This window comes from Sphaerisporangium sp. NPDC005288 (assembly GCF_040607475.1).
GTDB lineage: Bacteria > Actinomycetota > Actinomycetes > Streptosporangiales > Streptosporangiaceae > Sphaerisporangium > Sphaerisporangium rhizosphaerae.
In genome coordinates, this window is record NZ_JBEXGT010000002.1 from 115,343 (window position 1) to 171,367 (window position 56,025).

Annotated in this window: 54 protein-coding genes (2 of these 54 only partly in view); 30 read left to right on the forward strand and 24 right to left on the reverse strand. The window is 72.4% G+C overall.

What is annotated here, in order from left to right; translation table 11 throughout:
- From ABZU32_RS02455 to ABZU32_RS02470, 4 genes are all read left to right on the forward strand, one after another.
- On the forward strand, window positions 1–821 hold the 3' portion of the coding sequence (locus tag ABZU32_RS02455) for an OB-fold domain-containing protein (RefSeq protein WP_354916629.1). Its footprint begins 67 nt before the window's first position; only the last 821 of its 888 coding nucleotides appear in the window; the start codon falls outside the window, past its left edge; it ends in the stop codon at window positions 819–821.
- A gap of 13 nt (window positions 822–834) precedes the next feature.
- Complete coding sequence (locus tag ABZU32_RS02460) at window positions 835–1,872, forward strand: thiolase domain-containing protein (RefSeq protein ID WP_354916068.1); 1,038 nt, start codon at window positions 835–837, stop codon at window positions 1,870–1,872.
- Window positions 1,873–1,874: 2 nt separating this feature from the next.
- Window positions 1,875–3,023 carry a thiolase domain-containing protein gene (locus ABZU32_RS02465; protein WP_354916071.1) on the forward strand — a complete coding sequence of 383 codons (1,149 nt, stop codon included), beginning with the start codon at window positions 1,875–1,877 and terminating at the stop codon, window positions 3,021–3,023.
- Window positions 3,024–3,138: 115 nt separating this feature from the next.
- Complete coding sequence (locus ABZU32_RS02470; RefSeq protein WP_354916074.1) at window positions 3,139–4,725, forward strand: acyl-CoA synthetase; 1,587 nt, start codon at window positions 3,139–3,141, stop codon at window positions 4,723–4,725.
- 67 nt (window positions 4,726–4,792) lie between these two features.
- Here the strand turns inward: ABZU32_RS02470 and ABZU32_RS02475 are convergent, their stop codons facing one another.
- Complete coding sequence (locus ABZU32_RS02475; protein ID WP_354916077.1) at window positions 4,793–5,401, reverse strand: TetR/AcrR family transcriptional regulator; 609 nt, start codon at window positions 5,399–5,401, stop codon at window positions 4,793–4,795.
- Window positions 5,402–5,548: 147 nt separating this feature from the next.
- Between ABZU32_RS02475 and ABZU32_RS02480 the strand changes: the two genes are divergently transcribed.
- The 3 genes from ABZU32_RS02480 (at window position 5,549) to ABZU32_RS02490 (ending at window position 7,138) form a co-directional block, all read left to right on the forward strand.
- Window positions 5,549–5,749: a hypothetical protein gene (locus tag ABZU32_RS02480; RefSeq protein ID WP_354916080.1), complete on the forward strand. Its 201-nt coding sequence runs from the start codon at window positions 5,549–5,551 to the stop codon at window positions 5,747–5,749.
- Window positions 5,746–6,066 (forward strand): multidrug efflux SMR transporter, encoded by a 321-nt coding sequence (locus ABZU32_RS02485; protein ID WP_354836717.1) that lies wholly within the window; start codon window positions 5,746–5,748, stop codon window positions 6,064–6,066. Before ABZU32_RS02480 ends, ABZU32_RS02485 begins: the two co-directional genes overlap by 4 nt.
- A 229-nt stretch (window positions 6,067–6,295) precedes the next feature.
- Window positions 6,296–7,138, forward strand: a complete 843-nt coding sequence (locus ABZU32_RS02490) for an SMP-30/gluconolactonase/LRE family protein (protein WP_354916083.1) — start codon at window positions 6,296–6,298, stop codon at window positions 7,136–7,138.
- Between the two features lie 115 nt (window positions 7,139–7,253).
- On the opposite strand, the gene ABZU32_RS02495 is transcribed toward ABZU32_RS02490, so the two are convergent.
- A complete protein-coding gene (locus ABZU32_RS02495; RefSeq protein WP_354916086.1) occupies window positions 7,254–8,324 on the reverse strand; it encodes an alkene reductase in 1,071 nt (356 codons plus the stop codon).
- Window positions 8,325–8,459: 135 nt separating this feature from the next.
- On the opposite strand from ABZU32_RS02495, the gene ABZU32_RS02500 reads away from it, so the two are divergent.
- Window positions 8,460–8,972, forward strand: a complete 513-nt coding sequence (locus tag ABZU32_RS02500; protein WP_354836711.1) for a MarR family winged helix-turn-helix transcriptional regulator — start codon at window positions 8,460–8,462, stop codon at window positions 8,970–8,972.
- Window positions 8,973–8,981: 9 nt separating this feature from the next.
- Here the strand turns inward: ABZU32_RS02500 and ABZU32_RS02505 are convergent, their stop codons facing one another.
- Window positions 8,982–9,620, reverse strand: coding sequence for a LysE family translocator (locus tag ABZU32_RS02505; protein ID WP_354916089.1), 639 nt, complete (start codon window positions 9,618–9,620; stop codon window positions 8,982–8,984).
- A gap of 61 nt (window positions 9,621–9,681) precedes the next feature.
- The gene (locus ABZU32_RS02510; RefSeq protein WP_354916092.1) at window positions 9,682–10,566 is read right to left on the reverse strand and encodes a LysR family transcriptional regulator; all 885 of its coding nucleotides are present in this window, start codon (window positions 10,564–10,566) and stop codon (window positions 9,682–9,684) included.
- 75 nt (window positions 10,567–10,641) lie between these two features.
- Between ABZU32_RS02510 and ABZU32_RS02515 the strand changes: the two genes are divergently transcribed.
- Window positions 10,642–11,613 (forward strand): pyridoxal-phosphate dependent enzyme, encoded by a 972-nt coding sequence (locus ABZU32_RS02515; protein ID WP_354916095.1) that lies wholly within the window; start codon window positions 10,642–10,644, stop codon window positions 11,611–11,613.
- Between the two features lie 69 nt (window positions 11,614–11,682).
- Here the strand turns inward: ABZU32_RS02515 and ABZU32_RS02520 are convergent, their stop codons facing one another.
- From ABZU32_RS02520 to ABZU32_RS02530, 3 genes are read right to left on the reverse strand one after another with little or no spacing between them, the layout of a single operon-like run.
- A complete protein-coding gene (locus ABZU32_RS02520; RefSeq protein WP_354836703.1) occupies window positions 11,683–11,919 on the reverse strand; it encodes a DUF2283 domain-containing protein in 237 nt (78 codons plus the stop codon).
- A gap of 7 nt (window positions 11,920–11,926) precedes the next feature.
- Window positions 11,927–12,811 (reverse strand): DUF4258 domain-containing protein, encoded by an 885-nt coding sequence (locus tag ABZU32_RS02525; RefSeq protein ID WP_354916097.1) that lies wholly within the window; start codon window positions 12,809–12,811, stop codon window positions 11,927–11,929.
- On the reverse strand, window positions 12,802–13,131 hold the full coding sequence (locus tag ABZU32_RS02530) for a hypothetical protein (protein WP_354916099.1): 330 nt from the start codon (window positions 13,129–13,131) through the stop codon (window positions 12,802–12,804). The genes ABZU32_RS02525 and ABZU32_RS02530 overlap by 10 nt, the downstream gene beginning before the upstream one ends.
- 166 nt (window positions 13,132–13,297) lie before the next feature.
- On the opposite strand from ABZU32_RS02530, the gene ABZU32_RS02535 reads away from it, so the two are divergent.
- Both ABZU32_RS02535 and ABZU32_RS02540 read left to right on the forward strand, forming a co-directional pair.
- Window positions 13,298–13,672, forward strand: a complete 375-nt coding sequence (locus ABZU32_RS02535) for a YbaB/EbfC family nucleoid-associated protein (RefSeq protein ID WP_354836697.1) — start codon at window positions 13,298–13,300, stop codon at window positions 13,670–13,672.
- Window positions 13,673–13,700: 28 nt separating this feature from the next.
- Window positions 13,701–14,102 (forward strand): YbaB/EbfC family nucleoid-associated protein, encoded by a 402-nt coding sequence (locus ABZU32_RS02540; protein WP_354836695.1) that lies wholly within the window; start codon window positions 13,701–13,703, stop codon window positions 14,100–14,102.
- A gap of 161 nt (window positions 14,103–14,263) precedes the next feature.
- Here ABZU32_RS02540 and ABZU32_RS02545 read toward each other — a convergent pair whose 3' ends face one another.
- Both ABZU32_RS02545 and ABZU32_RS02550 read right to left on the reverse strand, forming a co-directional pair.
- Window positions 14,264–15,169 (reverse strand): alpha/beta hydrolase, encoded by a 906-nt coding sequence (locus tag ABZU32_RS02545; RefSeq protein ID WP_354916101.1) that lies wholly within the window; start codon window positions 15,167–15,169, stop codon window positions 14,264–14,266.
- Between the two features lie 269 nt (window positions 15,170–15,438).
- Window positions 15,439–16,095: a PadR family transcriptional regulator gene (locus tag ABZU32_RS02550; protein WP_354916104.1), complete on the reverse strand. Its 657-nt coding sequence runs from the start codon at window positions 16,093–16,095 to the stop codon at window positions 15,439–15,441.
- A 121-nt stretch (window positions 16,096–16,216) separates the two neighbouring features.
- Here ABZU32_RS02550 and ABZU32_RS02555 point away from each other — a divergent pair, with 121 nt between their 5' ends.
- The 3 genes from ABZU32_RS02555 to ABZU32_RS02565 all read left to right on the forward strand — a co-directional run bounded on the left by ABZU32_RS02555 (window position 16,217) and on the right by ABZU32_RS02565 (window position 19,361).
- Entirely contained in the window at window positions 16,217–16,666 is a 450-nt protein-coding gene (locus ABZU32_RS02555; protein ID WP_354916107.1) for a universal stress protein, read from the forward strand.
- Window positions 16,667–17,016: 350 nt separating this feature from the next.
- Window positions 17,017–18,030, forward strand: a complete 1,014-nt coding sequence (locus ABZU32_RS02560) for a right-handed parallel beta-helix repeat-containing protein (protein WP_354916110.1) — start codon at window positions 17,017–17,019, stop codon at window positions 18,028–18,030.
- 89 nt (window positions 18,031–18,119) lie between these two features.
- Window positions 18,120–19,361 (forward strand): pectate lyase, encoded by a 1,242-nt coding sequence (locus ABZU32_RS02565; protein WP_354916113.1) that lies wholly within the window; start codon window positions 18,120–18,122, stop codon window positions 19,359–19,361.
- Between the two features lie 132 nt (window positions 19,362–19,493).
- On the opposite strand, the gene ABZU32_RS02570 is transcribed toward ABZU32_RS02565, so the two are convergent.
- Window positions 19,494–20,834 carry a M20/M25/M40 family metallo-hydrolase gene (locus tag ABZU32_RS02570; protein WP_354916116.1) on the reverse strand — a complete coding sequence of 447 codons (1,341 nt, stop codon included), beginning with the start codon at window positions 20,832–20,834 and terminating at the stop codon, window positions 19,494–19,496.
- Window positions 20,835–21,186: 352 nt separating this feature from the next.
- On the opposite strand from ABZU32_RS02570, the gene ABZU32_RS02575 reads away from it, so the two are divergent.
- The gene (locus ABZU32_RS02575; RefSeq protein WP_354916119.1) at window positions 21,187–22,578 is read left to right on the forward strand and encodes an aspartate aminotransferase family protein; all 1,392 of its coding nucleotides are present in this window, start codon (window positions 21,187–21,189) and stop codon (window positions 22,576–22,578) included.
- Between the two features lie 94 nt (window positions 22,579–22,672).
- Window positions 22,673–23,785 (forward strand): alanine dehydrogenase, encoded by a 1,113-nt coding sequence (gene ald / locus ABZU32_RS02580; protein ID WP_354916122.1) that lies wholly within the window; start codon window positions 22,673–22,675, stop codon window positions 23,783–23,785.
- A 141-nt stretch (window positions 23,786–23,926) separates the two neighbouring features.
- Here the strand turns inward: ald and ABZU32_RS02585 are convergent, their stop codons facing one another.
- Entirely contained in the window at window positions 23,927–24,904 is a 978-nt protein-coding gene (locus ABZU32_RS02585) for a WYL domain-containing protein (protein WP_354916125.1), read from the reverse strand.
- 85 nt (window positions 24,905–24,989) lie between these two features.
- On the opposite strand from ABZU32_RS02585, the gene ABZU32_RS02590 reads away from it, so the two are divergent.
- The gene (locus tag ABZU32_RS02590) at window positions 24,990–25,406 is read left to right on the forward strand and encodes a VOC family protein (protein ID WP_354916128.1); all 417 of its coding nucleotides are present in this window, start codon (window positions 24,990–24,992) and stop codon (window positions 25,404–25,406) included.
- Window positions 25,407–26,071: 665 nt separating this feature from the next.
- On the opposite strand, the gene ABZU32_RS02595 is transcribed toward ABZU32_RS02590, so the two are convergent.
- Window positions 26,072–26,335: a hypothetical protein gene (locus tag ABZU32_RS02595; protein WP_354916130.1), complete on the reverse strand. Its 264-nt coding sequence runs from the start codon at window positions 26,333–26,335 to the stop codon at window positions 26,072–26,074.
- Between the two features lie 194 nt (window positions 26,336–26,529).
- Window positions 26,530–27,393: a helix-turn-helix transcriptional regulator gene (locus ABZU32_RS02600; RefSeq protein WP_354916133.1), complete on the reverse strand. Its 864-nt coding sequence runs from the start codon at window positions 27,391–27,393 to the stop codon at window positions 26,530–26,532.
- A 230-nt stretch (window positions 27,394–27,623) separates the two neighbouring features.
- Here ABZU32_RS02600 and ABZU32_RS02605 point away from each other — a divergent pair, with 230 nt between their 5' ends.
- Window positions 27,624–28,385: an SDR family NAD(P)-dependent oxidoreductase gene (locus ABZU32_RS02605; RefSeq protein ID WP_354916136.1), complete on the forward strand. Its 762-nt coding sequence runs from the start codon at window positions 27,624–27,626 to the stop codon at window positions 28,383–28,385.
- 26 nt (window positions 28,386–28,411) lie between these two features.
- Entirely contained in the window at window positions 28,412–29,209 is a 798-nt protein-coding gene (locus ABZU32_RS02610; protein ID WP_354916139.1) for an SDR family NAD(P)-dependent oxidoreductase, read from the forward strand.
- A 25-nt stretch (window positions 29,210–29,234) separates the two neighbouring features.
- Here the strand turns inward: ABZU32_RS02610 and ABZU32_RS02615 are convergent, their stop codons facing one another.
- From ABZU32_RS02615 to ABZU32_RS02640, 6 genes are all read right to left on the reverse strand, one after another.
- Window positions 29,235–29,588, reverse strand: a complete 354-nt coding sequence (locus ABZU32_RS02615) for a VOC family protein (RefSeq protein ID WP_354916142.1) — start codon at window positions 29,586–29,588, stop codon at window positions 29,235–29,237.
- Window positions 29,589–29,663: 75 nt separating this feature from the next.
- A complete protein-coding gene (locus ABZU32_RS02620) occupies window positions 29,664–31,286 on the reverse strand; it encodes a sel1 repeat family protein (protein WP_354916146.1) in 1,623 nt (540 codons plus the stop codon).
- 81 nt (window positions 31,287–31,367) lie between these two features.
- Window positions 31,368–32,603 carry a sulfite exporter TauE/SafE family protein gene (locus ABZU32_RS02625; RefSeq protein WP_354916150.1) on the reverse strand — a complete coding sequence of 412 codons (1,236 nt, stop codon included), beginning with the start codon at window positions 32,601–32,603 and terminating at the stop codon, window positions 31,368–31,370.
- 439 nt (window positions 32,604–33,042) lie between these two features.
- A complete protein-coding gene (locus tag ABZU32_RS02630) occupies window positions 33,043–33,315 on the reverse strand; it encodes an SHOCT domain-containing protein (RefSeq protein ID WP_354836661.1) in 273 nt (90 codons plus the stop codon).
- 191 nt (window positions 33,316–33,506) lie between these two features.
- On the reverse strand, window positions 33,507–34,154 hold the full coding sequence (locus ABZU32_RS02635; RefSeq protein WP_354836658.1) for a response regulator transcription factor: 648 nt from the start codon (window positions 34,152–34,154) through the stop codon (window positions 33,507–33,509).
- Window positions 34,151–35,311, reverse strand: coding sequence for a histidine kinase (locus tag ABZU32_RS02640; RefSeq protein ID WP_354916153.1), 1,161 nt, complete (start codon window positions 35,309–35,311; stop codon window positions 34,151–34,153). The genes ABZU32_RS02635 and ABZU32_RS02640 overlap by 4 nt, the downstream gene beginning before the upstream one ends.
- Window positions 35,312–35,483: 172 nt before the next feature.
- Here ABZU32_RS02640 and ggt point away from each other — a divergent pair, with 172 nt between their 5' ends.
- Entirely contained in the window at window positions 35,484–37,316 is a 1,833-nt protein-coding gene (gene ggt, locus ABZU32_RS02645) for a gamma-glutamyltransferase (protein WP_354916156.1), read from the forward strand.
- A 40-nt stretch (window positions 37,317–37,356) separates the two neighbouring features.
- On the opposite strand, the gene ABZU32_RS02650 is transcribed toward ggt, so the two are convergent.
- Complete coding sequence (locus tag ABZU32_RS02650) at window positions 37,357–38,853, reverse strand: NAD(P)/FAD-dependent oxidoreductase (RefSeq protein WP_354916158.1); 1,497 nt, start codon at window positions 38,851–38,853, stop codon at window positions 37,357–37,359.
- Window positions 38,854–39,111: 258 nt separating this feature from the next.
- Window positions 39,112–39,282 carry a hypothetical protein gene (locus tag ABZU32_RS02655; RefSeq protein WP_354836650.1) on the reverse strand — a complete coding sequence of 57 codons (171 nt, stop codon included), beginning with the start codon at window positions 39,280–39,282 and terminating at the stop codon, window positions 39,112–39,114.
- 122 nt (window positions 39,283–39,404) lie between these two features.
- Here ABZU32_RS02655 and ABZU32_RS02660 point away from each other — a divergent pair, with 122 nt between their 5' ends.
- Both ABZU32_RS02660 and ABZU32_RS02665 read left to right on the forward strand, forming a co-directional pair.
- Window positions 39,405–40,397 carry an SURF1 family protein gene (locus tag ABZU32_RS02660; protein ID WP_354916161.1) on the forward strand — a complete coding sequence of 331 codons (993 nt, stop codon included), beginning with the start codon at window positions 39,405–39,407 and terminating at the stop codon, window positions 40,395–40,397.
- A 49-nt stretch (window positions 40,398–40,446) separates the two neighbouring features.
- A complete protein-coding gene (locus ABZU32_RS02665) occupies window positions 40,447–40,767 on the forward strand; it encodes a DUF3817 domain-containing protein (RefSeq protein WP_354836646.1) in 321 nt (106 codons plus the stop codon).
- 104 nt (window positions 40,768–40,871) lie between these two features.
- Here ABZU32_RS02665 and ABZU32_RS02670 read toward each other — a convergent pair whose 3' ends face one another.
- Both ABZU32_RS02670 and ABZU32_RS02675 read right to left on the reverse strand, forming a co-directional pair.
- Entirely contained in the window at window positions 40,872–41,063 is a 192-nt protein-coding gene (locus ABZU32_RS02670) for a hypothetical protein (protein WP_354916164.1), read from the reverse strand.
- A 272-nt stretch (window positions 41,064–41,335) separates the two neighbouring features.
- Window positions 41,336–42,280: an LLM class F420-dependent oxidoreductase gene (locus tag ABZU32_RS02675; RefSeq protein WP_354836642.1), complete on the reverse strand. Its 945-nt coding sequence runs from the start codon at window positions 42,278–42,280 to the stop codon at window positions 41,336–41,338.
- A 524-nt stretch (window positions 42,281–42,804) separates the two neighbouring features.
- Here ABZU32_RS02675 and ABZU32_RS02680 point away from each other — a divergent pair.
- Window positions 42,805–43,821: a helix-turn-helix domain-containing protein gene (locus tag ABZU32_RS02680; protein ID WP_354916167.1), complete on the forward strand. Its 1,017-nt coding sequence runs from the start codon at window positions 42,805–42,807 to the stop codon at window positions 43,819–43,821.
- A 175-nt stretch (window positions 43,822–43,996) separates the two neighbouring features.
- Window positions 43,997–45,316: a cellulose-binding domain-containing protein gene (locus tag ABZU32_RS02685; RefSeq protein ID WP_354916170.1), complete on the forward strand. Its 1,320-nt coding sequence runs from the start codon at window positions 43,997–43,999 to the stop codon at window positions 45,314–45,316.
- 226 nt (window positions 45,317–45,542) lie between these two features.
- Here ABZU32_RS02685 and ABZU32_RS02690 read toward each other — a convergent pair whose 3' ends face one another.
- Window positions 45,543–46,436 (reverse strand): arylamine N-acetyltransferase, encoded by an 894-nt coding sequence (locus ABZU32_RS02690; RefSeq protein WP_354916172.1) that lies wholly within the window; start codon window positions 46,434–46,436, stop codon window positions 45,543–45,545.
- A gap of 80 nt (window positions 46,437–46,516) precedes the next feature.
- Here ABZU32_RS02690 and ABZU32_RS02695 point away from each other — a divergent pair, with 80 nt between their 5' ends.
- From ABZU32_RS02695 to ABZU32_RS02720, 6 genes are all read left to right on the forward strand, one after another.
- Complete coding sequence (locus ABZU32_RS02695; protein WP_354836634.1) at window positions 46,517–47,200, forward strand: response regulator transcription factor; 684 nt, start codon at window positions 46,517–46,519, stop codon at window positions 47,198–47,200.
- 52 nt (window positions 47,201–47,252) lie between these two features.
- Window positions 47,253–50,582: a DUF4153 domain-containing protein gene (locus ABZU32_RS02700; protein ID WP_354916174.1), complete on the forward strand. Its 3,330-nt coding sequence runs from the start codon at window positions 47,253–47,255 to the stop codon at window positions 50,580–50,582.
- 38 nt (window positions 50,583–50,620) lie between these two features.
- A complete protein-coding gene (locus ABZU32_RS02705; RefSeq protein WP_354916177.1) occupies window positions 50,621–51,838 on the forward strand; it encodes a hypothetical protein in 1,218 nt (405 codons plus the stop codon).
- A gap of 450 nt (window positions 51,839–52,288) precedes the next feature.
- Window positions 52,289–54,394: a glycosyl hydrolase gene (locus ABZU32_RS02710; protein ID WP_354916180.1), complete on the forward strand. Its 2,106-nt coding sequence runs from the start codon at window positions 52,289–52,291 to the stop codon at window positions 54,392–54,394.
- A 129-nt stretch (window positions 54,395–54,523) separates the two neighbouring features.
- Entirely contained in the window at window positions 54,524–55,159 is a 636-nt protein-coding gene (locus tag ABZU32_RS02715; protein WP_354916183.1) for a hypothetical protein, read from the forward strand.
- 159 nt (window positions 55,160–55,318) lie between these two features.
- A protein-coding gene (locus ABZU32_RS02720; protein WP_354916186.1) for a glycoside hydrolase family 16 protein crosses the window boundary here: on the forward strand, window positions 55,319–56,025 show its 5' end (the start). The gene runs 718 nt beyond the window's last position; only the first 707 of its 1,425 coding nucleotides appear in the window; its start codon is at window positions 55,319–55,321; the stop codon falls past the right edge of the window.

Here is a 56,025-nt window from a genome sequence, read left to right on the forward strand (position 1 = left end):
GCTTTCTCACCGAGCTGCGCGACGGGCGCATCGTCGGCGTGCGCACCGCCGACGGCCGCGTCCTGGTGCCGCCGCTGGAGTACGACCCGGCGACCGGCGAAGCGGTGACCGAGGAGTACGTCCAGGTCGGCCCGGCGGGCACCGTCCAGAGCTGGGCCTGGGTGGGCACGCCCCGCAAGGGGCACCCCCTCGACCGGCCGTTCGCCTGGGCCCTGGTCAAGCTGGACGGCGCGGACACCGCGCTGGTGCACGCCGTCGACGCCGGCACGGCCAAGGCCATGCGCCCCGGGCTGCGCGTACGGCCCCGGTTCCGGCCGGATGGCGAGCGCGCCGGCCACATCACCGACATCGCCTGCTTCGTGCCCGAGGTCACCACGATCACCGCGCACGTCCGCAGCGAGTACCGCGTGCAGCCCGGCCGCTCGCTGACCCGCTTCCTCGAGGGCGTGCGGGACGGGATCTTCATCGCCGGGCGCTGCGCCCGCTGCGACAAGGTCTACGTGCCCTACCGCACCTCCTGCCCCGAGTGCGGCTCGACCATCGCCGAGGAGGTCGTGCTGCCCGGCACCGGCACCGTCACCACCTTCGCCATCAACAACCTGCCCGACCCCCGCGCCCCGCAGGTGCCGTTCGTGTCGGCCTACATCCTGCTCGACGGCGCCGACGTCCCCATGATCGCGCTGATGGGCGACGTCCCTGCCCACGAGGTGCGGCAGGGCATGCGGGTGAAGGCCGTCTGGGTGCCCCCCGAGGAGCGCACCATGTCGATGAGCAACATCAGGTGGTTCGCCCCCACGGGCGAGCCGGACGTCCGGCTGTGAGGGGAAGGTCCGCGTGCGTGAGGTGGCGGTCATCGCGTTCGCCCAGACGAGGCACACCGGTGAGGACCAGGGCCTCAACGAGCCCGAGCTCATCGGGCCCGTCATCCAGGAGGTCAAGGAGCGCACCGGCCTGACGCGGTTCGGCTTCACCTGCTCGGGAAGCTGCGACTACCTGGCCGGGGCGCCGTTCTCGTTCGTGTCCGCGCTGGACGCCATCGGCGCCTGGCCGCCCATCTCCGAGAGCCACGTCGAGATGGACGCCGCCTGGGCCCTGTACGAGGCGTGGGTGCGACTGCAGCACGGCGACGTCGACTCGGCGCTGGTCTACGGCTACGGCAAGACCTCCATGGGCGACCTGCGCGAGATCATGACGCTCCAGCTCGACCCCTACTACCTGGCGCCGCTCGGGCTCGACCAGGTCTCCTACGCCGCACTCCAGGCGGACGCGGTCGGCGCCACGCCCGCCGAACTGCGCGAGATCGTCCGGCGCAGCCGCGCCGACGGCCGGGCCAACCCGTACGCGCTCGACCTGCCCGACCCCGGTGACTCCGGTGGTCCCGGTGACGACGAGTACGACGTGCGGCCGCTGCGCGCGAGCGACATCGCGCCCATCACCGACGGCGCGGCGGCGATCGTCCTGGCCGCCGGAGACCTCGCCAAGCAACTCGGGAAACGCCCCGCGTGGATCACCGGCATCGCCCACCGCGCCGAGCCGCACTACCTCGGCATGCGCGACCTCGCCCGGTCCGTCTCGGCCGCCGACGCGGCCCGGGCCGCGGGCGTCGGCAAGGGACCCGTCGAGGTGGCCGAGCTGCACGCCCAGTTCAGCCACGAGGAGGTCATCCTGCGCGAGGCGCTCGGGCTGCCGCCCGGCACGGTCGTCAACCCCTCCGGCGGCCCGCTCGCCGCCAACCCCGTCATGGCGACCGGGCTCATCCGCATCGGCGAGGCCGCGCGGCGCGTCATGGACGGCGCCGCGAGCCGCGCCGTCGCCCACGCCGCCTCCGGGCCGTGCCTCCAGCAGAACCTCGTCACCGTCCTGGAGGCCTGACCATGGGAAACCGCTGCGCCGTCATCGGGGTCGGCCAGACCAAGTACCAGACCAAACGCCGCGACGTCTCCATCGCCGGCCTGGTCCGCGAGGCCGCGCTGCGCGCCCTAGAGGACGCCGGGCTGACCTTCAAGGACATCGACGCCGTCGTCATCGGCAAGGCGCCCGACCTGTTCGAGGGCGTCATGATGCCCGAGGCCTACCTCGCCGACGCGCTCGGCGCCGCGGGCAAGCCGGTCACCCGCGTCCACACCGCGGGGAGCGTCGGCGGCTCGACCGCGCTGGTCGGCGCCTCGCTCGTCCAGGGCGGCGTGCACGACCGCGTGCTCGTGGTCGCCTTCGAGAAGCAGTCGGAGTCCAACGCCACCTGGGCGCTGTCCACCCACCTGCCGTTCACCGCGTCCTTGGTCGTCGGCGCCGGGGGGTACTTCGCGCCGCACATCCGCGAGTACATACGCCGTTCGGGCGCCCCCGACCACATCGGCACGCTCGTCGCCGTCAAGGACCGGCTCAACGCGCTCAAGAACCCCTACGCGCACCTGAGGATCCCGGGCATCGACCGGCGGATGGTGGAGTCCACGCCGATGCTGTGGGAGCCGATCCGCTACCTGGATACCTGCCCGTCCTCCGACGGGGCCTGCGCCATGGTGCTGGCCGCCGAGGACAAGGTGACCGGCACCCCGGCGTGGATCCACGGCGGCGCCATGCGCTCCGAGCCGATCTTCCGCGCGGGCCGCGACACCGTGAACCCGCAGGGCGGCAAGGACTGCGCCGCCGACGTCTACCGCCAGGCCGGGATCACCGACCCGCTGCGCGAGATCGACGTCGCCGAGGTGTACGTGCCGTTCTCCTGGTACGAGCCGATGTGGCTGGAGAACCTCGGCTTCGCGGGGGAGGGCGAGGGGTGGAAGCTCACCGAGTCCGGCGCCACGGCGCTCTCCGGCCACATCCCCTGGAACGCCTCCGGGGGCGTGCTCAGCTCCAACCCCATCGGCGCGTCCGGGCTGATCCGCTTCGCCGAGGCGGCTCTGCAGGTCAGAGGCAAGGCGGGCGAGCACCAGGTCGAGGGGGCGCGCCGCGCGCTCGGCCACGCCTACGGGGGCGGCGCGCAGTTCTTCGCCATGTGGATCGTCGGAAGCGACAAGCCGTGAAAGGCGCTCCGCATGCCGGGGGATGAGCCGTGAGCCCGTTCGGGGCCACCATGGAGCGAGCACATCGGGGGGCAAGCAGTGAGGGCCGCCGGCGACCAGTTGTGAGGAGTCCCCGATGGAGTTCAACCACGCCGACCTGTTCGAGGGATTGGCCGACGCGATCGGGGACCGCGTGGCCGTCGTCTGCGGAGAGGCACGCCTGACCTACGCCGGGCTGGAGGCGCACGCCAACCGCCTCGCGCACTTCCTGATGGAACGCGGCGTCGGCCCGGGACGGCACGTCGGCATCCAGATGTACAACGGCGTCGAGTACATCGCCGCGCTGCTCGCCACGCTGAAGATCAGGGCGGTGCCGGTCAACGTCAACTACCGATACGTCGAGTCCGAGCTGCTGTACCTCTACACCGACTCCGACATCGTGGCGCTGCTGTACGACACCGAGTTCGACGACCGGGTGGCCGCCACCGCGCCGAAGTGCGCCAAGCTGGAGACGCTGGTGGCCGTCGGCGGCCGGTCGCGCGTCGAGGGCGCCGTGCCCTACGAGCAGGCCGTCATCGGCCGGCCGGACGGGCGGGAGGGCTTCCCCCGGCGGTCGGGCGAGGACCTCTACATCATCTACACCGGCGGGACGACGGGCATGCCCAAGGGCGTCATGTGGCGCACCAGGGACCTGTTCATGGCCTTCGGCGGCGGCAACCCCTACGGCGAGCCGCACAAGGAGCCGGGCCAGGTCATCGAGACGGCGGTGAGCTCCAACCCGATCATCATGATGCCCGCCGCGCCGCTGATGCACGGGGCGGCGCAGATGGCCACGTTCATCTCCTGGTGGATGGGCGCCACCGTCGTGTACACGCGCAAATTCGACGCCGCCGAGGTGCTGCGCGCCATCGAACGCGAGAGGGTCCTCACCGTCAACATCACCGGCGACGCCATGGCCCGGCCCCTGGCCGACGAGATCGCCGCCGGCGGCTACGACCTGGCGTCGCTGATGGTGCTCAGCTCGACCGGCGCCATCCTCACCGGCGCCGTGCGCGACCGGTTACAGGAACTGCTGCCCAACGTGATCATCATGGACAGCTTCGGCTCCACCGAGTCCGGCTACACCGCCTCCGCCGTCGCCGGCTCCTCCCCGGAGTCGGGCCTGAAGTACAAGCCCAACGCCACCGCCACCCTCGCCGTCCTGAACGAGGACCTGCGCCCGGTCGTGCCGGGTTCGGGCGAGATGGGCACCGTCGCCAAGGCCGGCGACATCGCCTTCGGCTACTACAACGACCCGGACAAGACGGCGCGGACGTTCGTCACCGACGCCGCGGGCATCCGCTGGCTGCTCACCGGCGACCTGGCCCGCGTCGAGGAGGACGGCACCATCCTGGTCTTCGGGCGCGGCTCGCAGTGCATCAACACCGGCGGCGAGAAGGTCTTCCCCGAGGAGGTCGAGGCCGTGCTCAAGGGCCACCCCGCCGTCTTCGACGCCGTCGTCACCGGCGTCCCCGACGAACGGTGGGGCAGCCGCGTCGCCGCCGTCGTCGAACCCCGCGACGGCGCCCGGCTCACCGCCGAGGAACTCGACGCCCACTGCCGCGGGAAGCTGTCGGGCTACAAGGTGCCCCGCACGTACGCCTTCGTCGAGCACATGGTCCGCACCCCCGCCGGCAAGGCCGACTACCGCTGGGCCCGCCAGGTGGTCACCGAGACGTCGTAGTCACTCACCCACGTCCCCCGCCATGCCGCGTGGGACCACCCGCCACGTGCTGGTGGGGACCCGCCCGTCAGGGCGCGGCCGGGCCGAGGACGCCTTCGGCCAGCCGGGTCAGCGCGGCGATGATCCGCTCGGCCGGGTAGCCGTGCTCGTACCGCTGGTGCAGGTAGACCTCCGGGGCGAGCGGCGCGAGCAGGACGTCGACCAGCGGCTCGGGGTCCTCGGTGCCGGCCGCGACGAGCAGCACCCGCACGTGACTGCTCCAGAAGCGGTAGGAGCCCGGCGCGAAGCGCGACCGTCCCACTTCGGCGCCGAGCACCAGCGGAGCGTGCTCTTCCAGCAGGCCCACCATCGCCGCGTAGAAGGCGACCAGCCGTTCGGCCGGTGGGGCGCCGGGGCCCAGCGGCGGATCGCCGCGCAGGATGTGCTCCTGGAGCCGGCGCTCGTGCTCGTCGAGCAGCGCCAGGGCGAGGGAGGCCACATCGGGGTAGCGGCGGTAGAGCGTGGCGCGGCCCACCCCCGCCGCGCGGGCGACCGCCTCCATGGTGACCCCGCCGGCCGGTGGGGCGGCGAACAGCTCCGCGGCGGCGGCCAGGATGCGCCGGCGGTTGCGGGCCGCGTCCGCGCGTTCGGCGAACGTGCCGGACTGGCCCAGCACGGGAAGGTCAGCGGTGCTCACCCGGCCGGTCCCTTCCTCGAAGCGGCGCTCTCCGCCGGCAACGTTAGCAAACCCGCCGCGCCGCCTCCGCAAGTGGACGGCGTGTCCGGTTGTCCGGTACCGTGGTGACAATCGGACAAGGTGTCCACTTTTCCGGAGAGGAAGACGATGACCGGGCTCGCATCGACCGTCGTCGGCGCTCGCAAGGCAGGAGTGCGGCTGTCGCCACACGGCTGTGACGCCATCGAGCAGCCGGGCATGCCGCCACACCCCCGCGAACACCCGCGTACGACTCCCGCCGGCGGCCGGGAAGCGCCCGGCGAGGCGCCCGGCGAGGCGCCCGGCGAGGCGGAGGCGGCGTCCCGATGAGCTGGGTCTGGCTGGTGACGGCCGGCCTGCTGGAGGTCGCCTGGTCGCGGAGCATCAAGCCGACCGAGAACTTCACCCGGGTGCTCCCCACGGTGCTGTGCCTGGCGCTGGCGGTCGCGGCCGTCTACCCTCTCACCCTCGCGATGCGCACCATCCCGGCCGGAACCGCCTACGCCGTGTTCGTCGGCATCGGCGCCGTCGGCGCCATCGCGCTCGGTGTGATCGTCGACCACGACCCGCTCACCCCCGGGCGGCTGGCGGCGCTCGCCCTCATCGTCGCGGGCGTCATCCTCGCGCGCCTGGTCACCGCGGGCTAGCCTCGGTGATCTGGGTGATCTGGGTGATCCAGTCGATCCAGGTGATCGCGGTGATCTCCGGTGATCTGTCGGTGCGGCGGTGCATCGTCGGTACGGCGATGTCGATCCGGGGGTTCCCCGTTCGTCTGTGTACCGAGGCCAGCCCGAGGAGGACCGGCGCACGCCCTCGTGCGTCGCCGTCCGCGGGCATCTCGCCCAGCTCGCCCACACCGACGTTGAGGGAGTCTTCATGTCAGAACCGCGCACCTGGGTCACCGGCCTCGGGCTGGTCGAGTCGCCACGCTGGCACGACGGCCGCCTGTACTTCTCCGACTGGACGGCGCGCGAGGTGCTCGCGCTCGGCATGGACGGCGCGCACGAGGTGGTCGCGCGCGTCGACTCGCTTCCCTTGTGCACGGCCTTCGACCCCGACGGGCGCATGCTGATCGTCGACGCCGCGCGGGGGCTGCTGCTGCGCCTGGAGCAAGACGGCTCGCTCGTGACCCATGCCGACCTGTCCGGCCTCGCGCGCGGCTGGAACGACATCGTGATCGACGGCCGGGGCAACATCTACCTCAACCGCGTCGGCTTCGACATGCTCGCCGGAGCGGAGTTCGCCCCCGGGAACGTCGTGCACGTCGCCCCCGACGGCTCGGCGCGTCAGGTGGCCGACGGCATCGCCTTCCCCAACGGCATGACCGTGACCGGGGACGGCTCCACCCTGATCGTCGCCGACTCCTACGGCCACAAGCTGATGGCGTACGACATCGAGCCGGACGGCGGCCTTTCGGGCGCCAGGGTGTGGGCGGACCTCGGCGACGCCGCCCCCGACGGCATCTGCGCCGACGCGGAGGACGCCGTCTGGTACGCGGACGTGCCTCACCGGCGTTGCGTACGCGTGCGCGAGGGCGGGCAGGTCGCCGAGACCATCGAGCTCGACCGCGGCGCCTTCGCCTGCGAACTCGGCGGCCCGGACCGCTCGACGCTCTTCATCGTCGCGGCCGAATGGCGAGGCCTGCCAGACCTAGTCGCCCCCGGCACCGGCCGCGTCCTGTCGACCCAGGTGACCACCCCCGCCGCCGACCGGCCCTGACCTCCGAGCGACAAGCGCGCGGCTGAAGCACTCAAGCGGTCGGAGCCCGAGCGCCGATTGCGCGAAGCGGGCCGAGGCTCGGGCCATGCCTTGTGTGGCGTCGCCGCGTGGAAGGTCAGGCTTGCAGGGTGGGGTAGTCGATGTAGCCGGTGTCGTCGCCGCCGTAGTAGACGGCCGGGTCGGGGGTGGTGAAGGGGCCGCCGGCCTTGAGGCGGGCAGGGAGGTCGGGGTTGGCGATGAACAGGCCGCCGAAGGAGACCAGGTCGGCGACGCCCTCCTCGACCACCTTGATCTCCTCGGGAGGGGTGTGCCCGGTGCTCTTGACGTTGAGCACGAGGGGGCCGGAGAACAGCTCGCGCACCGTGGCGGTGAACGCGCGGTCGTGCTCGATGAGGTGCAGGTAGGCCAGGCCGGCCGGTTCCAGCTCCGCGAGCAGCGCCCGGTAGGTCGGCTCGGGGTCGGGGTGGGCGGCGGCCATGCCGTTGAACGGTACCTCCGGCGACAGGCGGATGGCGGTGCGCGAGGCGCCGATCTCGGCGGCGACCGCCCGGACCGTCTCCACGGCGAAGCGGATGCGGTTCTCGACGCCGCCGCCCCACTCGTCGGTACGGTGGTTGGTCCCCGGCGCCAGGAACTGGTGGATCAGGTAGCCGTTCGCGCCGTGCAGCTCGATCCCGTCGAAACCGGCCTCGATCGCGTTGCGGGCCGCCGCCGCGAAGTCGGCGATGGTCTGGCGTATCTCGCCGGAGGTCAGCGGGCGCGGGGTGACGAAGTCCTTCAGGCCCTCGGGGGTGAAGGCCTGGCCTTCCGCGGCGATCGCCGAGGGGCCGACCGGGACGAGCCCGTCCGGCAGCAGGTCGGGATGGCCGATGCGGCCGCTGTGCATGAGCTGGGCGAAGATCGTGCCGCCGGCGGCGTGCACGGAGTCGGTGACCTTCCGCCAGGCGGCGACCTGTTGCTCGCTGTGCAGGCCGGGCGTGTTCATGTAGCCCTGGCCGACCACCGAGGGCTGGGTGCCCTCGGTGACGATGAGCCCGGCCGTCGAGCGCTGGGTGTAGTACCGGACGGTGGAGCCGGTGGGAGAGTTGCCCGGCCCGAAGGCCCGGTTGCGCGTCATCGGCGCCATGACCAGCCGGTTCGCCAGCTTGAGGCCCGACAGGTCGATGGGATCGAAGGCGGTCGTCATGGGGGGACTCCTCGATGGCTATATGGCCGACCAAGTAATTACCCACAGTTCCTTGGTCGACCAAGCAACGGAATGAAGGCCACCTTAGTACATTCCTTGGCCGACCAAGTAATGGTCGGGAGATAAGCTTGCGCCATGACGTCGGAGGTGCCCGCCCACAGCGACAGGGCCTGTCACGGTCCTGAAGGCGGTGGCCCGGTCACCAGCACCCTGGCCAGGGTGTTCAGGCTGCACCGCATGGCGGCGGGCAAGGCTCTGAGGCAGACCCGCCTGTACCCCGGGCAAGAAATGCTGATGATGCATCTGTGGCGGGCCAGGGACGCCGTGCGGCAGTCCGAGCTGATCAAGCTGCTCGAACTCGACCAGTCGACGGTCACCAAGATGCTCCAGCGCCTGGAACAGGCCGGGCATGTCCGGCGCCGCCCCGATCCGGCCGACCGGCGGGCCGTGCTGGTCGAGGCCACCGACGCCAGCTGCGCGCTCAAGGCCGAGATCGAGGACGCCTGGTCCTCCCTGGAGGAGCGCACGCTCGCCGGGCTGGACGCCGCCGAGCGCGCCGCCCTCTCCCGGCTCCTGGCGAGGGTCGAGGCCAACCTCTGCCATGAGGCGGCGTACGGCGAAGGCGGCTGCGCCCTGCACACCGGCTGACCCTGGAGGTCAGGCCTTGCGGCCGGTGTCGCCGGAGAAGGCCGCCAGTGCGCCGAGGCCGATGTAGACCAGACCGCTGGCCACGTCCAGGCGGCGGGCGGCGATGGACGAGCGGCGCAGCCGGCCGGCGAGGGCGGCCGACAGCAGCGCGTAAGTGCCGTCGCTGGCCATGCCCAGGGCGATCCAGATCAGCCCGAGCAGGACGATCTGCGGCGCGACCGGACCGCGTCCCGGGTCCACGAACTGCGGCAGGAAGGCCAGGAAGAACAGCGCCGTCTTGGGGTTGAGCACGTTGACCACGAAGCCCTCGCCGAACATGCGTGAGCGCGAGACCGGCTCGGCCTCCTTGGCGAGCGCGCCGGTCCGGGCGAACAGTTTGCGCAGACCGAGGTAGAGCAGGTACGCGGCGCCGGCGTACTTCACCGCGGTGAACGCGGTGGCCGAGGCGGCGAGCAGCGCGCTGACGCCGAGCGCGGCGGCCACCACGTGGACGACCGAGCCCGCGTGGATGCCCGCGACCGACACCAGCCCGGCGGCCCTTCCCTGCGCCACGCTGCGGGTGACGATGTAGACGACGGCGGGTCCCGGGACGAGCAACAGGGCGAGCGTCGCCGCGGTGAAGACGGCGAGCGCGGTCATGGATGGCATGTCGCCGATGGTAGGAATCATCCCGCCCCCAGGTCCATCGATTTCCGTCCCCCGGGCCGCCTCAGGGAACGGCGTCGGCGAGGGCGGCCAGGAGGGCCGCGGTGGCCGGGGGCTCCGGCGGCTCACCGTAGGTGGCGGCGAAGACGTGCCTGGTGGAGCCGGGGATGGCGCTCGTCCGCACGTCCGGGTGGCGGTGGGCGGCCAGCGCCAGGCCGGGCAGCACGGTCACCCCGAGCCCGGCCGCGACCATCGCCTGAACGGCCACGTAGTCGTCGGTCGTGAAGGCGATCGAGGGTACGAAGCCGGCCGCGGCGCACAGCTCGAGCAGATGGCCGCGGCACCGGTCGCAGCCGCTGATCCACTTGGCGCCGGCGTACGCGGCCGGCGAGCCGTCCGCGGCGGTCCCGGGTGGGGTGACCAGGAAGCCGGGGTCGTCGAACAGCGCGGTCAGCCGGACGCCGTCCTCATCGGCCGGGGTGGGCGGGGGAGCGGTGGCGTACCGGAAGGTGACCGCCACGTCGACCTGGCCGGCGCGCAGCATGGCCAGGGCCTGCGGCGGCTCGGCCTCGACCAGGCGCAGGTCCAGCCCGGGATGCTCCCGGGACAGGCGTACGGCCGCGGCGGGCACGAACGTCCCGAGCGCGGAGGGGAACGCGGCCAGGCGTACGCGGCCCGCGCGCAGGCCGACGTGCGCCGCCAGCTCCGCCGAGGCGGAGTCGAGCCGTCCGATGATCTCGGCGGCGCGGTCGGCGAGGACCAGCCCCGCCTCGGTCAGCCTGATGCCCCGGCCCACCCGCTGGACCAGCCGAGCCCCCGTCTCGGCCTCCAGCCGGGCCAGGTGGTGGCTGACCGACGGCTGGGAGTAGTGCAGCTCGCGGGCGGCGGCCGTCACCGAGCCGTGCCGGGCGACGGCGTCCAGGACGCGGAGCCGCAGCATGTCGAGCATCCATCAACCATATCTATGGATCGTGCCGCGCATTGGCATTGGACCTATGAAAGCGCGCGGGACAGGGTGGTGCCCATGCCGATCGTGTCCTGTCCTCCGGCGCCGCCGTCGTTCACCGACGTCCTGCGCGCCGCCCGCGCCATCGCCCCGCACCTGCCGCCGACGCCGATGTGGTCCTACCCCGTGCTCGACGCGCACGTGGGCGCCGAGATCCACGTCAAGCACGAGAACGCCCAGCCGACGGGCGCGTTCAAGGTCCGCGGCGGGCTCAACCTGCTCGCCCACCTGCCGGCCGGCGCGGAGAAGGCCGGGGTGCTCACCTACTCCACCGGCAACCACGCCCAGTCGATCGCGTACGCGGCCCGGATCTCCGGGGTTCCCTGCACCGTCGTCATGCCGGAGAACCCGAATCCGGCCAAGGTGGCGGCGGTGGAGGCCCTCGGCGCGGCGGTCGAGATCCGCGGCGCCACGATGGTCGAGACCGGCGCCTACGCGCGAGCGCTCGCCGAGGAGCGCGGCGACCGGCTGATCAGCCCGGCCGGCGACCCGGACCTGATCGCGGGCGTCGGGACGCTCTACCTGGAGATGTTCACCCGGCAGCCGGACCTCGACGCCGTCTTCGTCCCGGTGGGCTCGGGCACCGGCGCCGCCGCGGCCTGCCTGGTCGCCCGCGCTGTCGCCCCGCGCTGTCGCGTGATCGCCGTGCAGTCGTCGCTGGCGCCCGCCGCCCACGACGCCTGGCGTTCCGGCGAGCCCGCCGGGCGGCCGGTCCAGACGGTGGCGGAAGGCCTGGCGACCGGCTCGTCCTTCGCCCTCCCGCAACAGCTGATGCGCGGGCTGGACGACTTCCTGCTCGTCCACGACGATGACCTGCGCGCCGCACAGCGCCTGCTGCTCACCAAGGCCCACACCCTGGCCGAACTGGCCGGTGCCGCAGCCCTGGCCGGGCTGCTCGCCGTCAGGGAACGGTTCACCGGGCGCAAGGTCGCCGTCGTCTGCACGGGCGCCAACGCCGGCCCGGCCGAGATCGAGCGGCTCCCGTCCTGAACCGGTGGTTCCAGAGGGGGCGCGTGCGCGTCGGTCGAGATCGACCGGCTCCCCTCCTGAACCGGTGGCTCAGGAGGGGGCGGCGTCCTCACCGGCCGCGGCGGACAGGAGCTCCGGCCGCAGCACCCGGGAGGCCCCGATGATCTCGATGCCGAGCAGGAAGCCCTGGGCGTCGAAGTCGAGGATGACGTCTCCGCGCAGGTCCTCGTCCTCCACGGGCACCTGGACCGAGGCCTCCCCCTCGTCGATGTGGTCGACCAGGTAGACGTACGCGACGTCGTTCTCCTGCTCGTATTCGATGCGCAACTGGCTCCTACTTCCTCTTCCAGAAGGTCGTGACGATCTTCCCGGTGTGCTTGTTGACGACGACCCCGATCTTGTTGCCTTCGTGGACGACCGTGTCGGACGTCCGGCCCGGCTTCTTCCTCCCCGTCGCGATCGCCTGCTGCACCATGTCGTCGCTGATGCCTCGCTGCCCCTGACGCTGCGAGGCGTGCCGGGAGGTGCCGCCCCCGCTCCCGCCCTTCTTCTTCCCCATCTTCATGATGAGGTCGTCGAGCGGGTTGCCGGCCTCGCGTCCCGGCACCCGGGCCGCGCCCCGCACGCCCAGGCGCCCGCCGGCGCCGGCCAGGGCGGGGGCGCCGCCCATCGGGCCGCGGGCGTTGCGCAGGATGCGTTCCAGGGGCTCGGTGACCTTGCGGGCGAGGCCGGGGGCGAGCACCCGGGCGCCGCCCTCGCCGGCCTCGCGCAGGATCCTCCCCATCGCGGCCCGCGTGGCGAGCACGGTGGCCGTGGCGGTGCCGAGAGCGAGCGGGCCGCCGGCGAGCATGCTGGTCGCGAGCTTGACCGTGGCGGCGGCGGCCTGCGAGATCACCGCGATCTTCGTGCCGGTGACGACGGTGGCCGTGCCGTCGAGCAGGACGGGCGCGTAGGAGCTCGCCCTCGTCGCCAGCCCGAGGTGGCCGGTGCCGCCGGTCTTCTCCCAGTGGCCCGCCAGTGCGGTCGCGGACGCGCCCTTGTAGTCGGCCCCGGTCGTGCGGACCACCTGGTCGGCGCCCTCGGAGGAGGCCGCCGACTGGGCGGTGAGCCGGCGCCAGGAGTCCGCCTCGTGGCGGATCTTGCTCTCGCTGATGTTGGGCCAGGGGACTCCGGCCATGTTGAGCATGCCGGAGGCCCAGGGCGGAAGCATCACGTCCATGTGACGCCCAGGTCCCCGTCCAGTCCGGCCATGTCGCCCACCAGGTCGTCCTCCGCGTACGAGACCCGCCCGCTCGCGGTGGAGAGCCCGTCCCCGGTGGCGGTGATCACCTGGCCCATGTGCGTGTAGGTGGCGAGCGCGGTGTTCTTGCACTCGGCGTAGGCCGAGATGAGCGGGCTCAGCAGCCCGTCGTCCCCCCATGACCGGGGGTCGTTCTCCAGCAGTCCCCGCACCGCCGACGCGTACTCTTCCCCGTGCGCCCGGAGGTGGGAGCCGGACGCCGAAAGAGCCCCGTGGGCCATGTCGAATCCCCGTTCCATGGTCGCAGGCTAGCCATGATCGGCCACGATTGCGCCACATTCCATTGCGAATCCCGACATCTGGCGTTTACGGCGGTCATTGGTACCGATCAGCGCCCTTCTCGCCGGTACCATCCTCACCAATGGCGCCGTCCCCGCGTTCCGGCGCCGGGTGAGGGAGCGTGTGGTGTCCGATGACCTCGAGCATCTGGAGCGGATCGTCCGCCAGACCGAGGAGGTGATGCGCGGCTTGCGCCAGGCGCAGGCCGCGATCGGGCGGGTCACCGGCGAGGGGGAGGGCGCGGGTGGCCTGGTGCGCGTCGTGTCCGACGGCAGGGGACGGCTCACCGACGTCCGGTTCGACCCGCGCGTCATGCGCCTTGACCCCGACGAGCTGGGCAGACAGGCGCTCAGGGCCGTCCAGGACGCGCAGCGGTCGGCCGTGCGCGCCTCGGAGGAGATCATCGAGCGCGCCCGCGAATCCGCCGAGGGGTTCCCCGAGCCGCTCGACGAGCGGTTCGTGCGGCGCCGGGTCGAACAGGTCGCCCGCGAGATCGAGTGACGGCGGGGGCGCCGGCAAGGAGTGATCGATGGACAGGCTGGACGCCGACCCCGCCAACTGGCGGGACGGCGAGCTGGAGAAGGACGCCGAGCGTGCCGCCCGCATCCTCGCGTGGGTGGAGGAGGGGCAGCACGAACTGGAGGCGATCACCGGGGAGGGCGAGGCCGCGGACGGCCAGATCAAGGTGGTCACGGGCTCCGACGGGCTGGTGCGGGACATCGCGATCACCCGGCGGGCCATGCGCCTGGACAGCGGGTCGCTGGCGGAGGAACTGCTGGCCGCCGTCCACCGTGCGCAGGACGACGCCGAGCGCAAGGGCCGGGAACTGCTCAACGAGGCGCTCGGAGAGGTGCTCCCGGCCGGCGCGTCCGACGTCGAGGCCATCGAGGAGCAGTACGCCCGCATCCTGGACTACTTCGACCGCCCCTGACCGGCCGGGATCCGGCACGACCGGCCACAACCCGGCGCGACCGGCCAGGACTCGGGACGACCGGTCAGGACTCGGGACGACCGGTCAGGACTCGGGACGACCTGCCGCGACCGGGTCGAAGGGCCCGGCCGCGGTCCGGCCCGGGAGCGCCCGGCCGATGGTCAGGCGCGGGTGAAGAAACGGCGCAGCACCGGCGCGACCCGCTCCGGGGCGCCGCGCCGGGCCGCGTTGCCCGACGCGCTGTGGCCGAGCCCGGGCAGCTCGGCCCGCTCGGCGTGCGGCAGCACCTTCGCCAGGGCATCGGCGGCCACCCGCATGTACGCAGGGCTCCTGCCGCCGACGAGCAGCAGGATCTCGGCGCGCGTGGCCCTGAGGTCCTCCAGCTCGCGGCTCTGCTCGGCGACCAGCCGGACGTCATGGCGCAGCGTCGGCGCGAGCGCGCGGAAGGGCACGTCGTCCGGCCCGGCGTCGCCGTCCTCGCGCGCCATCAGCTTGGTGGTGAGCGCCTCCAGCAGCCGGCGGGGGACGTAGTCGAACACCTTGGGCCCCATCTGCGTGCCCTTCATGCCGGTGACCAGCGCCGCCGCCGTCCTGCCCTCGGCCAGCTCCCGTTCGTGCCGCGCCAGCCAGGCCAGGGACGGCGAGCCGTCGATCGGCAGCGGCGGATCGAAGACGACGGCCCTGGTCACCGCCGGAACCGACCGCGCCGTGCGCAGGGCGACGACGCCGCCTGAGCTGACGCCGAACAGCAGCCGGGCGCCGGTCTCCTCCAGCAGGGCGGCGACGTCCGCCACCTCGGTGCGCAGGCCGTGCCCCTCGCGGTGCGGGCCGCTCAGCCCCCGCCCGCGACGGTCGGGCAGGTAGCAGGTGAAGTCGGAGGCGAGCGCCTGAGCCAGCTCGATGTGGCTGACGGAGGACTCCATGGCGCCGTGGAGCAGCACCAGGCCGGGACCGCGGCCGAGCCGCCGGTAGCCGATGGTGGTGCCGTCCGCTGAGGTCACCGAGCCGGTGGTCACGGTGGTCGTCGTCGGGCCGGTCGTTCTCGGGTTGGTCGTCGCGTCGGACATGGTCTCTCCCATGGTCGGCGCGGGACCGGAGGATCCGGTCCCGGCGCGTCTCGGTCGGCATGCGTGCGAACCGGCCCATGCGGGGGAGCCCAGCTATCCTTGCGGTTGCCACCTTGCGGCCGGGTTCCGTCGCCACGGGTCTCGGTTCGAGGTCGAGCCCGGCGGGGTGTTCCCGCACCCCGCCGGGCGTCATGGTCGTCAGTCGTGCGTCATTCGGTCGTGCGTCATTCGGTCGTGCGTCATTCGGTCGTGCGTCTTCTGGTCGTGCGTCATCGGTCCGGGTCCGCCGTGCTGCCCCTTTCGGCGATCTCGGCCAGGTCGGGCGGTATGCGGCCCGTCCGGTGATAGTCCCGCCACCCGGCCTGGCCGGGGAAGGAGCCGGCGGTCAGCTCCTCCAGCAGCGCGCTCACCCAGGCCGCCTCGGCCTCGCGGACGGCCAGCTCGTACTCGTCCTCGATGAGGAACAGCCGGGGGACGTCCTGGCGGTCGTGGTCCAGGGCCTCGCGCCGGGTGGCGGTCTCCTCCGCGAGCAGGCGCAGGCGCCGCCGCAGCAGCCCGGCCACCTCGTCGGGCGGCAGGCTCCCCATCACCGAGAGCCCGGCCTGGAAGCTCGACCACTCCGGCTCGGGATCGGACAGCAGCTCGCGGGTCCAGTCGCGCATCTCCTCCTGCCCGGCGTCGGTGATGCGGTAGACGGTGCGCTCGGGGCGGCCGCCCTGCCGGGTGCTCTCGACCGCCTCCAGGAAGCCGTGGCGTTCGAGATTGCGCACCACCGTGTAGAGCGAGCCCCATTTGACCCGCATGTCGTGGTCCTTGCCCCGCGCCCGGAGCATCGAGGCCATCTCGTAGGGGTGCATCGGCCGCTGCACGACGGTGCCCAGGATGGCGAGGGCCAAGAGATTGCCGACCTTGCGCCGCTTCGCCACCGCGTGACCCCTCCTCTATTCGTCTACGATTACTCGTTCACGAGCATACGGCGGCGGCTGTGCCGGTGACAAGACCCCTTCCGCCTGCGACCGTGTCCGGGGCGGGTCGTAAGCTCGCGGCATGAGCGGTTTCGAGATCGGCGCCGACGGTCCGCAGGTGATCGTCGTCGGGGTCGACGGCTCCGAGACCTCCATGCGCGGCACCGCCTACGCCTGGGGGCTCGCCCGCCGCCAGGGCTCTGAGCTGATCTTCGTCTACGTCGTGGTCACCAGCCCGATCACCTCGCTCATCCCCGACGCCTCCGTCAGCGCCATTCAGGCGCAGGAGGAGGCGGGCGCCGAACTGCGCGACCGGCTCGCCAAGGTGGCCGAGTCGATCCAGCCGCGGGTGCGCCACACCTTCCGCATCGAGCGCGGCGACGCCGCCTCGGTCCTGATCCGCGTCGCGAACGAGGTCAGGGCGGACGCCGTGGTCGTCGGCTCCTCGGCCCAGGCCGGCCACCGGCTGATGGGCTCGGTGGCCGTCCGCCTGGTCCGCGCCGGCCGCTGGCCGGTCACCGTCGTCCCCTGACCCGCGCCCCGGCCCGTGCCCCGACGTGTGCCCCGACCCGCGGCCGTACTCGCGCCTTCGGCCCGGGCCGGTGATCCACGTCTCTGACCCGCGCCCGTGATCCTCGGCGAGCCGTTCGCTGAACGTTTCAAGCCGTTCACACATGTGAAACAGATCCCAAGATGAGGAATCGGCGACCGCCCAGCTAGGAGGCCGTGGCCGGCATTTCCCAACGAGAAAGACTTTCCGCGTCCTCACCAGGCGGGTTGACAGCCATGAGGGCGATTTTTACCTTCAACTCGTTCGCTTACATGTACGCCATACACATATGTGAACAGTATGGCGAGCCCTACGAACCCCGAGGAGTGATCGTGGGCGTGATCGTGAACAGAAGGCGGGCGGGCGCCGTGCTCGCCCTGGCGGCGGCCTCAGGTGTGGCGCTGGCCGGCGGCATCGTCACCGGAGTGCCCGCCTCCGCGGCGCCGGCGTCGGGCGCCGCGCTCCAGGCCGCGATGGCCGCCCCGACCGACCTGGTCGGCTGGGCCACCCAGGGCGGCGGCACCACCGGCGGCGGGAACCTCTCGCCCACCAACGTCTCCAGCGCCTCGGCGCTGACCTCCGCGCTGTCGTCGTCCAGCGCCGCGGTGATCCGCGTCTCCGGGACGATCTCCTGCTCGGGCATGCTCAAGGTCGCCTCCAACAAGACCGTCCTGGGCAACGCGGGAGCCACGCTGGTCGGCTGCGGCCTCAACGTGACCAAGGCGTCCAACGTGATCATCCGGAACCTGACCTTCCGCGACTGGAACGACGACGGCATCAACGTGCAGTACTCGACCCGGGTCTGGCTGGACCACAACACCCTCAGCCACGGCTACGACGGCGCCATCGACATCAAGCGCTCCAGCGACTACGTCACCGTGTCCTGGAACCGCTTCTTCAACCACGACAAGACCATGCTGCTCGGCCACAGCGACGACAACGCCTCCGAGGACGTCGGCCACCTGCGCGTGACCTACCACCACAACTTCTTCGACGGCACCAACCAGCGTCACCCGCGCGTGCGCTTCGGCAATCCGGTGCACGTCTACAACAACTACTACCGCAACGTCGGATCCGGTGGAGGCTACGGCGTGGCCTCCACCGAAGGCGCGGGCGTCCTGGTCGAGGGCAACTACTTCGAGAACACCGCCGACCCGTTCCACCGCGGCGAGGCGTCGTCCGGGCCGGGCAGCCTCGTGGCCCGCAACAACTACTTCGTGAACTCGGGCTCAGGGGACGCCGGCGGCAGCGTGGCCTCCATCCCCTACTCCTACTCGCTCGACACCGCGTCGAACGTCAAGTCGATCGTCACCGCGAGCGCCGGCGCCGGCAAGATCAGCGTCTGACGCCGTTCGTGCGAACCGGACCCAGCGGTCACAGAAACAAGGAGAGAACAAACGTGAGCCTCATCATGAGGACGAGGAGGACGGGCAGAATGCTCGTCCTGACCGTCGCGGCCGGCGTCGCGCTGGTGGCGGGCGTCACCGGCGCGGGCATGGCGGCCGCCGCGGCGCCGACTTCCGGCTCCTACACCCTGGTCAACGCCGGAAGCGGGCTGTGCCTGGACGCGCCGGGCGGCTCCGACGGCACCCAGCTGGTCCAGTCGTCCTGTAGCGGCGGCGGCAACCAGATCTGGACGCTCGCCTCGGCGAGCGGCGGCGTCACGCTCAAGCCCGGCGGCACCGGCAAGTGCGCGGGCGTCAAGGACGCGAGCACCTCCGCGGGCAAGGCCGTGCAACTGGAGAGCTGCTCGGGAGCCTCCTCGCAGTCCTGGCAGCTCACCGAGTCCGGGTCCAACTACCGCGTGGTCAACGCCAACGGCGGCAAGTGCCTGAACGTCAAGGACAGCTCGACCAGCCCGGGCGCGCTCATCCAGCAGAATTCCTGCGACTCGGTGACCAGCAAGCAGTGGAGGCTGGCGCCGGCCGGGTCGACCCCGACTCCGACGGCCACGCCCACCCGGACCCCCACCCCGACGCCCACCCCGACGGGTGGCGGCGGCGGCACCATCCCGACCTTCCCCTCGCCGAGCGGGTCGGTGAAGGTCGACGCCACCATCCAGGTGTCGGGCACCTTCGACGGCGGGATGAAGCGCTACTACGGCATCGGTGACGGCGGCCAGAGCGAGAGCCAGGACCCGGTGTTCGAGCTGGCGGCCGGCTCGACGATCAAGAACGTCATCATCGGCGCGCCGGCCGGTGACGGCATCCACTGCAACGGCAACTGCACGATCCAGAACGTCTGGTGGGAGGACGTGGGCGAGGACGCCGCGACCTTCCTCGGCGGCAACGACTACTACGTCACCGGCGGCGGCGCCAAGTCGGCCTCGGACAAGGTGTTCCAGCACAACGGCCCGGGCACCGTCCACATCAGCAACTTCTTCGTCGGCGGCTCCGGCAAGCTGTACCGGGCGTGCGGCAACTGCTCCAGCTCCTACCAGCGCCACGTGGTGATGAACGGCATCGTCGCCCAGAGCACCAAGGTGCTGGCCGGGATCAACACCAACTGGGGCGACACCGCGCGGTTCAGCAACATCACCGTCTACGGCAGCGCGAGCAGCACCAGCATCTGCGACAAGTACAAGGGCGTGCCCAAGGGCAGCGAGCCGACGAAGATCGGCAGCGGCGCCGACGGCGTGAACTGCATCTACTCGTCCTCGGACATCACCTACAAGTGATGCCCCGCAAAGGGCAGGAGCCCCCGTGCCGCGCCGGCACGGGGGCTCCGCCGTTCACCGTGAATGCCAGGCCCCACGTGCCCCAAGGGCTCGAAGGGCTCGAAGGCTGGACGGCTCGAAGGCTCGAACGGCTCAGATCGCGCCGTAGTCGGCCAGGAACAGGGCCTCGGCGGTGGCGGCGCGGCGCAGCTCCTCGATGACCAGGCGCTCGTTCGGCGCGTGGATGGCGGCGCCGTCGTCCTCGGCGCCGAACAGCAGGATCTCGGCCGCCGGGTACTGCTTGAGCAGCGTGGCCACCAGCGGGATCGAGCCGCCCGAGCCGATGTCGCGCGGCGCCCGGCCGAAGGCGCGCTCCATCGCCCGGTCGAGCGCGGCCCTGGCCCGGCCGCCGCCGTCGGCCTGGAACCCCGAGCCGAGGACCAGGTCGGTCACCGACGCCTCCACCCCCCAGGGCGCGGCGTGACGCAGGTGCTCGGCCACGTCGTTCGCGGCGGTCTTGGGGTCGCCGGACGGGGGGACGCGGACGGTGACGCGGGCCCGCGCCACCGGCTGGACCGCGTTGATCGCCCCCTGCACCGACGGCACGTCCAGCCCGGTGACCGTGATCGCGTACGAGGCCCAGAGGCGGTCGGCCAGCGAGCCGGAGCCGACCAGGGACACCCCGTCCAGCACGCCGGCGGTCGCCCGGAACTCCTCCTCGGCGGGGCCGGCGCCGAGGAAGACCCCGCGCGGCAGCCCGGGCACCCGGACGTCGCCGTTCTCGTCGTGCAACGAGGCCAGCATGCGGATCAGCGCCGCCAGCGCGTCGGGGGCGGCGCCGCCGAACGAGCCGCTGTGCACCGACTCGGCCAGGGTGCGTACCTCGACGGTGAAGGCCGCCATCCCGCGCAGCGACGTCGTCACGGTCGCGTCGCCCACGCTGGGATTGCCGGTGTCGGCCACGATGATGGCGTCGGCGCGCAGCAGCTCGGGGTTGCGCTCGACGAACTCCTCCAGGCGCTCGCCGGCGTACTCCTCCTGGCCCTCGATGATGACCTTGATGCCCACGGGGAACCGGCCCTGGAAGGACCGCAGGGCCAGGACGTGCGCCAGCACGCCCGACTTGTCGTCGGCGACGCCGCGGCCGTACAGGGCGCCGTCGACGAACGTCGGCTCGAACGGGGGCGTGCGCCAAAGCGCGGGGTCCCCGGCGGGCTGGACGTCGTAGTGCGCGTACAGCAGCACGGTCGGGGCGCCGGGCGGGGCGGGCGCCTCGCCGTAGACGGCGGGGAAGCTTCCGTCGACCGGGATCTGCCGGACCTGCGCGAGCCCGGTGCCGCGCAGCAGTTCCTCGGTCATCGCGGCCGCCGCGTACACCGGCTCCTCGGGATGACCGGGGAAGGCGACCGAGGGGATGGCGGCGAGCCGGGTGAGCTCCTCCACCGCCCTCGGCATCTCGGCTGCTACGGCGTTCTCGATCTGATCAGGAGTCACGGCTGTCTGTTCCCCGTATCGGCTGAGTTCTGATTCGACACATTGCATCACAGTCAGAACGCGCGTCGTGCCCTCGTCCGAGGTCCGGGGGGTCCTTCGGGGAGATCGGGAAAGCGACCGGTCCGCGGTATGTCCTCGTGTGCCGGGCGGCCTCGCCCGGCGGGACGCGTTACATCGGTTCCGCGTGCCCACCGGGGATTCGCGTTCAACACACCCACACGGATTTCGTCGTTGTTACATACCGATATCGCGGATTCCGAAGTTCTTGCATAGTGTCGCCACGCAACCAGTTGTAATCACCCGTGTGGAACATGCACACTGAGGGCAGTCGAGATCACGAGGAAAGATAGCCATGACGCGACCTGAGACCGACACGGCCGCCGTCCTGAAGGCAGCGCAGGACAACCTGTGGCTGCACTTCACCCGGCACAGCGCCCACGACGCCGCGCAGGTGCCGACGATCGTCCGGGGCGACGGTGCCTACATCTACGACCTCAACGGCAAGCGCTACCTCGACGGGCTGTCCGGCCTGTTCGTCGTGCAGATGGGGCACGGCCGGGCCGAACTGGCCGAGGCGGCGGCCAAGCAGGCGCAGGATCTCGCGTTCTTCCCCCTGTGGTCGTTCGCCCACCCCAAGGCCGCCGAACTGGCCCAGCGCCTGGCCGGCCTGACCCCCGGCGACCTCAACCGGGTGTTCTTCACCACCGGCGGCGGCGAGGCCGTCGAGTCGGCCTGGAAGCTCGCCAAGCAGTACTTCAAGCTCGTCGGCAAGCCGCTGAAGCACAAGGTCATCAGCCGGGCCATCGCCTACCACGGCACCCCGCAGGGCGCGCTGTCGATCACCGGCATCCCGGCGTTCAAGCAGTTCTTCGAGCCGCTGGTGCCGGGCTCGGTGCGCGTTGCCAACACCAATTACTACCGCGCCGACGAGATCACCGGCATGCCGGGCATGAGCCCGGAGCAGTTCGGCCGCTGGGCCGCCGACCAGGTCGGCAAGGCCATCGAGATGGAGGGCCCCGACACCGTCGCGGCCGTCTTCGTCGAGCCCGTGCAGAACGCCGGCGGCTGCTTCCCGCCGCCGCCCGGATACTTCCAGCGCCTGCGCGAGATCTGCGACCAGTATGACGTGCTGCTGGTCTCGGACGAGGTGATCTGCGCCTTCGGCCGGCTCGGCACGATGTTCGGCGGGCAGAAGTTCGACTACGTCCCCGACATCATCACCTGCGCCAAGGGGCTGACCAGCGGATACTCGCCGATCGGCGCGATGATCGCCTCCGAGCGGCTGTTCGAGCCGTTCAAGTCGGGCGCCACGATGTTCGCCCACGGCTACACCTTCGGCGGCCACCCCGTCTCCTCGGCGGTCGCGCTGGCCAACCTCGACCTGTTCGAGCGCGAGGACATCCTCGGCCACGTGCAGCGCAACGAGCCGGTCTTCCGCGCCACCCTCGAGCGGCTCCGCGACCTGCCGATCGTCGGCGACGTGCGCGGCTCGGGCTACTTCTACGGCATTGAACTGGTCAAGGACAAGGACACCAAGCAGACCTTCGACGAGGCCGAGTCCGAGAGACTGCTGCGCGGCTTCCTGTCCAACGCCCTGTACGACGCCGGGCTCTACTGCCGCGCCGACGACCGCGGCGACCCGGTCGTCCAGCTCGCGCCCCCGCTCATCTGCGGCCCGAAGGAGTTCGACGAGATCGAGTCGATCCTCCGCTCCGTGCTGACCGAAGCCTGGAACCGCCTGTAGCGGCCGTTCCGGCGTCCTGCCCGTGTCGGGAGACCAAGGCCCGTACCTCGATCCGGCACTCCCACAGTCTCGCCATTCCCGAAAGGATTCCGTAATGAAGATCGGCGTGCCAGCCGAGGTCAAGAACCACGAGTACCGGGTCGCCGCCACCCCGGCGGGCGTGCACGAGCTCGTCCGCCACGGCCACGACGTCTACGTGCAGCGCGACGCGGGCCTCGGTTCGCAGATCCCGGACGAGGAGTACCTGTTCGCGGGTGCCAAGATCCTCGACAGCGCGGACGCGGTCTGGGGCGAGGCCGACATGGTGCTCAAGGTGAAGGAGCCCATCGCCGAGGAGTACCACCGGATGCGCGAGGGGCAGGTCCTGTTCACCTACCTGCACCTCGCCGCGTCCCGTGCGTGCACCGACGCGCTGCTGGAACGCAAGGTCACCGCCATCGCCTACGAGACCGTGCAGGCGGGCGCCGCCCTGCCGCTGCTCGCCCCGATGTCGGAGGTCGCCGGGCGGCTCGCCCCGCAGGTGGGCGCGTACAACCTGATGCGCTTCAACGGCGGCCGCGGCGTGCTGCCCGGGGGAGTCCCCGGCGTCGCCCCCGCCAAGGTCGTCGTCATTGGCGGCGGCGTCTCCGGCCTCAACGCCGCGCAGATCGCGGTCGGCATGGGCGCCGAGGTCACCATCCTCGACGTCAACGTCGACCGGCTCCGGCAGATCGACGCCATCTACCAGGGCCGCCTGAAGACCATCGTCTCCACCCGGTACGCCATCGAGCAGGCCGTGGTCGAGGCCGACCTGGTCATCGGCGCCGTGCTGATCCCCGGCGCCAAGGCCCCGACCCTGGTCTCCAACGAGCTCGTCTCGCGCATGAAGGCGGGGTCGGTGCTGGTGGACATCGCCATCGACCAGGGCGGCTGCTTCGAGGACTCCCGGCCCACCACGCACGCCGAGCCCACGTACAAGGTGCACAACTCGGTCTTCTACTGCGTGGCCAACATGCCCGGCTCGGTGGCCAACACCTCGACCTACGCGCTCACCAACGCGACGCTGCCGTACGCGGTCAAGCTGGCCGACCTCGGCTGGCGCGAGGCCCTGCGCGCCGACCCGGCCCTCGCCCTCGGCCTCAACACCCACGCCGGCCGCCTCACCTACGCCCACGTCGCCGAGGCCCACAACCTCCCCCACGACCCGGTGACCGCCGTCCTCAACTAGCCGGACCAGCGCCACCAGCCGAACCGGCGCCACGCCCTCGCGGCCGGGCCGGCGATCGTCGGAGCTTCACCGCCGCCGGCGGTCGTCCAAGCTGCACTGCCATCCGTGCGGGGCCGCGGGGGTGGCGCCGTTCTCGTGGTGTCACGGAGTGCCGGGCGGGTCCGACGGGTTCGCGTATTGGTCGGTGAGTTCCTGGCCGATTCTGGCCAGTTCGGTGCGGACCGATCGAGGCTCTACCACTTCGAGCATCGCGCCCCAGCCTGCCAGTTGTTCGGCGATCGAACGGGCCATGTGCGCCGCCACGCGGACCCGGACCCGTCCGTCGGCCCGCTCATCCTCCTGGGCGTCGACCTCACAGTGCCGTCCGAAATGGGAGCGGAGCACCGGGAGGAACCGGGCGTCCACCAGCACCACGGCCGACACCAGGGATCGCCGCTGCTCCATCTCCGCCACCACGCGCGACCACTCCGCCGAGAGGTCGAAGTGCTCAGGCCGCTCCGCGGGCAGATCCGTGACGTCCGCGGACGCGATGCGGTCCAGGCGGAAGGTCCGCTGACCGGCTTCGGTGCCCGCGATGAGGTACCAGATCCCGTCCTTGTCGACCAGACCCAGCGGATCGACCAGGCGCTCCGTCGAGCGACCCCCCTTGCCGGTGTACGCCAGCCGCACCTTGAACCGGCGCACGACGGCGTTCCGCAGCGGTCGCAGGAGGGCGGGCGGTTCACGGTCCGCCTCGCCCCAGTCCGCCGCGTCGGACACGACCGCCCGGGACGCGGCCTCGGCGTCCGAGCGGAACGTGGCGGGCAGGGCGCGGATGAGCTTGCGCAGGGCGGAGGTCACCTCGGGCTCGGCCGAACTCGCCGGGCCCAGGAGCAGGAAGAGGGCCTGGGACTCGGCCGCGTTCAGCCCGCTGAGGTCCGTGCGGGCACCACCGATCAGCGACCATCCTCCGCCGCGTCCCGGCTGCGGGTAGACCGGGATCCCGGCGGCGGACAGGGCCTCCAGGTCGCGGCGGGCGGTGGCCACGGAGATCTCCAGCCGCTCGGCCAGCTCCGCGGCCGTCACCCTGCCGCGCGCCTGCAGAAGCAGAAGAGCAGCCACCAGCCGGTCAGCGCGCATGTTCCCATCATGGCTCTAAAAGTGCTCAATCGGTGAGCACTTTGGCGGGGACGATGGTCACATGACCGCCAGAGAGGAAGCCGAAATGCTGCGAGGACTCACCACCGTCACGTTCTACTCGCCCGACTTCGAAGCCACCAAGCACTGGTACACCGAGCTGTTCGGCATCGCGCCCTACATGGACACCCCCGCGTACATGGAGTGGCGCATCGGCGACTACGAGCACGAGTTCGGCGTCATCCACAGTTCCTACGCCGGCACCGAGCTGGCCAGGACCGCCGCCCCCGACACGATCGGACGAGCGGCGGGCGCCGTGGTGTTCTGGCACGTCGACGACGTCCCCGCCGCCCTGAAGAGACTGGTGGCGATGGGAGCCAAGGAGCACGACGCGCCGCGCGACCGCGGCACCGGCTTCATCACCGCCTCGGTGATCGACCCCTGGGGCAACGTCCTGGGCCTGATGTACAACCCCCACTACCTGAAGGTCCTGGGCTCAGCTTGAGCTTCAGCTCTTCACGCAAGCCGTACTCGGGCTCTTGAGGTGCGTGATCACTGGTCCGAGCGATAAATGCTTCCCACAATGGCGCTCGGGCTTCCGAGGTGCGTGAGGCATGGTCCGAGCTTTCGGCGCGCTTCGCGCAAGGGCGCTCGGACCGTGTTGTCTCGGGGGCACGCCCCCGCACCCCCGACGAGGGGCCTACCGGCCCCTCGCGCTCCCCGGTTCTCCGACCTGCTGGTTCTCGCGCTCCCCGGTTCTCGCGCTCTCCGGTTCTCCGACTCCCCGGTTCTCGCGCTCTCCGGTTCTCGCGCTCCCCGGTCCTCCGAGCCGCCTCCATCACTTATCGCCCACCACGCAGGCCCAGTTGAAGGCGCCGCGGCGGCGGGTCGTGGTACGGCGAATTCGGCGCCGCACTACGGCGCCAAGCGCACACAGCGTTTCCGGGTTGCCGAGAAAGCGGCTCGGTGCCTCACCGTATAAGGCGGCAACAGCACCGACCACCCTTCCCCGCGTCGGCACCGCCCAGTCCCACTGCGAATGGCGGAGCCGTTTCGCGTAGTAGCGTCTCACCAACGCGACCGGGCGACCGTCAGCACGTCACCGCGGGCGGCGTTCTCCCGCGGGGCCAAGCGCTCGAGGAAATCGCGTATGTGCAGCTCCGCGCTCGCCTATGCCGTCGCCGGAGTGCGATGGCGCCAGGTCGGTGTGGCCGTGCCGGTCAGGCGGCGGGTCATGTTGTCGGTCATCGACCGATAGATCATCGATTCGGAACTGGCGGGCAGCGCCTCGGTCTGGGTGTCCAGCACCACGGCGCTGGGGTCCTGGTTCCGGCCCGCTTGCTCGCGCACCTGCCAGCGCAGCAGGTCGTGGATGGTCTGGCCGGTGCCGTCATCGCGTGAACGGATGGTAACCGTAATAGATGGATCGGTCACGGTACGAGACGATATCGGTCACTGTACGAGACCGGACCCGCGACCGGCAGCGCCTCTCTGAACGGACGTGACGACGCACGCGGCAGGGATCGCCGCCGTGGCCGCGATCACGCGTGCCGCGTGGGCCGCCTCCTCGGCGGCGACGGGTGATGCCGTACCCAAGCTCACCCCTCACCCACCAGCACGAGCCCTCATCATGGCCTTCGCTCCGGCTCCGCATCACGCGTCTCATGGCGGAGCGGTGTCGTCTGGGCCATGGAGGCGAGGAGGCGGAGCCTCTCGTCGCTCTGGCTGCCCTGGTCGGCGTAGTAGAGGACCAGGATCAGGTCGTCGACGGGAAGCTTGTCACGGTGCAGGCGTAACTCGCCGACGACGGGATGGTTCACGGTGGTGGTGCCGCCGTCGAGGCTGCGGACGTCGTGGCGCGCCCAGAGAGTCCGGAACCGCTCGCTCGACAGGGCGAGCTCTCCCACCAGCTCCACGAATCGCGGGTCGTCGATGTCGTCGCCGATGGACTTCCTGAAGGCGGCGACGAACCCTTCCGCCGAGCGCGCCCAGTCGTGCTGGAAGGCCTGCTCCTCGGGGTCGAGTATCAGCGACCGGAGACGGTTGTACCCGGGCTGGAGGCGTGGAGACAGCGCGACCGCGAGCCGGTTGGACGCGAGCACGTCGAACGCCCGCCCTTCCACGAACGCGGGCACCTGCACGCTCGCCAGTAGCTGGTGCAACCGCGCGGGCACCCGTTCGGGCTTCCTGCGCCGCCGCGGCCTCGGACGGGAGGCGGCCAGGCCGAGCAGGTACTCCTGTTCGAGCTCGTCAAGGTGCAGGACCCGCGCGAGTGATTCGAGGACCTGCGGCGAGGGGTTGTTGTCACGGCCGCGCTCAAGCCGCAGGTAGTAGTCGCCGCTGATGCCCGCGAGCATGGCGACCTCCTCACGGCGAAGCCCGGGAACGCGGCGATTGGCACCCGCCGGAAGCCCGGCCTGCGCCGGAGTGACCAGCGCCCGGCGGGCACGGAGGTAGCTCCCGAGCAGGTTGGCGCGGTTGTCCTCGCTCATCTCAGCATCGTAGGTCAGGGCCTGGTCGGCTAAGGGGGCCCTGACAGGACCCTGGAAGACGGGGGCATCCCCTCCGGCCGGAGAACCGCACGACACTGAAGGCGTCGCCGCACAGGAGAAGACCTGGGCGAGCCGGGGCGCGCTCGCGCGCAGGCCACGACCGGTGTCCGGCGACATCATCGACCGCGCCCGCCGGCCCGCCGCCGTCGGCGCCGTGGACAGGAGGAACAATGGACATCACCGACCGCACCGTCTTCATCGCCGGCGCCACCTCGGGGATAGGCATGGAGCTCGCGCGCCGCTTCGCCGCGGCCGGCAGCGCCGTCATCGTCGGCGGCCGGCGGACCGACCTGCTGGACCGGCTCGCGGACGAGGGGTTCGCCACCGTTCCCATCGACGTGACCGACGGGGCCGGCGTCGAGCGGGCCCGCGACGCCATCCTCGAGAGCCACCCGGACCTCGACACGATCGTGACGATGTCCGGGGTCATGATGACCGAGGACCTGCGCGATCCCGGGCACTTCGGCGCCACGGAGAAGACGATCGACACCAATCTCCTCGGCACCATCCGCGTCGTCGACGCCTTCACCCCGCATCTGATCGGGCGCGGCGCCGGCACCGTCATCACGGTCACTTCGGGCATCGCGTTCCTGCCGTTCCCGCCCATGCCGGCCTACGCCGCCTCCAAGGCCGGCGTCCACGCCTACTCCGAGGCGTTGCGGGCGCAACTGGACGGCACCGGCATCGAGGTCTGCGAGCTCGTCCCCCCGGCCGTCGCCACCACTCCGGAGCAGGCACGGCGCAATCCCCGGGCGCTCGACCTGGCCGCGTTCGCCACCGAGGTGATGGACATGCTCCGGGCCGACCCCACTCCGCGCGAGATCCTCGTCAAGGGCGTGCTGATGCACCGCTGGGCCGAGCGCGACGGCACCTACGACGAGTTGGTCGCCCAGCGGTCGCAGGCACTCGCGATGCTCCCGGCCCGACAGTGAGCACGACAACAGAGAAAGGAACACCAGTGAGCGAACTCGCACTCGTCACCGGCGCCACCTCCGGAATCGGCAGGGCCTTCGCCGAGCGGCTGGCGGCCGACGGCCACGACCTGCTGATCGTCGGCCGGCGCAAGGAGCGACTGGAAGAGTTCGCGGAGACCCACCCCGACGTCGATGTCCGGGTGGTCCACGCCGACCTGTCCACCCCCGCGGGCATCGACGCGGTCGCCGGGATCTGCGCGACCGAATCGCTGACCATGCTCGTGAACAACGCCGGGGTCGCCCACTACATGCCGCTCGCCGAGCTACCCGCGGACAAGGCGGCGGAACTGGTCAACGTCAAGATCCTCGCCCCCACGCTGCTCACCCGCGCCGTGGTCGCGGGCATGCAGGAGCGCGGCGAAGGCACGATCGTCAACGTTGCCGGCATGATCGCCTTCAGCGGCCCCGCCCCGCACTCCCAGATGCCACGTCGCGCCGTCTACGGTGGGAGCCTGGCCTACCTCGTCGCGATGTCCCAGACCCTCGCCGCGGAGCTCGAGGGCACGGGCGTCGCCGTCCAGGTCGTGTGCCCGGGCGTGGTGGCCACCGAGTTCCACGAGCGCCAGGGCCTCGACATGAGCGAGGTGCCCCGCATGACGGTCGAGGACGTGGTCACCGCGAGCCTGCGCGGCCTGGAACTGGGCGAGACCGTCTGCGCCCCGGGCGTCGAGAACGCCGCCCTGCTGGACGCCGTCTTCCAGGCCGACCTGGCCGCCTTCGCAGGCCAGAGCCCTCACCTCGCCACCCGCTACCGCGACACGAACGCCCTGCCCGGCGACTGACGTCACCGTTCGGGTGGAGAGGTCGTCAGCTGGGCTCCCACAGTTCGACCCGGTTGCCCTCGGGATCGGTGACCCAGCCGAAGCGGCCGACTCCCTCCATGTCCTCGGTCTCCTTGGCCACGTCCGCTCCCTTGGCGCGCAACTGCGCGAGCATCGCGTCCAGGTCGCGGATCCGGAAGTTGAGCATCGTCCGCTGGGCGCGGGAGCCGAAGTACTCGGTGTCGGACTCGAAGGTCGCGAACACCGTCACCCCGGCCTCCTGACGCCACAGGCCGTTCTCATCGGCGTCCAGGCCCAGGAAATCGCGGTACCACGCACCCAGGGCCGCCGGGTCGGTGGCCCGCATGAAGTATCCGCCGATTCCAAGCACACGTTCCATGGCGCCATCCTGCCAGGACCGCGTCGCCCGCTAGGCGCTTCGTCCCGATCGGGGAGGAACTCGGTACGGCGGGGGTCAGGTGAGGCCGAGGCGTTTGCGGAGTTGGCGGGAGGTGGCGAGGACGTGCTCGATCTCGGTGGGCGTGGGCCAGGGGGCGCGGCCCGGCCTCAGCAGGGTCATGCGCACCGAACTGAGGTGCTCCACCGCGCCGGCGTGCAGGCCGCTGCGCTCGGTCAGCCAGCCGACCACGTCCACCGGCTCGCGGAGGCGGCGGGTGAGCAGGTCCCAGGTGCCGAGGATCTCGGTGAGCTCGGACATGTGCAGGACGGTGCCGCCGCGCCTGCCCGCCGCCGCGACGGCGAGCTCGGCGCGGGCCACGAGTTCGGGCTCCACGGGACGGTCCCAGGTCTGCGCCGCCGGCGGAACGGGCGCCGCCGCATGGAAGCGGGAACCGGCGTGGCGCGCGTCCGGGTTCGTCACCCGCGATCGAGGAACGGACGGCCGCGTCCCAGGAGTGGACGGCCGAGTTCCAGGGGCGGACGGTCGGGCGTCGGCGGTGGAGGGTGGCGTCTCTGGGCCGGATGGCGACGGAGTCCCAGGAGATGGCGTGGATTCGCCGGTCGGGCCGGGGCGTGGCCATGGGGCGCTGGACGGGGGGTTCACCACGAGCCGGACGGTGTCGAGTTCCGCCGCCGCGCCCGGGTGGCCGTTGGCGGCGGCCTGGCGCAGCCAGTGCTCTCCTCCTCGCAGGTCGTTGTGCTCGGCGATGAGCAGCAGGCCGAAGTTGTAGGCGGCCTCGGCGTCTCCGCTCGCGGCGGCGCGGCCGAACCAGTGGCTCGCGGCGCGCGGGTCCTCCAGTTCGACGCAGACGAAGCCGGCCATGCGCTGGTCCTCGACCCGGCCCAGGTGCGCCGCGCGCTCGAACCAGGCCCGCGCCGTGCGCAGGTCGCGCCGGGCCAGCGCGAGCCTGCCGAGCTGCGAAGCGGCTCCCGGGTGGTCCACCTTGGCGGCCAGGCGGTACAGGGCCTCGGCGCCCTCCGGGTCGCGGTCGGCGTGCAGCAGGCGTCCGAGGTAGTACGCGGCGTCGGAGTGCCCGCCGCGGGCCGCGTACTCCCACCACGCGCGGGCCTGGGCCTCCTCGCCGGAGGCGTAGTTCAGGAAGGCCAGGTCGTGGGCGGAGGCGAGGTCCCCGGCCGAGGCGGCGCGGTGGTGCCAGTCGCGGGCCGCGATGGTGTCGCCGACGTCCTCGCACAGCAGGGCGAGCCTGCGCGCGGCCGGACGGGAGCCCGCTTCGGCGGCGGTCTCGAACCACATGCGGGCGCCGTGCACGTCGCCGCGCTGCTCGAGCAGCAGCGAGGCCAGGTTGACGGCCGCCTCGGCGTCGCCGGCGCCGGCGGCGATCTCGTACCAGGTGATCGCCTCGTCGAGGCTGCCGTGCTTCTCGTGCCAGATGCCGAGGTTGTAGGCGCTGTCGATGTTGCCCGCTCCGGCGGCCCGTTCCCACCAGTGGCGCGCCGCCGACCGGTCGCCGCGCTGGGCGTACAGACGGCCGAGCCGGTGGGCCGCCATGGAGTCGCCCGCCTGGGCGGCGCTGAGCAGTTCACCCTCGGTGCGCTCGGGGAGCGGCGGCTCGGACGCGCGGGGAACCGGCACGGCGGGCCACGTGACCGCCTCCGGTTCACCATGCCACCACGTCATGGGGGAAAGAGTCGCACGTGATCCAAAGAGATGGAACATAATCGACTGCTTCTTGCCGTCCGGCGGAACGCGTTTGACCCGCTAGCCTCCCTGGCCAGGGTGTGCGGGGTTCTCGGGCGGGTCCGCCACGCCAGGTTTGTTTATGTTGATAATTCCGACATACATCCCCATCCCGCATACATAGCGGAGCGTTCCCGGATTCTGCGGCGCCAGCCGTACGGTGAACGCGCCGCTCTCGGGAAGCGTGAGGTCCCGGCCCTGGAGGGTGACCGACCGCGTGCATCCCCGGTTGCCGCGGGTGCGGAAGACGATCTCCGTCGGCCGCCCGGCATCGACGGCGGCGATGCCCGGACGGTACCCGTGGTCGGTCGACCAGATGGTGAGCACCTGCGTGCCGTCCGCCCGGACCACCGCCCGCGCCGCCTCCGGCCCGCCCCGCCCGGCCCCCGAGACGGCGGAGACGGCGTTCTGGGCGGTGCCGGAGGCCGTCTCGGGGCCGCCGGCCGGTGGCCAGCCGCCCAGGCGCAGACCCGCGACGACCGTCGCCGCGCCCGCCACCAGCGCGCCCGCCGCCGCGACGGCCGCGAGCCTCCTCGCGGCCACCCGGCGGACCAGAAGCCCGAGGACGGCGAAGCCGGGTGCGGTTCCGGCGACGAACCCCGCCATGACGGCCGCTCCGCCGAGCCACGACCCGCTGGAGACGGCGACCGTCTCGGTGGTGAGCGTCACTCCGCAGGGGATGAGCACGGTCGCACCCCCCAGTGACGCGGGCCGCGCCAGCGCCCCCCACCGCTTCGCCCGCTCCCGCCGCCCTGACGGGCCGGCCTGCGCCTCCGGCACGCCGGCGCCGTCCGGGCAGGCCGGGCGGCGGCCCTCGGGGCCGTCGAAGGAGGAAGCCGGAGAACCGGCGCGGCGCGGAACCGGGCCCTCCGCGCAGTGCGGGCCGCGAGGACCCGACGAGTGCGCGCCCGGGGATCCGGCGGGGCCGGCAGGAGACGGGCTCGTGGAGCAAGGGGGGCCGGGGCTCCGGCTGAGCGCGAGGCGGACGGCGTAGACGACGACCGCGATGCCGGCTCCCACCAGCAGCGCCGCGCGGACGGGCGGCGGGAGCCGTACGGCGTCCCCCAGCAGGCCGAGCAGCGCGCCGGCCGCCGCGTGCGACAGCAGCCGCCCTCCGATGAATGCCGGAACGACGCCGCGTCCGCCCCGTCCTCGGGCGAGGCCGATGAGGACGCCGCCCTGGACCGCCGTACAGGACGCGGTGCCGGCCACCAGACCGGCGGCGAGCCCGCCGGCGAACAGGGCCGCGGGCGTCACGCCCGTCCGGCCCGGGACGGCCTAGCCGGTCGCGGTGCGTTCGGCCGCACGCGGTCCTCCTCCGTAAGGGGTCACTAGCGGAAGGTAACCGATGATGGCGGTGACGAACAGTGACAGTGCGATAACCGTCCGGCCGTGTCCTGCCGAGTCCAGGTCCTTCGGCGCATCGTCGCGCTCGCCGTCGTGCTGTGGCTGGTGGAAGGGCTGCCCGCCCCGGCTTCCTCGGGTTGGTGGAGGGCCTGCCCCCGCTCCCTCCTCTGCACGCGCAGGGGGTGGACGCGGGAGGCCTCCACCCTCGTGCGGCGCGCTCGGTGGACGGGAGAAGCCCACCTCGTGCGGTGCGCTCGGTGGACGGACGCCCCGCCCCCTGAGGCGCGCCGGGTGGGCGGACGCCCCGCCCCCCTGCGGTGCGCCGGGTGGGCGGGGCGTCCCGCGGGCGTCAGGTGGCGGCGCCCTTGAGTACCGACATGCGCTCGAAGTACTCCTCGTCGCTCAGCTCGCCCCGGGCGTACCGCTCGGCCAGGATCTTCTCGGCCGAGGTTGTCGGGGACGCCGCGGCGCGGGCCGCCCACGGGGGAGTGCCGCCCGCGAACGGCGTCCAGCCCCCCTTGCGCGACCGGAAGACCAGCACGACGAGCGTCACCCAGAACAGTCCCCAGAAGATCGGGATGATCGGCCACCACGGGCCGGGTCCCCAGTGTGCGTACGGCATCTGTCGCTCCTCGTTTCGTTCGGATGCCTCAACACTCCTCCGCGCGGTCTCGCGCGGCATCGCCCCGCGGGCGCGCCCCGCGCTACCGCGCCCGATGGCGCACGCTTCTCCGCCCTACCACCGGCGTCGTACGGCATCCGCTCACCCGCCTACCGCCGGCGTCGCAGGGCGCCGCCGGAGGGGGCGGGGGGTCAGATCCAGCCGGGTTTGACCAGGCCGGACTCGTAGGCGATGACGACGAGCTGGGCGCGGTCGCGGGCGGCGAGCTTCATCATGGCGCGGCTGACGTGGGTCTTGGCCGTGGCCGGCGCCATGTAGAGCTTGGCGGCGATCTCGTCGTTGGTCATCCCGGTGCCGACCAGCGTCAGCACCTCGCGCTCGCGCTCGGTGAGCTGGTCCAGGCCGGCCGTCGTCCTGGGCTCCTTGGCCCGCGAGGCGTACTCGGCGATCAGCCGCCGGGTGACGCTCGGCGACAGCAGCGCCTCGCCCGCCGCGACGACGCGGACGGCCTGGATCAGCTCGGCCGGCTCGGTGTCCTTGACCAGGAAGCCGCTGGCGCCACCGCGCAGGGCCTCGAACACGTACTCGTCGAGCTCGAAGGTCGTCAGGATGATGACCTTCACGGCCCCGGGCATCTTCCGCGTCGCGGTGAGCCCGTCCATGCCGGGCATGCGGATGTCCATCAGCACGACGTCGGGTTTGTGCCGCTCGGCGAGGCGGACGGCCTCGGCCCCGTCCGAGGCCTCGGCGACCACGGTCATGCCTTCCTGGGCGTCGAGCAGGGCGCGGAAGCCCGCGCGCACGAGGGCCTGGTCGTCCGCCAGCAGTATCTTGATCACTCGGTGTCCTCGGAGGGGTCGGTTTCCGCCGCCGGCGGGATGGGGAGCACGGCCTCGACGCGGAAGCCCTGCCCGTGCGGGCCTGCCGTCAGGGTGCCGCCAAGGGCGGTGGCGCGCTCGCGCATGCCCGGAATGCCGTTGCCGCCGCCCTCTCCGGCGAGCGCGCCGGGCGCGGTGGCGCCGCCGTCCTCGACCAGGACGGTGAGCCGGTCGTGGCCGTAGGCGAGCGTGACCGTCGCCGGGGCGCCGGGCGCGTACTTGGTCGCGTTGGTGAGCGACTCCTGGACGATGCGGTAGGCGGCGCGCTCGACGCCGGGCGGCAGCGACCGGGGTGCGCCGGTGACGCGCTTGGTGACGTCGGGTCCGCTGCGCTCGATCAGCTCGTCGAGCTGGCTCAGGTCGGCGGTGGGGGAGCGCGGAGCGTCGTCGCGCAGGACGCCGAGCAGCGAGCGCATCTCGGTCAGCACGTCCTTGCTGGCCTGCTTGATGGTCGCGAGCGCCGTGCGGGCCTGCTCGGGGTGATCGTCGATCAGGTGCAGCGCGGTGGACGCCTGGACGTGGATGAGGGAGATGCTGTGCCCGAGCACGTCGTGCAGCTCCTGCGCCATGGACAGGCGTTCCTCGCTGGCCTGCCGCCTGGACTCCTCCTCGCTCACCCGTTCGCGCTCGGCGCGCTGGTCGCGGCGGCCGCGGACCACCTCGGCGACGGTGAGCACCACCAGGATGATGGCGCCTACGCTCGCGTGGTGGAACCACCCTTCCCTATGGGGCAGCAGCCAGGTGGCGTAGGCGACGAAGAACAGCCAGACGGCGCCGCCGGCGAGGTAGGCGGAGCGCCGGTGCCCTATCTGCACGGTGTTGAAGATCGCGATGATCGGGCTGAGGAACACCGGCCCGTAGGGATAGCCCCTGTACACGTAGAAGGCGGTCAGCGCGACGATCGACCACAGTGTGAGCACCGGGTGGGCGCGGCGCGCGGACAGGGCCAGCGGCCCCAGCGAGAGCAGCAGGAAGCCGAGCGGGTCGAGCGGGAGGCGGGTGAGCGGGTCGCCGGGGTGCACCTGGCCTCTCTGCGCGGCCATGGTGCCCCAGATCTGCGCCATGCCTGCCAGCAGGGGCAGCATGGGATCGACCCAATGGGGAGCTTTGGCGCGCACCCGTGAACGGTACGTCAACCCGCTGACCAGCGCATCCGCCCAGAGTGGCAGGGGTGTCTACCGTGCGCGGTGTACAGGTGGGGGCCGGGGGATCGTTGTTGACCCCGGTTGTGATGCTGTGAGTCAATGCTGGTGCGATCTAGGAATGAGGTCCGCCATGAGCCTTCGCCGCATGACCGTTCCCCTCGTCGGGGTCGCCGCCTCCCTCGCGCTCGTCGCCCCGCCCGGCGTCGCCGCGGCCTCGCCCGCGCTCGGCGGGCCCCCGCACGGGCAGCCGGCCGCCAAGGTCCCGGTGGCCGAAGGGTACGGCGGGGCCGTCTCGACCGTCGACCTGGACGCCAGCAAGGCCGCGCTGAGCGTGCTGAAGCGCGGCGGCAACGCGATGGACGCGGCGGTCGCCGCGGCGGCCACGCTCGGCGTCACCGAGCCGTACTCCGCCGGTCTGGCCGGCGGCGGGTTCCTGGTCTACTACGACGCCCGGCGCGGGAAGGTGATCTCGATCGACGGGCGCGAGAAGGCGCCCCAGGCGATGACCGAGACCTCCTTCCAGGAGAACGGCGCCGCCATCCCCTTCGCCGACGCCGTGACCAGCGGTCTTTCCGCGGGCGTGCCGGGCAGCGTGGCGCAGTGGGAGCTGGCCCTGCGCCACTACGGCACCTTCTCGCTCAAGCAGGCGCTCCAGCCGGCCGTCGACGTGGCGTCGAACGGCTTCACCGTCGACCAGACGTTCTACGACCAGACGGCGCAGAACGCCGACCGCTTCGCCGCGTTCACCTCCACCGCCGCCCTGTACCTGCCGAATGGCGCCCCGCCGCCCGTGGGGTCGGTGTTCCGCAACCCCGACCTGGCCGCGACGTACCGCGAGCTGGGCCGGCGGGGCGGCGAGTGGCTGTACGGCGGCCGGCTCGGCGAGGAGGTCATCGCCACGGTCAAGAGGCCGCCGGTCAAGCCCGGGTCCACCCGGGTGGTGCGGCCGGGCCTGATGGAGCTGTCCGACCTTCGCGCCTACCGCGCCCTGGAGCGTCCGCCGACCAAGGTCGGCTACGGCCCGATGGAGGTCTACGGCATGGCGCCGCCGTCCTCCGGCGGCTCGACGGTCGGCGAGGCGCTGAAGATCCTCCAGGCGCTGCCCAAGGTCGGCCTGCACGAGTACCTCGAGGCGTCCCGGCTGGCCTTCGCCGACCGCAACAAGTTCGTGGGCGACCCCGCCTACGTCGACGTGCCGCTCAAGGAGCTGCTGTCCGACGGGTTCGCCAAGGAGCGCGCCTGCCTGATCGGGGACGTCGCGATGCCGAACCCGGCCGCTCCCGGCTCGCCCGACGGCTCCTACGCGGGCTGCCAGTTCGAGGGCACGGCCGTCCCCAGCGGCGACCCGGCGCCCGCGAAGGGCGCCGAGGGGCAGGCCGAGAAGCCCGAGGGGCCGGAGACCACCCACCTGGCGGTCACCGACCGCTGGGGGAACGTGGCGGCCTACAACATCACGATCGAGCAGACCGGCGGCAACGGCATCGTCGTCCCCGGCCGCGGGTTCCTGCTCAACAACGAGCTGACCGACTTCACCTTCGGCCCGGCCCCCGGCGACCCGAACCTGCCGGCCCCCGGCAAGCGGCCCCGCTCGTCGATGGCGCCGACGATCGTGCTGAAGCACGGCAGGCCTCTGCTCGCGATCGGCTCGCCGGGCGGCGCGACGATCATTACGACGGTGCTGCAGATCCTCGTCAACCGGTACGAGTTCGGCATGTCGCTGCCGGACGCGGTCGCCGCGCCGAGGGCGAGCCAGCGCAACGCCGCCGCGACGCAGGCCGAGCAGGCGTTCATCGACCGCTACGGGGCCGAGCTGACCGCTCGCGGCCACACCCTCACGCTCGTTCCCGGGCCGCCGGTGGGAGAGATCGGCGCGGCCACCGGCCTTGAGTTCCTCGGCAAAGGCAAGGTCCAGGCGGTCGCCGAGCCGTCCCGCAGGGGCGGAGGCAGCGCGCTGGTGGTCACCCCCGCCCGGCCCTGACGGCCCTGACCCGCACGACCCGCCGGCCGGGTCGCGCGGGTCAGCCGATCAGCTCGAAGTCGCCGGGCTTCACGGCGCGGGTGCGCGCCCAGAACTCGAAGGTGAAGCCCGGCCAGATCGCGCGGTTGATGCCCTTGCCGTCCAGGTACCAGCTCGTGCAGCCGCCCTCGGACCAGACCAGGCGCCGCAGCCGCCGCTGGAGCCGCTCGTTGTAGGCGCGCTCGGCCGAGGGCCGCACGTCCAGAGCCCTCGCGCGGGTCGCCGAGAGCAGGCGCAGGCACGACATGACGAGGCGCACCTGAGCCTCGATCATGAAGACGACCGAGGTGTGGCCGAGGCCGGTGTTCGGGCCGAGCAGCATGAACAGGTTGGGGAAGCCGGCGGTGAGGGTGCCCAGGTAGGCCCGGATGCCGTCCCGCCAGGCGTCCTGGAGCTTCAGCCCGTCCCTGCCGATGATGGGGTGCTGGGCCAGCGACTCGGCGACCTTGAACCCGGTGCCGTAGATGATCACGTCGACGGGGTGCTCGCGCCCGGTGGCGTCGACGACCGAGTGGTCGCGGATCTCGGTGATGCGGTCGGTGACCAGCTCGACGTTGTCCCGGCAGAGCGCCGGGTAGTAGTCACTGGCCAGCAGGATGCGCTTGCAGCCGATCGTGTAGCCGGGCGTCAGCCTGGCCCGTAGCTCGGGGTCGGCCACCTGGGAGGCGAGGTGCCGCCGGGCGACGGCCTCGTGGACCTTCATCAGGCGAGGGTCGACGGCGAACCCGAGGGCACGGGTCTCCAGCAGCCAGTAGATGCCGTCGCGCAGCGCGCGGTCCGCCGGGGGGAACCTGCGAAGCGTGCGCCTGGTCCGCTCGGTCAGCGGGATGTCCGGTTTGGGCTGGATCCACGGCGCCGTCCGCTGGAAGACGCTCAGCTTCTCCACCACGGGGGCGATCTGGGGGATGAACTGGACCGAGGAGGCTCCGGTGCCGACGACCGCGACGCGCTTGCCGGTCAGGTCCACCGAGTGGTCCCAGCGGGCCGAGTGGAAGGCCGGGCCGGCGAACGACGCGCGCCCGGGGATCTCGGGCACGGAGGGGACGTGCAGCCCGCCCATCCCGGCGACGACCGCGTTCGTCGTGAAGGTCCCGCCGTCCTCGGTGCTCACCAGCCAGCGGCGCTCGCGGTCCTGGTACTCCAGCGCGGCGACCTTGGTGCCGAGGCGGAGGTGCGGCGCGAGCCCGTACTTCTCCGCGCATGTCCGCAGGTAGTCCCAGATCTCCCCCTGCGGGGCGAACAGGCGGGTCCATTCGGGGTTGAGGTCGAAGGAGAAGGAGTACATGGGGGAGGGGACGTCGCAGGCGCAGCCGGGGTAGGTGTTGTCCCGCCAGGTGCCGCCGAGCTCGGAGTCCTTCTCCAGGACGACGAAGTCGTGGTAGCCGGCCTGCTTCAGCTTGATCGCCATGCACAGCCCGGCGAAGCCGGCGCCGATGATGGTGATGCCGGGGCCCTTGGCCGCCGTGCCGTCGGCGTTGGCGGGGCCTGTGGCTGCCATGCCGTCTCCCTACCCGGTATTGGATGAGCCATCCAATTGAAGCGCGGCCCGGGACGCGCCGTCCATCGTTTCACGGTGGTCCGATCCACGATACGGGCTGCCGCGCCGTGCCCTCGCGGGCCCTCGCGGGCCCTCGCGACTCTCGGGGGACCGCACGCAGACCCTCGCTCGGGGTTCTCGCGGGCTCTCGTGGGCTCTCGTGGGCATGGTGAAAGCGCCGACGGCGGTCGCCGACGGCGCGAGGCACCTGTCAGGTGGTCACTTCACGAGCAGGAAGACCACCACGGCGATCACGATGACGGCGGCCACGGCCGCCACGATGGGGACCAGGCGGGACCGCTGCGGCGCGGCGGCCTCCGGCTCCTGGCGCTGGGCGAAGGCCTTGAACTGCTGGGTGTTACCAGCAGGATCAATCTGAGGTTCCGACATGGAAGGAACTTTAGCCATCCCCAGCATGGCTTGACGCCCTTTATGCCAGTTAGGAGTCAGTCCAAGGGCGGGAGGCCCGACCGGCGGGCGGGACCGCGGGCCCGGACGGATAGCGTGGTGGCATGCTGCGGACGCTGCTGTCGCCCCGCCTCGTGGGCCTGCACCTGGTCACGATCGTGCTGGTCGTCGCGTTCGCCTTCCTCGGCCGCTGGCAGCTCGGGGTGTTCGAGGAGTCCGGGCGGCCGCACGCCGTCGCCGACCCGGCGCCCGTCGCGCTGACCACGCTGGTGCCCCCCGGCGGGCGCATGCCCGCCGCGGCCGGCGGCCGCCGGGTCGCCGCCCAGGGCGCCTACGACCCCTCGCGCCAACTGCTGGTGGCCGAACGCGCGCCCACCGTCGAGACCGGCGGCGGCGCGGCGACCGGCGGGGACGACGGCTACTGGCTGCTCACGCCGCTCACGCTGGCCGACGGGACGGTGATTCCGGTCGTCCGCGGCTGGGTGCCCTCTCCCACCGACCCCGCGACGGCCGTCCCGGACGGCGCGGTGAGCGTGACCGGGCGCGTCCTGCCGCCCGAGCCGACCGACTTCGCCCGGCGGCGGACGGCCCCGCTGCCTGCCGGGCAGGTGGCCACGGTCTCCACGGCCGAGCTGGTCAACCTCTGGCGGGGCGTCCGGCTGCGGGACGGATTCGTGGTGGCCACCGACCAGACGGGGGCCGTGCCGCGGGCCGGGTCGGCCGTGCGGGCGGTGGCCGTGCCGCCGCCCACCGAGAGCGGCGGCTTCACCTGGCGCAACCTCGCCTACGCCGCCCAGTGGTGGATCTTCGCGGGGTTCGCGGTGCTCATGTGGTTCCACTTCGTCCGCGACACGGTGCGCGCGGCCCGCCCCGGACACGCCGCCGGCGGCGAGGAGGATGACGGCGAAGGCGGCTCCGGCGAGGACGGCCCGGGCGCCGCCGGACCGGAGGACGTCGCGGCCGCTGGACGGAAGGACGTCGCGGCCGCCGGACCGGAGGATGTCGCGGCGGCCGGACGGGAGCACGGCGCGGCGGCGGAAACCGCCGGTGCTCCGGCCGCGGGCCCGCGGGCCGCGGGCGCGTCCCCGCGGGAGTGACCGCCCTCCCCCCGGGATATCGTGTGGTGACCGCTCAGCTAGCGAGGTAATGATCGTCGTGGAATCCGCGCTCAAACCGTTCCGGGTGTTGGCCTACATCGTCGGCTGCATGCTGCTCGTCCTGGTGGCGGCCATGGTCGTGAAGTACGGCTTCGACAACGCCACCCCCGTCGCCGTCGTCGGCCCCGTGCACGGCTTCGTCTACGCGGTGTACCTGCTGACCGCGCTCAACCTCGGGCTGAAGGCCCGCTGGTCGTGGCCGTACACCCTGGGCGTGCTGCTCGCCGGCACCATCCCGTTCCTGTCGTTCGTGATCGAGCGCAAGGTGACCGAGCGGGTGCGGCGGCAGCTGGCGGTCGCGGCGGCGTGAGCGCCATCGCGTGACAGGACGGAGCGCCCGTCCGGTCACGCGGCGCGGCCGGGCCGGGCGGGTGCCGCCGGGCCGCGGCCCTGGCCGGGGTGCTCCCCGGGTGGTCAGCCGCCGATCTGGCGCCTGCGGATGCGGCGCAGCCGGGCACGCTGGGACTCGTCCAGCATGAAGTAGGCCGCCACCGGGCCGCCCAGCAGGACGATCACCAGGATCCAGGCCACCAGCGAAGGCAGCAGGAGAAGGGCGAGGATCGAGGCGATCGCCGCGCCCACGTAGTACTTCGACAGTGGCGACATTGCCGGGCCTTTCTGTTCGCCGGACGGGGGAGGTCCCCACCGCCCATTCTGCGTCGTCACCTCAACGAGCGGCCGCCGGGGCGGAGTTCCGCCGGGCACCGCCGGCGAGGGGCCGTGGCGTGTCGCGGTCCCGGCCGCGGGAGTCGCCGGAGGAGCGGGGCGCGGTCGTGAGAGCCGCCGGGGGAGCCGGGGCGCGGTCGTGAGGGCCGCCGGGGTCGCGCGGCCGGCAGAGCCTTCGGCGTCGTGGCGTCAGGTGCGGGCTTGTCGTGGCGTCAGTCGGCGAGGGCTTTCAGCGTGGCCTCGCCGCACGGGTCGCTCTCGGTGCTGACCGGGACGAGCGCCACCTCGTCCACACCCGCCTCCTCATAGGCGTCGAGGCGGTCCATGATCTCCACAGAGTCGCCGATCAGGGCGACCGCCTCCAGCATGCCGTCGGGGATGGCGGCCAGCAGCGCGCGCGGGTGAGGTTCGGTGCGGGCGTAGGCGACGACGTCCTCGAATCCCGCCTGGGCGAACATCTCGCGGTAGCCCGGCGCGTACAGATAGGGCACCAGGGCGCGCCGGATCTGCTCGATGGCGGCCTGGTCGGGGTCCACGGCGGCGGCGACCCAGGCGGCGACCCTGGTCGTGGGGGAGAGCAGCCGCAGGTCGGTGATCAGGCGGGCGGCCGAGGCCGGCGTGAGCAGGTTGAGCACCATGCGGTCGGCCAGCGCGGCGGCCCCCACGGCGGCCGGGCCGAAGGCCGCGACGCTGATCGTCGAGCGCGGGGCCGCGAGCCGCAGACGGTACCCCCGGCTGGCGACGTGCGCGCCGGAGAAGTCGGACCTCTCGCCGTCGAGCAGCGGCCGGAGCGCCTGGACGGCCTCGCGGAGCGCCGCCGCGGAGCCGGACCGGGACCTGCCGTGCCACTCTTCCACGACCACGGGTGTGGAGGTGCCGAGCGCGACGCCCACCGGCCTGCCGGTGAGGTCGGCGACGGAGGCGGCGCCCATCGCGATCATCATGGGGTCGCGCACGTTCACCGCCAGCGGGCCGACGGTGAGCGCGGCCCGCCGCGTGCGCGCGCCGATCGCCGTGGCCAGGGCGAAGGCGTCGTAGGTCGCCATTTCCCCCACCCATATCTCCGGATAGCCGTGCTCGTCCGCGATCTGTGCGGTGAGCACCGCCTCGCCGGCCGGGCGATCCTGCCATAGCCCGACGGAGACGCTGAGCCTCATGTGTAACGCTCCTGCCATCGCCCGGGGGAGCCGCGACGCCTCGCACGGCACGCCCCCGCCACCGTCCTTGCGAGGCGTTCAGTCAACCCCATGAAAGACCGGCCCCACCACTGTCGTGCTGGAGGCGTCATCAGTCGGTTATGGGGCCGAATCATCGGAGCTGTCCGGCTCCGTGGCGGTGGTGCGGACGTGGGAGGGAACGGCTCGTGGGACGAGGTGGACGGGTGTCCGCCGGGCCCTGTCCGCCCCGCCTCGTCCGCGACCGTCGCCATCGCGGCCGTCGCCATCGCGATCGGCTCCACCGCCATTCTTGGAAACTACGATGAAAAAAGTCAGCTCGCAATCTCACTCGATCGGTGGCCCGATGGGAGAGCCGGTGAATGTGACTTAGAGTTGACGCGGTGAACACCAAGGAGTTATCGGTCGCGGCCGGAGTTCATTCGGCTGAGATCGACCAGAAAGTCGCACAACATCCCGCATCTAGGGTGAATATCACCCAAAAGGGATACCATCCCGAAAATCCGTTGCCCTGGCCCGCGGCCCTGCACGCCGAGGCCGATGGCGCGGACACCGATCTCAGTGCCTTCGGCCGTGCCCTGGGCATGCTCGGTGACCGCTGGGTGCTGCTCATCATCCAGCGCGCCTTCCTGCTGCACGTACGCACCTTCGCCGGGTGGCGCGACGAGCTCGGCATCTCCGAGTCCGTGCTCGCCACGCGCCTGAAGGAACTGGTCGGCCACGGCATCCTCGCCCCCGTCGCCTACCGCGACGGCCGAACCCGCTACGAGTACCGGCTGACCGGCGCGGGCCTGCGCCTGTGGTCCTTCCTGCTCGCCATTCACGGCTGGGAACGCGACTGGGCCGACGGCCCCAACCTGCTCGGCCCGACCCACGACATCTGCGGCCAGGACGCCCGCCCCTACCTGGCGTGCGGGGCCTGCCGGCGTCCGGTCGGCGCCCGCGACACCGCGACCGAACTCGGGCCGCGCGCCTCGTTCGTCCGCATCGGCCTGCCGCGTCACCATCGCCGCACCCTGAGGGGCGGCGACCACGTCGGTTACTGCCCGCACTCGATGGAGATCCTCGGCGACCGGTGGAGCACGGCGGTCCTGGCCGCCGCGCTGCTCGGCGTCAAACGGTTCGTCGACTTCCAGAGCCGGCTCGGCATCGCGCCCTCGGTGCTCACCGAGCGGCTCAAGCGGTTCGTCGAGGTCGGAGTGCTCACGGCCGACTCCTGCCGTCTCTACCGGCTCACCGAGAAGGGGCTGGCCTTCTTCGAGGTCTTCGCCTTCCTCGCCGAGTGGGCGCAGCGCGAGCTGCCGGTCCCCGAGGACGCCCGGCTGGTCATCACCCACCGGTACTGCGGCGAGGTCCTGACGCCGGTGCTGGTCTGCCTCGCGTGCGACGGTGTGCTGGAGCGCAGGCGCATCCACTTCGACCTGACGGGGTACGTGCCGCCCGCGCGACGCGAGCATCCCCGCCGTGACCGGCCGCCGCCCGCGTCCCCCGAGCCGTTCCCCGTCGCGGGGCACGTGAGCTGAAAGATTCAGCCGGCTCACAGGCTCGTCCGAGGTCGGTGAACGGGCGAGGGCGGTGTCGTTGACAGGCGGTGGTCAAGCGGACGACCATCGGCGATCGAGCGCGGCGGAGCGATCCCGGTCCGGCGCGTGGGAGCGCTCCCACTTTGTCAGCGGCCTGCAGAAAGTGAGCTGTTCCATGAGTGGTCCCCTGTCCGGCCCCCCGGCCTCGCCGCCACCGTCGTCCGTATGGCCCGCCTTCCGCCGCTTCGGAAGGCGGGAACTTCTCGCGGTCCTGGCCGCGGTGACCGCGGTCGCCGCCATGCTGCTGCCGGTCCGCGCCGCCTCGGCGGCGGACCCGGTGTGCAGGGTCGCCTACACCGTGAACCAGTGGGCCGGAGGGTTCACCGCCTCGGTCAAGGTCACCAACCTCGGGTCCGCGGTCACGAGCTGGCAGCTCCGCTGGGTGTTCGGCGGCGACCAGAAGGTGTCCAACGCCTGGAGCGCGACGGTCACCCAGTCGGGGACCGCCGTGACCGCCGCCAACGCCTCCTACAACGGCAACCTGGCCACCGGGGCGTCGGCGGACTTCGGCTTCCAGGGCACCTGGGCCTCCGCCAACCCCGTCCCGTCCGACTTCACCTTCAACGGGGTCAACTGCAACGGCACCGGTCCGACGCCCACTCCCACCCCGACGCCGACCCCCACGCCCACCGTGACCCCCACCGTCACGCCGACGCCGACCCCCACGCCGACCCCCACGCCGACGCCGACCCCGACGCCGACCCCCACACCGACCCCCACGCCCACGCCGACGGTGAGCCCCCCGCCCGGCTGTAACGGCGCCGTGGTGTGCTCCGGCTTCGAGGACCAGACGTCCTCCTCGCCGAGCGGGGACTGGCAGGTCGTCACGCCGAACTGCTCGGGCACCGGCACGGCGACGATCGACTCCTCCACCACCCACAGCGGCGGCAAGTCGCTGAAGATCAGCGGTGGGGGCAACTACTGCAACCACATCTTCGTGGGCACCACCAAGAACGTCTCCTCGATCGGCCCGGTGGTGTACGCGCGGATGTGGGTGAGGCACACCACCGCCCTCCCCGCCACGCACGTCAGCATGATCACCATGGCGGACTCGGCCAACGGCAACAAGGACCTGCGCATCGGCGGGCAGAACAGCGCGCTGCAGTGGAACCGCGAGTCCGACGACGCCACCCTGCCCGAGCAGAGCCCCACCGGGGTCTCGCAGAGCAGGCCGCTGCCCACCGGCCGCTGGGTCTGCCTGCGCTACCAGATCGACACGACCAAGCAGGCGATGAGCACCTACCTGGACGACCAGGAGGTCCCCGGCCTGCACCTGGACCAGACGCCCACCCGCGACATCGACTCCCAGTGGCTCAGCCGCACGACCGCTCCGCGCCCGGCGACCCTGCGCCTGGGCTGGGAGAGCTACGGCAGCGACTCCGACACCATCTGGTACGACGACGTCGCCTTCGGCTCTTCCCCGCTCTCCTGCTGAACCCGCCACGCCCACCGGCCGGTGGGCGTGACGAACGATTCGCCGCCCGAACCGCGAAGGGCCCGGGACGGACCACTCGTCCGTCCCGGGCCCTTCGTCCGGTCCGCAGGGTCCCGGTCCTTCTCGGCGCGGCCGGACGCGCGCCGGCCTGCCGCACCAGAGGCGGCCGGTGCTCGCCGCGCGATCGGGTGCGCGGGCACCTGGACCGGGACTTCGGCGGGGGGTCTCAGCCGCCGGCCGGTTCCGGCTCCCGGGGCGCCTCGGCGCTCGCGAGCCACCTCTCGTGGGCCTCGCTCAGCCGCCGCCACAGCCGCTCCTTGCGCTCCGGGGCGACATCGTCCAAGGTCAGGCCGAAGACGTCGGCCAGCGCCTCGAAGTAGTCGCGCCGGCCCGACAGCACCGAGGTCCCCTCCTCCGAGCCGATGCGGCTCAGGCTCAGGCCGCGCAGGCAGTCGACGCCCGCGGCGTCGCGCCGCTGCACCGACATCACCGACCGGAAGCTCGACTGCGGCGAGGCCGACAGTTCCTGGTGCTTCACGGCGAAGGCTGACATCTCGGCCGGCTCCGCGCGGAAGTCCATGCCGACGAAGCTGCCGCGCGGGTCGTGGTCGAACCGCAGGCCGCCCGGCTCGGCCTCGGAGGGCCGCAGCCGGTACTCGAAGGGGCCCTGCCGGTGGACGCCCTCGACGAGCGGGAGCGGTTCGTGAAGGGCGTCACCGAGGCCGACGTCCACGAACCACACCCCGTCCGGGCACCGCTCCGCGGGCAGCCCCGACACGGTGAGCGCCAGGTGGTTGCCGGTCACGCCCACGGGGGAGTCCGCCCCTCCCTGCACCCCGCCCACGTGCCGGGACACCCGGTACCCCAGCGCCGCGAGCAGCAGCGACAGGGCGCCGTTCAGATGGAAGCAGTAGCCGCCCCTGCCGCGCAGGATGCGCCCGGCGGACTCCAGTGGCTCCACTGAGGTCGGCTCGTCCATCCAGATGTGGAAGTACTCGTACGGCACGCGCTCGACGTGCGCCCGGTGCAGCCGCACCAGGGATTCGACGCTCGGCGGACCGCCGAGCCCGCCCAGGCCGATACGGCGGAGATAGGTGGAGACATCCAAAGATCGCGTCACGGGGCAAGCTAATCAAGCTGCATCAGATCTGCACATATGCCTTCGGATAGTCTGCACGACCGGGTTCTAGGCTTCCCACCGTGACAGACCAGCGACGCATCCTCGTGGTCGAAGACGACAACACCATCGCCCTCGCCGTGCGGAGCCGGCTCATGGCCGAAGGCTTCGACGTCCGCATCGCCGACGACGGCGAGGAGGCGCTGGCCGCGTACGCGAAGGCCGAACCGGACCTCGTGGTGCTCGACCGCCTGCTGCCCGGCCTCGACGGCCTGGAGGTGTGCCGGCGGATGCAGGCCGCGCGGCCGGTTCCGGTGCTGATGCTGACCGCGCTGGGCGAGGAGACCGACGTGCTCGTCGGCCTCGGCGTCGGCGCCGACGACTACCTCACCAAGCCGTTCAGCATGCGCGAACTGATGGCCAGGATCCACGCCCTGCTGCGCCGGGTCGAGCGGGCCGCCCAGCTCGCCCACGAGGACACGGTGATCCGCGCGGGCGACGTGGAGATCAACACGGCCGAGCGCAGGGTCTTCGTGCGCGGAGTGGAGGCGCAGCTGACGCGTACCGAGTTCGACCTGCTCAGGCGGCTCGCCGAGCGCCCCGGGCACGTCTTCGAACGCGAACGGCTGCTGTCGGACATCTGGGGCTTCTCCGAGGCCGCCGCCACCCGCACCGTGGACAGCCACGTGCGCTCCCTGCGCCGCAAACTCGGCTCCGGCATCGTCCGGACGGTCCACGGCGTCGGCTACGCCCTGGTCAAGCCATGAGCCCCCGTCCCACGCCGAACGGCCCGCACCCTGGGGGAAAGGAAGGCGTGTCGTGAGGCCGCTCGACTTCCTGGGCCGGGTGAAGATCAAGATCGGACTGGTCATCCTGCTCGCGGTGGCCACGGCCTTCGCGCTCAACGAGTACGGCCGCTCGCTGGGGGTCGTCCCCTGGGCCCGCATGGGGCTCGCCGCCGTCCTCAGCCTCGGAATGGTGCAGCTCGTCGGCCGGGGGATGACCGGGCCGCTACGCGAGATGGCCGCGGCCGCCCAGACGATCGCCAAGGGGCGGTACGGCATGCGCGTCAGGGCCACCTCCCGCGACGAGGTGGGCGAGCTCGCGCGGGCGTTCAACGCCATGGCGGCCGACCTCGGCGAGGTGGACCGGCAGCGCCGTGAACTGGTGGCCAACGTCAGCCACGAGCTGCGCACCCCCATCACCGGACTGCAGGCCGTGCTGGAGAACCTCGTCGACGGCGTCTCCTCGCCCGACAACGCCACCCTCAGCACGGCGCTCACCCAGACTGAGCGCCTCGGCCGGCTGGTGGCGCAACTGCTCGACCTGTCGTGGCTGGACTCCGGCGCGCGGCCCATCGAGCCGGAACCCGTCGAGCTGGGCCCGCTGTGCGCCCAGGCCGTCCGGGAGGCCGGGCTCGCGCGCGAGGAGGTGGCGCTGTCCAGCTCGGTGCCCGCCGCACTGGGCGTCCACGCCGACCCCGCGCTGCTCGGCCAGGTGCTGGCCAACCTGCTCGACAACGGCGTCCGGCACAGCCCGTCCGGCGGCGCGGTCCGGCTCGAGGCCCGCCCGGCGGGCTCCGGAGTGCGGCTCAGCGTCACCGACGAGGGGCCCGGCATCCCCGCGCCGGAGCGGCCCCGGGTGTTCGAGCGGTTCTCCCGCCTGGACGCCGCCCGGGCGGCCGACGCGGGCGGCGCGGGCCTCGGCCTGGCCATCGTCAAGGAGATCGTCGAACTGCACGGCGGCTCGGTGCGGGTCGCCGACACCATCTCCGGCTGCCGCATGGTGGTCGACCTCCCCGGAAGGACCACGGTCATGAGCGACCTCACCGACGACCCGCCCGGCGACCCCGCGTCCAGGTCCGGTGATCCCGCGTCCAGGTCCGGTGGTCCGGTGTCCAGGTCGGGTGATCCCGTGTCCAGGTCCGGTGGCGCCGAGCCGGGGCCGCCGCGCACGACACCTGCCCCAGTCGGGGCGCCCCAACCGTCCGGCGCCGTCCAACGGTCCACGACGGAGGCCCGGTCGCGGCACGATCCCGGAACGGACGCACCCTCGAGCACCGCCGAAGCCCCGGATGCCCCGACCGGCGGCACACCCCCGATCTCCAGGCCGGGCGCCGCCGCCCTTCCGCCCGGCCCGCGTGTCCCGGCGCGGGCCGGCGAAGACACGGAAGATCCGAAGGAGGAGGCCGTAGGCATCGCGGAGCAGTCCGCCGTGTCCGCCATATCGGGCGTTCCCGACGCTCGTGACGCTCCGGCCGTCCTCGTCGTGCCCCGGAGGCCCAAGCCGTCCGGGGAGCCGACGGCGCGGCCGGTGCCGGGCGCGGCGGAGTCACCGGCCGCGATCTCAGACTCCATCGCCGCGCGACCGCTCACCACTGCGGCACCTCGCACCGTCGCCGAGTCCGGCACCGGCGCGGAGTCCGGCACCGGCGCGGAGTCCGGCACCGGCGCGGAGTCCGGCACCGTCCGGGAGTCCGTCGCCGCGGCCGAGGGCCGGACGCCGGCCGGACCGTCTCGCGCCGCGGCCGAAGGACCGACCCCGGCCCGATCGTCTCCTGCCGCGGCCGAGGGCCGGACCGCGGGCGGATCGTTCTCCGCCGCCGTGAAGCCGCCCGTCCAGGATTCCCGGCCGCCCACGCAGTCCGGCGCCACCACGGGGGCGCCGCCGGACTATGTGCCGCCGCCGTTGCTGCCGCGCCCGGCGCTCCCCCCGACGCCCCGCTGGCTGCTGCCCGTGGCGGCGGCGGTGGGTCTGCTCGCGGCGATCGCCCTGCCGGACGCGCGGACCGGGCTGGGCGTGGTCCTGGTGGCCGTCGCCGCCGGCGCGGCCGTGCTCCCGGCGGCGCGCCGCCGCATCACCCCATGGACGGCCGCCTTCGGCCTGCTGGCGTACGCCCTGGTGGCGGTGGCCCTGGTCCGCGACGCCGAATGGCTGGTCGGCCCCTCGCTGCTCGCGGGGTTCGGCCTGGCGGCGCTGGCGGTTTCCGGCGCGGGGCGGGGCTGGCTCGGCGTGATCCGCGGAGGGCTCTCGGTGGTCCTGGCCGTCTTCCCGCTGCCGTGGTTCCTCCTGGAACCGATCAAGGCCGTCGACCGCAGGCGCACCCTGGCGCCGATGCTCGCCGGGCTGGTCATCACGGCGGTGCTCCTGCTGGTGTTCGGTGTGTTGTTCGCCTCGGCCGACGCCGTTTTCGCCTCGTTCGTCTCCGAGGTGTTCACCGCCCCCGCCTGGGCCTCGTCCGTTCCGGTGCGGCTGGTGCTCTTCGGGGTGTTCGCGGCGCTGGTCGGGGCCGCCACGCTGGTCGCTCTGCGCCCGGCGGTCGAGCCGGCCGGCCGCCGGGCCCGCAGGCGGGTGAGCCTGGTCCTGTGGACCATCCCGCTCGGCGCGCTGGACCTGCTGTTCGCCGCCTTCGTGGCCGTGCAGATCAGCACGTTGTTCGGCGGGAACCGGCGGGTGATGGAGACCGCCGGGCTGACCTACGCCGAGTACGCCAGATCGGGATTCTTCGAGCTGGTCACGGTCAGCGTCTTCGTGCTCGGCCTGGTGGCGGTCGCGACGGCGGTGGTGGCCGCGAAGGGTCGCGAACGGCTGCTGCTGGCGGGCCTGCTCGGCGTCCTGTGCGGGCTCACCCTGGTGATCCTCGCCTCGGCGCTGCACCGCCTCGGGCTCTACATCGACGCCTACGGGCTGTCCAGCCTGCGCGCCTCGGTCGGCGCGGTGATCTGGTGGCTGGCGGCGGTGTTCGCGCTGGTGCTGGTCGCGGGCGCCATGCGGCTGGCCCGGCGGGACGCGGGCTGGCTGCCGCGCACGGTGGTGCTGGTGACGGCCCTGTCGCTGCTGACGTTCGCGATCTGGAACCCCGACCTGCGGGTCGCCGAGTCGCAGCTCGGCATCCGCAAGGTCTCGGAGCTCGATTTCAACTACATCACCGACCTCAGCGCCGACGCCGTGCCGGCCATCGACGGGCTGCCCCCTCAGGTGCGCGACTGCCTGCTGTCCCAGATGTCGTCGGTGCGGCGGCTGAGCACGCGGGACGGCTGGAACGGGTGGAACCTGGCGCGCGAGCACGCCCGTGATCTGCTCGGCGACCGGCCTCCGATGGAGCCGTCCTCGGCGTGCGGGGAGGATATAAGGTCGCCTGGGACATAGGTCAGACACGGGCGGGCTCGTCGAAAGGCACGGCTGCGGTGCACGGTTCGGTATACGTCTACGTCGAGGACGTGCGCGACGAGGGCGCCGGGCGGGTCCTCGACCGCATCGCCGGCTACGGCGTGCGCGAGGTGACGGTCGCCGCCGCCTACCACGGCGCCCGTGACGTCACCCCGCACGGCGCCTCGCGGGTGACCGTCCGCTCCGACGGCGTGCACTTCCCGCCGCCCGCCGACCTGTTCACCGGCCTGCGGCTCGTGCCGCCCGTCCAGCCGGGAGCCGAGCGTGAGCCGCTCGCGGCGCTGCGCTCGGCCGCGGCCGAACGGGGCATGGCCCTGCACGGCTGGGCGGTGTTCCTGCACGACCTCACCCTCGGCCTGGCCAACCCCGACGTCACGGTGCACGACTGCTTCGGCGGGCGCGGCTTCCCCGCGGCGCTGTGCCCGGCCCATCCGGACGTCCGCCTGTACGCCGTCGCCCTGGCCAGGGCGACGGCCCGGCAGGGCGTCGACAGCGTGGTCGCCGAGGCTCTGCACTTCGGGGGTTTCGCCCAGGGGTACCAGCAAGAGAGGTGCTTCGTCCCGCTCGGTCCGATGGACGAGTTCCTGTTCTCCCTCTGCTTCTGCACGTGGTGCATGCGGCGGGCGACCGACCTCGGCGTCAAGGCGGAGGTCGCCCGCGAGGAGTGCGCGCGCATCGTCGGCGGGGTGCTCGACGGCGACCCGCCCGCGCAGGGCGAGGTCACGCGGGCCGCGCTGACGGCGTACGCGGGGCCGGACGTGGTGGCCTACGCGCGGGCCCGGTCCGAGACGGTGACCTCCCTGGTCAGCGAGGTGTCCTCCGCGGTCGCCGCCGAGGGCGCCACGCTGACCTTCCTGGACGGCACCGGCCACCGCAAGGGGTACGCCGACGGGCTGCCGCCCGCCGGGCTCGCGGCGCACGACGCCTGGCAGCTCGGGGTCGACCTGGTGGCGCTGGGCGACCTGGTCCCGTCGTTCGGTGTCCTCGCCTACGCCAGGGACGCCGCCAGGGTCGCCGACGACGTGGGCGCCTACCGCCGCTCGGTCGGCAACGACAGAGAGCTGCGCGTCGTGCTGCGCCCGGGCAGGCCGGACACCGACTCCGAGGAGCGGCTTGCCGCGAAGGTCCGCGCGGTGCGGGCCGCGGGCGGCGACGCGGTGGACTTCCACGCTTACGGGCTCGTGCCGTACAGCGTCCTGGACCGCATCCCCGGAGCCCTCGGCCGCGAAGCCTGATCCCGCCTACGGCACGCGATCGCGGAGGGAGAGCGCTCTCCGGCGGTGAGCCGACCGGGTGCGCGGTGGTTGCGGTGCTTTCAGAACGGTCCGTTCGCGGCAGCCCGCCGGGGCTCAGCTCGTGAAATGAGGTTTCCGCGGTGTCCTGTCCCGTCTTGCCTGGTCAGCGAGGTAGGGCGAGCCGCGTCCACGGTGGTCGGCGCGATGAACGATAGAGAGCGCTCTCACGATCTTCGAGAAACATTTTCTCGCTGTTGACACCGGTTGTGGAGGCATCTAGCGTCAGCGGCGCTGAGAGCGTTACATCCACGTTACGTCGACGAGAACACCTGGTTCCCCGCCGTCGCGGACCTCGAACGGCCGTCGGGCCCGCGCCACCGAGCCGCCGCCGGTCGTCGCCCTATCGCGGGCGGCGGCCGGTTCACCCCCCCACGACGAAAGCCTCTCCGCATGACCTGTGACCTGACCTCGAACCACCGCGACTCCGGCGCCCCCGGAAACCGCCGAGCGAGGCGACGGTCCGCCGGGACGGCCGCCGCCGTCCTGCTCGCCGGACTGCTCGTCACCATGCCCGCCGCCCCCGCCGACGCCGCCACCGTGTCCGTAGGGGCCGGCGGGTACACGACCGACCTGCCCGCCGGCGCCTCCGGCCCGGCCGACAGCACCGGCGCGCCGGTGACCCCGAAGGTCACCTCGGCCGTCACCGCCAAGGTGCCGACCAATGACTGGTGGTCGTCCCTGGCCTTCCAGCGCTACGCGGGCAACCCGTACTCGGAGAACCTGTACGCCCATCCGCTGACCTTCCATGCCGTCGCCGGCGGGCTCGAGGTCGGCTACCCCACCACGCCGGGCATCGGCGCGACGCAGTACGACTACGCGCATGCCCGCGATCTGACGCTCGGCGTCACCGGGCTGAACGCGCCGCGCACCCAGGTCGACGGCTGGTCCGACTGGACGGTGACCCCCTACTGGTCCGACGGCGCCCGCACGCTGCGCGCCACGATCGGCCACGGGCTGCCGTTCGTCTACGCCACCCCGAGCGGCGGGGACGGACGGGTGGACTTCGTAGCCACCCCGACCATCTGGGCCGACCGCGGCAACGTCCTGGGCGCCACGGTGAACGGCCACGACTACGCCCTGTTCGCCCCCACGGGGACCGACTGGGCCATCTCCGGCACCGCGGCCACCGTCGCCCTCGGCGGCAGGAACTACCTCAGCGTCGCCGCCCTGCCCGCGCGCGGCGCGCTGGACCTGTTCGCCAAGTACGCCTACTCGTTCGTCACCGGGACCACGGTGAGCTGGTCCTACGACGAGGCCGCCGCCCGGCTCACGACCACCTACACCGCCGCCACCAGCGCCAAGGAGGGCACCCAGACCGGCACGCTCCTGGCGCTGTACCGGCACCAGTGGCAGGCCACCTCCGACCCGCTCACCAGCTACACCTACCTCTCGCCGCGCGGCACGATGAAGCTGCGCGAAGGCGCCTCGTTCAGCACCCGGCAGACCTTCCACGGCGTCCTGCCGTCCCTGCCCGATCTCGGCGCCTACGACCGGGCCCGGCTCGGCGACTTCGTCCGGCAGGAGGCCGACGCCGCCGACCCGTACAAGGGCGCCGGCGACACCTACTGGGCGGGCAAGGCACTCGGGCGGCTCGCCCAGCTCGTGCCCATCGCCGACCAGCTCGGCGACACCGCCTCGCGCGACAAGCTCCTCGGCCTGCTCAAGACCAAGCTGCAGAGCTGGTTCACCGCCGGCGGCGAGCAGTTCCGCTACGACGCCACCTGGGGCATCCTCACCGGCTACCCGGCCTCCTACGGCAGCGACACCGAGGTCAACGACCACCACTTCCACTACGGCTACTACCTGATGGCCGCCGCCACCGTCGCCCGCTACGACCGGGCGTGGGTCGCCGACGGGCAGTGGGGAGGCATGGCCAAGCTGCTGGCCAAGGACGCCAACAACTGGGACCGTTCGGACACCCGCTTCCCGTTCCTGCGCAACTTCGACCCGTACGCGGGCAACGGCTGGGCCTCCGGCCACCAGGGCTTCGCCGCGGGCAACAACGAGGAGTCGTCCTCGGAGGGGATGAACTTCGCCGCCGGAGCGCTGCTGCTGGGCGCCGCGACCGGCGACACCGCCCTGCGCGACCTCGGCATCTACCTCTACACCACGCAGGCGGCCACCATCGCGCAGTACTGGTACGACGTGGACGGCGCGGTGTTCCCCGCGGGTTTCGCGCCGGACACCGCCGGCATGATCTGGGGCGACGGCGCCGCCCACGCCACCTGGTGGACGGGCAACCCCGAGGAGATCCACGGGATCAACTACCTGCCCATCACCGGCGGCTCGCTCTACCAGGGGCTCTACCCGGCCAAGGTCAGGGCCGGGCTGGCCGAGATGGAGGCCGAGAACGGCGGGCCCGCCGTCGAGTGGCGCGACGTCATCTGGCAGTACCGCGCGCTCGGCGACCCCGCCGCCGCCAAGGCGAACTGGGACGCGGGCTGGACCTCCTACAGCCCGGAGTCCGGCGACTCCAAGGCGCACGCCTACCACTAGATCTACAACCTGGCCAGGCTCGGCACGGTCGACGCGGCGGTCACCGCCGACATCCCGACGGCCGCCGTCTTCAGCCTGAACGGCACGCGCACCTACGTCGCGCACAACTTCGGCGTCTCGGCGCGGACGGTGACCTTCTCCGACGGCAAGCGGCTGGACGTGCCGGCCGCGTCCACCGCGACCAGCGCGGGCGGCGGCGGCCCCACGCCCACGCCGACGCCCACTCCCACCCCCACTCCGACCCCGACCCCGACTGGGACGCCGACCCCCACCCCGACGCCGACTCCCACGCCTGGGGGCCCGGTGCGGTACCTGCTCGGCGGGGGAGGGCTCGGCGCGGCCGCCGGGACGGCCGGGGCCGACACCGTCGCCTCCGCCGGCGGCGTCAACCACGACGGCACCCCGGCCAACCCGCTCGTCTACACCGCCGGCGGCCTCACCATGACCTCCACCGGCGCCGCCACCGCGTTCGACCTGTACCTGGACGCGGGGACCGCGGTGGGCAACGGCGTCCAGGCGCGGGTCTCCTACGACCTCACCGGAGACGGCTCCTACGACCGCGTCGAGACCTACCGCTACTTCGCCACCGACCCGGTCGCGGGCTGGGAGCACTACACCCAGGCCGCCGGGCTCGCCTCCTCGACCGGCGCCCTCGGCAACCTGGTCAACGGCCGGGTGAGGGTCGAGGTGTGGAGCGCCATCGGCGTCAACCCGACCTCTCTGGGGGTCGGCAGCCGCTCGGTCCTGACCCTTCCGTTCCGCTGACCACGCGGCTCCGTCACCGGCCCGTCCAACCAGCCTGAGCCGCCGACCCGTCCGCTCTGTCCGACCCGTCTGACCTGTCCGACCCGTCTGACCTGTCCGACCCGTCTGACCTGTCCTACTCGTCCCACTCGTCCCCGAGAGATGAGGAGCATCATGGGCATGACCACCGATCCACCGGCGCGCCGCCGCTCGCGGCTGCGCGCCGTGCTGGCCGCCGCCGGAGCCGCCGTCCTCCCGATCATCGCGCTGACCCTCGGCGGCGGGCCCGCCGGGGCCTCGGTCCCCGCCACGCCGAGCGGCTGGAACCTGGTGTGGAGCGACGACTTCAACGGCTCCGCCGGGACGATGCCCTCGTCGGCCAACTGGATCATCGACACCGGGTACAGCTACCCGGGCGGTCCCGGCAACTGGGGCACCGGCGAGATCCAGAACTACACCGCCAACGCCTCCAACGTGAGCCTGGACGGCGGCGGAAACCTGCGCATCACGCCCGTCAGAAGCGGCTCGGGGGAGTGGACCTCCGCGCGCATCGAGACCCGGCGCACCGACTTCAAGCCGGCGGCCGGCGCCGTCCTGCGCATCGAGGGCCGCATCCAGATGCCCGACGTCACCGGCGACGCGGCGCTCGGCTACTGGCCGGCGTTCTGGGCGCTGGGCTCGCCCTACCGGGGCAACTACCAGAACTGGCCGGCCATCGGCGAGTTCGACATCATGGAGAACGTCAACGGGATCAACTCCGTGTGGGGCGTCCTCCACTGCGGCACCAACCCCGGCGGCGCCTGCGGCGAGACCAACGGCATCGGCGCCAGCCGTGCCTGCCCGGGCTCCACCTGCCAGTCGGCCATGCACACATACCGCTTCGAATG

Bases quoted from the DNA above. Each gene is read 5' to 3' on its own strand.
- ABZU32_RS02465 (WP_354916071.1), top strand. From the start codon at position 1,875: ATGGGAAACCGCTGCGCCGTCATCGGGGTCGGCCAGACCAAGTACCAG.
- ABZU32_RS02470 (WP_354916074.1), top strand. From the start codon at position 3,139: ATGGAGTTCAACCACGCCGACCTGTTCGAGGGATTGGCCGACGCGATC.
- ABZU32_RS02480 (WP_354916080.1), top strand. From the start codon at position 5,549: ATGACCGGGCTCGCATCGACCGTCGTCGGCGCTCGCAAGGCAGGAGTG.
- ABZU32_RS02485 (WP_354836717.1), top strand. From the start codon at position 5,746: ATGAGCTGGGTCTGGCTGGTGACGGCCGGCCTGCTGGAGGTCGCCTGG.
- ABZU32_RS02490 (WP_354916083.1), top strand. From the start codon at position 6,296: ATGTCAGAACCGCGCACCTGGGTCACCGGCCTCGGGCTGGTCGAGTCG.
- ABZU32_RS02495 (WP_354916086.1), bottom strand. From the start codon at position 8,324: ATGACGACCGCCTTCGATCCCATCGACCTGTCGGGCCTCAAGCTGGCG.
- ABZU32_RS02500 (WP_354836711.1), top strand. From the start codon at position 8,460: ATGACGTCGGAGGTGCCCGCCCACAGCGACAGGGCCTGTCACGGTCCT.
- ABZU32_RS02505 (WP_354916089.1), bottom strand. From the start codon at position 9,620: ATGCCATCCATGACCGCGCTCGCCGTCTTCACCGCGGCGACGCTCGCC.
- ABZU32_RS02510 (WP_354916092.1), bottom strand. From the start codon at position 10,566: ATGCTCGACATGCTGCGGCTCCGCGTCCTGGACGCCGTCGCCCGGCAC.
- ABZU32_RS02515 (WP_354916095.1), top strand. From the start codon at position 10,642: ATGCCGATCGTGTCCTGTCCTCCGGCGCCGCCGTCGTTCACCGACGTC.
- ABZU32_RS02525 (WP_354916097.1), bottom strand. From the start codon at position 12,811: ATGGACGTGATGCTTCCGCCCTGGGCCTCCGGCATGCTCAACATGGCC.
- ABZU32_RS02530 (WP_354916099.1), bottom strand. From the start codon at position 13,131: ATGGAACGGGGATTCGACATGGCCCACGGGGCTCTTTCGGCGTCCGGC.
- ABZU32_RS02540 (WP_354836695.1), top strand. From the start codon at position 13,701: ATGGACAGGCTGGACGCCGACCCCGCCAACTGGCGGGACGGCGAGCTG.
- ABZU32_RS02545 (WP_354916101.1), bottom strand. From the start codon at position 15,169: ATGTCCGACGCGACGACCAACCCGAGAACGACCGGCCCGACGACGACC.
- ABZU32_RS02555 (WP_354916107.1), top strand. From the start codon at position 16,217: ATGAGCGGTTTCGAGATCGGCGCCGACGGTCCGCAGGTGATCGTCGTC.
- ABZU32_RS02565 (WP_354916113.1), top strand. From the start codon at position 18,120: ATGCTCGTCCTGACCGTCGCGGCCGGCGTCGCGCTGGTGGCGGGCGTC.
- ABZU32_RS02575 (WP_354916119.1), top strand. From the start codon at position 21,187: ATGACGCGACCTGAGACCGACACGGCCGCCGTCCTGAAGGCAGCGCAG.
- ald (WP_354916122.1), top strand. From the start codon at position 22,673: ATGAAGATCGGCGTGCCAGCCGAGGTCAAGAACCACGAGTACCGGGTC.
- ABZU32_RS02585 (WP_354916125.1), bottom strand. From the start codon at position 24,904: ATGCGCGCTGACCGGCTGGTGGCTGCTCTTCTGCTTCTGCAGGCGCGC.
- ABZU32_RS02590 (WP_354916128.1), top strand. From the start codon at position 24,990: ATGCTGCGAGGACTCACCACCGTCACGTTCTACTCGCCCGACTTCGAA.
- ABZU32_RS02600 (WP_354916133.1), bottom strand. From the start codon at position 27,393: ATGAGCGAGGACAACCGCGCCAACCTGCTCGGGAGCTACCTCCGTGCC.
- ABZU32_RS02605 (WP_354916136.1), top strand. From the start codon at position 27,624: ATGGACATCACCGACCGCACCGTCTTCATCGCCGGCGCCACCTCGGGG.
- ABZU32_RS02615 (WP_354916142.1), bottom strand. From the start codon at position 29,588: ATGGAACGTGTGCTTGGAATCGGCGGATACTTCATGCGGGCCACCGAC.
- ABZU32_RS02620 (WP_354916146.1), bottom strand. From the start codon at position 31,286: ATGACGTGGTGGCATGGTGAACCGGAGGCGGTCACGTGGCCCGCCGTG.
- ABZU32_RS02630 (WP_354836661.1), bottom strand. From the start codon at position 33,315: ATGCCGTACGCACACTGGGGACCCGGCCCGTGGTGGCCGATCATCCCG.
- ggt (WP_354916156.1), top strand. From the start codon at position 35,484: ATGACCGTTCCCCTCGTCGGGGTCGCCGCCTCCCTCGCGCTCGTCGCC.
- ABZU32_RS02650 (WP_354916158.1), bottom strand. From the start codon at position 38,853: ATGGCAGCCACAGGCCCCGCCAACGCCGACGGCACGGCGGCCAAGGGC.
- ABZU32_RS02655 (WP_354836650.1), bottom strand. From the start codon at position 39,282: ATGTCGGAACCTCAGATTGATCCTGCTGGTAACACCCAGCAGTTCAAG.
- ABZU32_RS02660 (WP_354916161.1), top strand. From the start codon at position 39,405: ATGCTGCGGACGCTGCTGTCGCCCCGCCTCGTGGGCCTGCACCTGGTC.
- ABZU32_RS02665 (WP_354836646.1), top strand. From the start codon at position 40,447: ATGATCGTCGTGGAATCCGCGCTCAAACCGTTCCGGGTGTTGGCCTAC.
- ABZU32_RS02670 (WP_354916164.1), bottom strand. From the start codon at position 41,063: ATGTCGCCACTGTCGAAGTACTACGTGGGCGCGGCGATCGCCTCGATC.
- ABZU32_RS02675 (WP_354836642.1), bottom strand. From the start codon at position 42,280: ATGAGGCTCAGCGTCTCCGTCGGGCTATGGCAGGATCGCCCGGCCGGC.
- ABZU32_RS02685 (WP_354916170.1), top strand. From the start codon at position 43,997: ATGAGTGGTCCCCTGTCCGGCCCCCCGGCCTCGCCGCCACCGTCGTCC.
- ABZU32_RS02710 (WP_354916180.1), top strand. From the start codon at position 52,289: ATGACCTGTGACCTGACCTCGAACCACCGCGACTCCGGCGCCCCCGGA.